Source organism: Chitinophaga varians (genome assembly GCF_014529945.1).
GTDB lineage: Bacteria > Bacteroidota > Bacteroidia > Chitinophagales > Chitinophagaceae > Chitinophaga > Chitinophaga varians.
Genome location: NZ_JACVFB010000009.1, coordinates 57,672 through 115,342, shown reverse-complemented (window position 1 = coordinate 115,342; position 57,671 = coordinate 57,672). Strand labels below are relative to the sequence as shown.

General features: G+C 50.6%; 50 protein-coding genes and 3 tRNA genes (2 of these 53 cut by a window edge). 24 read left to right on the top strand and 29 right to left on the bottom strand.

All coding sequences use genetic code 11. The features are described 5' to 3' along the window. From ICL55_RS33360 to ICL55_RS33350, 3 genes are all read right to left on the bottom strand, one after another. Window positions 1–333 carry the start of a YwqG family protein gene (locus ICL55_RS33360; protein WP_188106067.1) on the bottom strand. It extends 522 nt beyond the left edge of the window, so the window shows 333 of its 855 coding nt (coding positions 1–333); it begins with the start codon at window positions 331–333; its stop codon lies beyond the left edge, outside the window. An 11-nt stretch (window positions 334–344) separates the two neighbouring features. Continuing rightward, entirely contained in the window at window positions 345–989 is a 645-nt protein-coding gene (gene trhA / locus ICL55_RS33355) for a PAQR family membrane homeostasis protein TrhA (protein ID WP_223151679.1), read from the bottom strand. Between the two features lie 72 nt (window positions 990–1,061). Then, window positions 1,062–2,057 carry a hypothetical protein gene (locus ICL55_RS33350; RefSeq protein ID WP_188106065.1) on the bottom strand — a complete coding sequence of 332 codons (996 nt, stop codon included), beginning with the start codon at window positions 2,055–2,057 and terminating at the stop codon, window positions 1,062–1,064. 98 nt (window positions 2,058–2,155) lie between these two features. Between ICL55_RS33350 and ICL55_RS33345 the strand changes: the two genes are divergently transcribed. Next, window positions 2,156–3,613, top strand: a complete 1,458-nt coding sequence (locus ICL55_RS33345; protein WP_188106063.1) for an SDR family NAD(P)-dependent oxidoreductase — start codon at window positions 2,156–2,158, stop codon at window positions 3,611–3,613. 36 nt (window positions 3,614–3,649) lie between these two features. Next, the gene (locus ICL55_RS33340; RefSeq protein WP_188106060.1) at window positions 3,650–4,627 is read left to right on the top strand and encodes a leucine-rich repeat domain-containing protein; all 978 of its coding nucleotides are present in this window, start codon (window positions 3,650–3,652) and stop codon (window positions 4,625–4,627) included. 19 nt (window positions 4,628–4,646) lie between these two features. Here the strand turns inward: ICL55_RS33340 and ICL55_RS33335 are convergent. The 5 genes from ICL55_RS33335 to ICL55_RS33315 all read right to left on the bottom strand — a co-directional run bounded on the left by ICL55_RS33335 (window position 4,647) and on the right by ICL55_RS33315 (window position 5,980). Next, a tRNA-Ala gene (locus tag ICL55_RS33335) sits at window positions 4,647–4,717 on the bottom strand. A 121-nt stretch (window positions 4,718–4,838) separates the two neighbouring features. Further along, window positions 4,839–4,910, bottom strand: a tRNA-OTHER gene (locus tag ICL55_RS33330). A gap of 12 nt (window positions 4,911–4,922) precedes the next feature. After that, window positions 4,923–4,992 (bottom strand) — tRNA-Cys (locus tag ICL55_RS33325). A gap of 35 nt (window positions 4,993–5,027) precedes the next feature. Beyond that, window positions 5,028–5,384: a GIY-YIG nuclease family protein gene (locus ICL55_RS33320; protein WP_188106059.1), complete on the bottom strand. Its 357-nt coding sequence runs from the start codon at window positions 5,382–5,384 to the stop codon at window positions 5,028–5,030. Further along, window positions 5,381–5,980, bottom strand: a complete 600-nt coding sequence (locus tag ICL55_RS33315) for a TetR/AcrR family transcriptional regulator (RefSeq protein ID WP_188106056.1) — start codon at window positions 5,978–5,980, stop codon at window positions 5,381–5,383. Before ICL55_RS33315 ends, ICL55_RS33320 begins: the two co-directional genes overlap by 4 nt. A 332-nt stretch (window positions 5,981–6,312) precedes the next feature. Here ICL55_RS33315 and cfa point away from each other — a divergent pair, with 332 nt between their 5' ends. After that, window positions 6,313–7,479: a cyclopropane fatty acyl phospholipid synthase gene (cfa, locus tag ICL55_RS33310; protein WP_188106054.1), complete on the top strand. Its 1,167-nt coding sequence runs from the start codon at window positions 6,313–6,315 to the stop codon at window positions 7,477–7,479. Here cfa and ICL55_RS33305 read toward each other — a convergent pair. After that, window positions 7,469–8,302 (bottom strand): class I SAM-dependent methyltransferase, encoded by an 834-nt coding sequence (locus ICL55_RS33305; RefSeq protein ID WP_188106051.1) that lies wholly within the window; start codon window positions 8,300–8,302, stop codon window positions 7,469–7,471. The genes cfa and ICL55_RS33305 overlap by 11 nt on opposite strands. Before the next feature lie 288 nt (window positions 8,303–8,590). Between ICL55_RS33305 and ICL55_RS33300 the strand changes: the two genes are divergently transcribed. Further along, the gene (locus ICL55_RS33300; RefSeq protein ID WP_188106049.1) at window positions 8,591–9,820 is read left to right on the top strand and encodes a YncE family protein; all 1,230 of its coding nucleotides are present in this window, start codon (window positions 8,591–8,593) and stop codon (window positions 9,818–9,820) included. Beyond that, window positions 9,820–11,058, top strand: a complete 1,239-nt coding sequence (locus tag ICL55_RS33295) for a TolC family protein (RefSeq protein ID WP_188106047.1) — start codon at window positions 9,820–9,822, stop codon at window positions 11,056–11,058. Before ICL55_RS33300 ends, ICL55_RS33295 begins: the two co-directional genes overlap by 1 nt. Here ICL55_RS33295 and ICL55_RS33290 read toward each other — a convergent pair. Both ICL55_RS33290 and ICL55_RS33285 read right to left on the bottom strand, forming a co-directional pair. Continuing rightward, complete coding sequence (locus ICL55_RS33290; protein ID WP_188106045.1) at window positions 11,047–11,790, bottom strand: class I SAM-dependent methyltransferase; 744 nt, start codon at window positions 11,788–11,790, stop codon at window positions 11,047–11,049. The genes ICL55_RS33295 and ICL55_RS33290 overlap by 12 nt on opposite strands. Window positions 11,791–11,796: 6 nt before the next feature. Further along, window positions 11,797–12,603, bottom strand: coding sequence for an aminotransferase class IV (locus tag ICL55_RS33285; protein WP_188106043.1), 807 nt, complete (start codon window positions 12,601–12,603; stop codon window positions 11,797–11,799). 131 nt (window positions 12,604–12,734) lie between these two features. On the opposite strand from ICL55_RS33285, the gene ICL55_RS33280 reads away from it, so the two are divergent. The 7 genes from ICL55_RS33280 to ICL55_RS33250 all read left to right on the top strand — a co-directional run bounded on the left by ICL55_RS33280 (window position 12,735) and on the right by ICL55_RS33250 (window position 23,894). Beyond that, window positions 12,735–13,337, top strand: coding sequence for an RNA polymerase sigma factor (locus ICL55_RS33280; RefSeq protein ID WP_188106040.1), 603 nt, complete (start codon window positions 12,735–12,737; stop codon window positions 13,335–13,337). A gap of 95 nt (window positions 13,338–13,432) precedes the next feature. Beyond that, entirely contained in the window at window positions 13,433–14,602 is a 1,170-nt protein-coding gene (locus tag ICL55_RS33275; protein ID WP_188106038.1) for a FecR family protein, read from the top strand. 329 nt (window positions 14,603–14,931) lie between these two features. Then, window positions 14,932–18,453, top strand: coding sequence for a SusC/RagA family TonB-linked outer membrane protein (locus ICL55_RS33270; protein WP_188106036.1), 3,522 nt, complete (start codon window positions 14,932–14,934; stop codon window positions 18,451–18,453). 14 nt (window positions 18,454–18,467) lie between these two features. Then, window positions 18,468–19,919: a RagB/SusD family nutrient uptake outer membrane protein gene (locus ICL55_RS33265; RefSeq protein WP_188106034.1), complete on the top strand. Its 1,452-nt coding sequence runs from the start codon at window positions 18,468–18,470 to the stop codon at window positions 19,917–19,919. A gap of 25 nt (window positions 19,920–19,944) precedes the next feature. Next, window positions 19,945–20,853, top strand: a complete 909-nt coding sequence (locus ICL55_RS33260) for a hypothetical protein (protein WP_188106032.1) — start codon at window positions 19,945–19,947, stop codon at window positions 20,851–20,853. Between the two features lie 43 nt (window positions 20,854–20,896). After that, window positions 20,897–22,018, top strand: coding sequence for a TlpA disulfide reductase family protein (locus ICL55_RS33255; protein WP_188106030.1), 1,122 nt, complete (start codon window positions 20,897–20,899; stop codon window positions 22,016–22,018). 232 nt (window positions 22,019–22,250) lie between these two features. Then, window positions 22,251–23,894 carry an acyl-CoA dehydrogenase family protein gene (locus ICL55_RS33250; protein WP_188106027.1) on the top strand — a complete coding sequence of 548 codons (1,644 nt, stop codon included), beginning with the start codon at window positions 22,251–22,253 and terminating at the stop codon, window positions 23,892–23,894. A 505-nt stretch (window positions 23,895–24,399) separates the two neighbouring features. On the opposite strand, the gene ICL55_RS33245 is transcribed toward ICL55_RS33250, so the two are convergent. The 7 genes from ICL55_RS33245 to ICL55_RS33215 form a co-directional block, all read right to left on the bottom strand. Next, entirely contained in the window at window positions 24,400–25,458 is a 1,059-nt protein-coding gene (locus tag ICL55_RS33245) for a CRISPR-associated protein Cas7 (RefSeq protein WP_188106025.1), read from the bottom strand. 6 nt (window positions 25,459–25,464) lie between these two features. Then, window positions 25,465–26,760 carry a hypothetical protein gene (locus ICL55_RS33240; protein ID WP_188106023.1) on the bottom strand — a complete coding sequence of 432 codons (1,296 nt, stop codon included), beginning with the start codon at window positions 26,758–26,760 and terminating at the stop codon, window positions 25,465–25,467. A gap of 3 nt (window positions 26,761–26,763) precedes the next feature. Continuing rightward, window positions 26,764–28,887, bottom strand: a complete 2,124-nt coding sequence (gene cas3 / locus ICL55_RS33235) for a CRISPR-associated helicase Cas3' (RefSeq protein ID WP_188106021.1) — start codon at window positions 28,885–28,887, stop codon at window positions 26,764–26,766. Further along, a complete protein-coding gene (locus tag ICL55_RS33230) occupies window positions 28,877–29,455 on the bottom strand; it encodes a hypothetical protein (protein ID WP_188106018.1) in 579 nt (192 codons plus the stop codon). Before ICL55_RS33230 ends, cas3 begins: the two co-directional genes overlap by 11 nt. A 7-nt stretch (window positions 29,456–29,462) precedes the next feature. Beyond that, window positions 29,463–30,128: a CRISPR-associated endoribonuclease Cas6 gene (cas6, locus tag ICL55_RS33225; RefSeq protein WP_188106016.1), complete on the bottom strand. Its 666-nt coding sequence runs from the start codon at window positions 30,126–30,128 to the stop codon at window positions 29,463–29,465. A 423-nt stretch (window positions 30,129–30,551) separates the two neighbouring features. After that, window positions 30,552–31,517: a DUF5996 family protein gene (locus tag ICL55_RS33220; protein ID WP_188106014.1), complete on the bottom strand. Its 966-nt coding sequence runs from the start codon at window positions 31,515–31,517 to the stop codon at window positions 30,552–30,554. Window positions 31,518–31,567: 50 nt separating this feature from the next. Next, window positions 31,568–32,734: an acyltransferase family protein gene (locus ICL55_RS33215; protein ID WP_188106012.1), complete on the bottom strand. Its 1,167-nt coding sequence runs from the start codon at window positions 32,732–32,734 to the stop codon at window positions 31,568–31,570. 123 nt (window positions 32,735–32,857) lie between these two features. Between ICL55_RS33215 and ICL55_RS33210 the strand changes: the two genes are divergently transcribed. Further along, complete coding sequence (locus tag ICL55_RS33210) at window positions 32,858–34,108, top strand: hypothetical protein (RefSeq protein ID WP_188106010.1); 1,251 nt, start codon at window positions 32,858–32,860, stop codon at window positions 34,106–34,108. A gap of 44 nt (window positions 34,109–34,152) precedes the next feature. Here the strand turns inward: ICL55_RS33210 and ICL55_RS33205 are convergent, their stop codons facing one another. The 3 genes from ICL55_RS33205 to ICL55_RS33195 all read right to left on the bottom strand — a co-directional run bounded on the left by ICL55_RS33205 (window position 34,153) and on the right by ICL55_RS33195 (window position 36,563). After that, a complete protein-coding gene (locus tag ICL55_RS33205; protein WP_223151678.1) occupies window positions 34,153–34,659 on the bottom strand; it encodes a hypothetical protein in 507 nt (168 codons plus the stop codon). A gap of 86 nt (window positions 34,660–34,745) precedes the next feature. Next, window positions 34,746–35,660: a helix-turn-helix domain-containing protein gene (locus tag ICL55_RS33200; RefSeq protein WP_188106008.1), complete on the bottom strand. Its 915-nt coding sequence runs from the start codon at window positions 35,658–35,660 to the stop codon at window positions 34,746–34,748. Between the two features lie 9 nt (window positions 35,661–35,669). After that, window positions 35,670–36,563: an NmrA family NAD(P)-binding protein gene (locus tag ICL55_RS33195; RefSeq protein WP_188106006.1), complete on the bottom strand. Its 894-nt coding sequence runs from the start codon at window positions 36,561–36,563 to the stop codon at window positions 35,670–35,672. Between the two features lie 196 nt (window positions 36,564–36,759). On the opposite strand from ICL55_RS33195, the gene ICL55_RS33190 reads away from it, so the two are divergent. The 3 genes from ICL55_RS33190 to ICL55_RS33180 are packed head-to-tail and all read left to right on the top strand — an operon-like array spanning window position 36,760 to window position 40,332. Then, window positions 36,760–38,166 carry a TolC family protein gene (locus ICL55_RS33190; protein ID WP_188106004.1) on the top strand — a complete coding sequence of 469 codons (1,407 nt, stop codon included), beginning with the start codon at window positions 36,760–36,762 and terminating at the stop codon, window positions 38,164–38,166. Between the two features lie 33 nt (window positions 38,167–38,199). Then, window positions 38,200–39,156 carry an HlyD family secretion protein gene (locus ICL55_RS33185; RefSeq protein ID WP_188106002.1) on the top strand — a complete coding sequence of 319 codons (957 nt, stop codon included), beginning with the start codon at window positions 38,200–38,202 and terminating at the stop codon, window positions 39,154–39,156. Between the two features lie 6 nt (window positions 39,157–39,162). Then, window positions 39,163–40,332: an ABC transporter permease gene (locus ICL55_RS33180; protein ID WP_188106000.1), complete on the top strand. Its 1,170-nt coding sequence runs from the start codon at window positions 39,163–39,165 to the stop codon at window positions 40,330–40,332. A 42-nt stretch (window positions 40,333–40,374) separates the two neighbouring features. Here the strand turns inward: ICL55_RS33180 and ICL55_RS33175 are convergent, their stop codons facing one another. The 5 genes from ICL55_RS33175 to ICL55_RS33155 form a co-directional block, all read right to left on the bottom strand. After that, window positions 40,375–40,926 carry a hypothetical protein gene (locus ICL55_RS33175; protein ID WP_188105998.1) on the bottom strand — a complete coding sequence of 184 codons (552 nt, stop codon included), beginning with the start codon at window positions 40,924–40,926 and terminating at the stop codon, window positions 40,375–40,377. Between the two features lie 48 nt (window positions 40,927–40,974). Further along, window positions 40,975–41,682 carry a dioxygenase family protein gene (locus ICL55_RS33170; RefSeq protein WP_188105995.1) on the bottom strand — a complete coding sequence of 236 codons (708 nt, stop codon included), beginning with the start codon at window positions 41,680–41,682 and terminating at the stop codon, window positions 40,975–40,977. An 87-nt stretch (window positions 41,683–41,769) separates the two neighbouring features. Next, window positions 41,770–42,471 (bottom strand): LytR/AlgR family response regulator transcription factor, encoded by a 702-nt coding sequence (locus ICL55_RS33165; protein ID WP_188105993.1) that lies wholly within the window; start codon window positions 42,469–42,471, stop codon window positions 41,770–41,772. A gap of 32 nt (window positions 42,472–42,503) precedes the next feature. Beyond that, the gene (locus ICL55_RS33160) at window positions 42,504–43,460 is read right to left on the bottom strand and encodes a sensor histidine kinase (RefSeq protein ID WP_188105991.1); all 957 of its coding nucleotides are present in this window, start codon (window positions 43,458–43,460) and stop codon (window positions 42,504–42,506) included. 234 nt (window positions 43,461–43,694) lie between these two features. Beyond that, on the bottom strand, window positions 43,695–44,048 hold the full coding sequence (locus ICL55_RS33155) for a VOC family protein (RefSeq protein ID WP_188105989.1): 354 nt from the start codon (window positions 44,046–44,048) through the stop codon (window positions 43,695–43,697). A gap of 270 nt (window positions 44,049–44,318) precedes the next feature. Here ICL55_RS33155 and ICL55_RS33150 point away from each other — a divergent pair, with 270 nt between their 5' ends. The 4 genes from ICL55_RS33150 (at window position 44,319) to ICL55_RS33135 (ending at window position 47,818) form a co-directional block, all read left to right on the top strand. Further along, window positions 44,319–45,458, top strand: coding sequence for a PepSY-associated TM helix domain-containing protein (locus ICL55_RS33150; protein WP_188105987.1), 1,140 nt, complete (start codon window positions 44,319–44,321; stop codon window positions 45,456–45,458). Then, on the top strand, window positions 45,451–45,630 hold the full coding sequence (locus ICL55_RS33145; protein WP_188105985.1) for a hypothetical protein: 180 nt from the start codon (window positions 45,451–45,453) through the stop codon (window positions 45,628–45,630). The genes ICL55_RS33150 and ICL55_RS33145 overlap by 8 nt, the downstream gene beginning before the upstream one ends. 91 nt (window positions 45,631–45,721) lie before the next feature. Then, entirely contained in the window at window positions 45,722–47,008 is a 1,287-nt protein-coding gene (locus ICL55_RS33140) for an MFS transporter (protein WP_343067910.1), read from the top strand. A gap of 48 nt (window positions 47,009–47,056) precedes the next feature. Beyond that, window positions 47,057–47,818, top strand: a complete 762-nt coding sequence (locus ICL55_RS33135) for a DUF2625 domain-containing protein (protein WP_223151677.1) — start codon at window positions 47,057–47,059, stop codon at window positions 47,816–47,818. A 127-nt stretch (window positions 47,819–47,945) separates the two neighbouring features. On the opposite strand, the gene ICL55_RS33130 is transcribed toward ICL55_RS33135, so the two are convergent. Further along, window positions 47,946–49,352: a right-handed parallel beta-helix repeat-containing protein gene (locus tag ICL55_RS33130; protein ID WP_188105983.1), complete on the bottom strand. Its 1,407-nt coding sequence runs from the start codon at window positions 49,350–49,352 to the stop codon at window positions 47,946–47,948. 356 nt (window positions 49,353–49,708) lie between these two features. Between ICL55_RS33130 and ICL55_RS33125 the strand changes: the two genes are divergently transcribed. From ICL55_RS33125 to ICL55_RS33110, 4 genes are read left to right on the top strand one after another with little or no spacing between them, the layout of a single operon-like run. Beyond that, the gene (locus tag ICL55_RS33125) at window positions 49,709–50,146 is read left to right on the top strand and encodes a lipocalin-like domain-containing protein (RefSeq protein WP_188105980.1); all 438 of its coding nucleotides are present in this window, start codon (window positions 49,709–49,711) and stop codon (window positions 50,144–50,146) included. Between the two features lie 39 nt (window positions 50,147–50,185). Further along, a complete protein-coding gene (locus ICL55_RS33120) occupies window positions 50,186–51,700 on the top strand; it encodes an AMP-binding protein (protein ID WP_188105978.1) in 1,515 nt (504 codons plus the stop codon). A gap of 1 nt (window position 51,701) precedes the next feature. After that, on the top strand, window positions 51,702–52,682 hold the full coding sequence (locus ICL55_RS33115; protein ID WP_188105976.1) for a beta-ketoacyl-ACP synthase 3: 981 nt from the start codon (window positions 51,702–51,704) through the stop codon (window positions 52,680–52,682). 22 nt (window positions 52,683–52,704) lie between these two features. Next, entirely contained in the window at window positions 52,705–53,586 is an 882-nt protein-coding gene (locus ICL55_RS33110) for an MBL fold metallo-hydrolase (protein WP_188105974.1), read from the top strand. Between the two features lie 97 nt (window positions 53,587–53,683). Here ICL55_RS33110 and ICL55_RS33105 read toward each other — a convergent pair whose 3' ends face one another. Further along, window positions 53,684–55,186 carry a RagB/SusD family nutrient uptake outer membrane protein gene (locus tag ICL55_RS33105; protein WP_188105972.1) on the bottom strand — a complete coding sequence of 501 codons (1,503 nt, stop codon included), beginning with the start codon at window positions 55,184–55,186 and terminating at the stop codon, window positions 53,684–53,686. A 27-nt stretch (window positions 55,187–55,213) separates the two neighbouring features. Next, window positions 55,214–57,671 carry the 3' portion of a SusC/RagA family TonB-linked outer membrane protein gene (locus ICL55_RS33100; RefSeq protein ID WP_246496822.1) on the bottom strand. 656 nt of this gene lie beyond the right edge of the window, so 2,458 of the gene's 3,114 nt are visible here — the last part of the coding sequence; its start codon lies off the right edge, out of view — the gene reads right to left on this strand; its stop codon occupies window positions 55,214–55,216.

Here is a 57,671-nt window from a genome sequence, read left to right as displayed (position 1 = left end):
CTTGTGCGCGATGTTGCGTGCCTGTTGCATATCTCCCATAAAAAAATACAGGATACCGGCAGGGGGCAACAATTGTTGTGTATCCTGCGGATAGATGGCTTCGAGGTCCAGCTGCGCAATGAAGCTCATGGGCTCACCTTCGGCCGTCAGCGGCCACACAAATCCTGGCGGCAGGTCTGGTTCACCGGCTATACGGGAATTACCCGTCAGCTGATAGTTTTCTTTTTCCACCAGGGTGAGATTGATGATGGGGCGGCCGGCAGCGAGCAGATAATCTGCTACCTCCGACAGTTCGAATTCGTGGATTAACTCCTTATACTGTTCAATCGTCAAGGTTACAATATTTACATGGATAACAAAATGGCTACATAGTGGCATACAGCGCCGGAAAGTACCAGCAGGTGCCAAAGGGCGTGGGTGTACTTGTATTTGTCCCAGATATAAAAGATCACGCCGATGGTATACAAGCCGCCACCCACACATAACATCACCACTACTGATAGCGGCAGGTCGGTGAAGAAGCGTTTACCGCCAACGACCAGCATCCAACCCATCACCAGATAAATGAGGGTGGAGATGATATCGAAGCGTCCGGTGAAAAATACTTTAAAGAGAATACCGACGGCGGTAAGTCCCCATAGCACCGACAGTAGTGAGATACCGAAAGCGTTGTTCATATACACCAGCAAAAAAGGCGTATAGGTACCGGCAATCAGAAAATAGATGCTGATATGATCGAAGATGAGAAATACTTTTTTGACGGCCGACTCCTGGGAAATATGATAGATCGTTGAACAGGTGAAAAGTAAGATAAAACAAAAGCTGTAGATCCCTGCGCCCACTATTCCCGGCGTGTTACCGTGTGTGGCGGCGATGCTTGTCAATACCGGAAGGCCGCTGATACCGAATACAATACCGATGGCATGTACCAGTCCGTTTACGATTTCCTGCTTCCGGGTATAGCCTGTTGGTGAAGCTGTCATTCCCATGAGTCAAAACATTTAACGGCTGTAAATGTAGGACAAACCGGGAATGCGCCGTGATAGAGATTGTCTATAGGATCATCTTTTTTTGACAAATCCGCCTACCATCTCTCCATTGGTGATATTGAGCGTGGCGCCCGTTTCATCATAGAATTTGCAGCTGAAGCGCATCTTTACTTTTACGCCATAGTAGCCGCTGTAGCCGGCCCAATCTTCTGTGCTGACGATGGTGAAAGTGCCTGTAGGCTGCACGGTAGTGCCATTCACCGTAGACCAGGTTTTGCCGTTTTCGTCGGTCCAGGTCAGTATCACGCCGGTGCCGAAGGTCTGATTGTTCATGATCATATAACCGTAGTCGCCCGGCAGGAAGAAGTTTTTGAAATCCTGGTTGCTGGCGGCGTCAAAATTAGCCAGCATGCCTTTCGCTACGAGCAGTTCCGTTTTGCCGGCCGGCAGGCTGTTGCCCGCCCAGTTGACGCCGGAGCCCAGCAGCACATCATTGCCGCCGGTAGTTTCGGAGGTGAGCATATAGTTATTAATGGTGGTCACTTCCTGCGAATAGTCTTTCCCGTTAGCCGTCAGCTTATAATAAAAATCAGCCTGTGGAAGCGGTACTTCCGGTCCGTCGCCAATTACTTTTATAGCTATATTACAGGAGGAACCGGCCGTTTTTAGCGGAAAATTAAAGGTCCCCTCCTTTTCCGGCGTACCTCTGGCGATCAGGGTAATGGCACGTTTGCCGGCCGCCGTAAAAGTTCCGGCCCCGATAAACTCCATTCCATTGACTTTTCCGGTAGTCAGCACCCAGGAGCCGGGTACTGCCACTGTCACCTGTACTTCTATTTTTGCGTCTGCCGCCACCGCGACCCCTACCTTAAAGGTACCCGTCACGAGGATGTCTGCGCAGGCGCCCGCCTTTTGGTCTACCGCGTAGATGGCCGTATTGGCCGGTGGCACAACAGGATCTGTTGCAGGGCCTTCCTGAGAGTGCTCTTTAGCACATCCCATCAGGAGAATAACTGCCAGCAGTGTGAGAAAAGCATAGGCGCGGTGTATGCGGAAGCGTGAGATCATCGTGGTTATGTTAATAGGGTGCAGGCACAAATATATCAACATAAATTAATAACATCTATCTTTAGTCATCCAATTTATTTTTTAACCCAACGAGGAAGATGGAGCGAGCATTTACACAAGAAGAATGGGACACCTGTATGAAAGTACTACAGGTCTTATCAAGAGACCCGGACCAGTCGCCGGACGATATGATGTTAAAAGGGCTGGTGACCAAGCTGTACAAGCGTGCCAAGAAGGAGAACAAAGCTGCCGTGGCAGCAGCCACCCTGGCGGCTGTAGCGCCACCGGCCGTGAGGATGACCTTACAGCGGCTGCAACAGATATCACAGAAGCAGGATATCCTGCGGCAGTACGATAAAAAGGAGGTGCTTTCCCAGACACAGCTCTTCAGGAAATATGAGTTGCCCGACACCGGCCTGCCGGCCGATAAAAAAGAAGACCTGACACTGACCACCACACAGCGTTGTTATACCTGCCAGGCGCCCTATCAGAAAGTACATTTCTTCTATCATATGCTGTGCCCCGTTTGTGCGGAGCTGAACTATAGCAAACGATTACAGCGTGCCGATCTTCGTGGGCGCGTAGCCGTAGTTACCGGCGGACGTATCAAGATCGGGTACCTGACCACCCTGCGGCTGTTGCGCGATGGCGCCCGCGTATGGGTCACCACCCGCTTTGCCAAAGACTGCGCCTTGCGTTTCAGCGAAGAAAAGGATTTTTCCGAATGGGCCCACCGCCTCAAAATAGTAGCGCTGGACCTGCGCAACCTGGGACAGGTGAACCAGTTCATCCACCAGCTGTATGCCGAAGAAAGTCATCTGGACATCCTGATACACAACGCCGCGCAGACGGTCAAAAGGCCGACAGCCTTTTACCAGCATCTTTTTGCCACAGAAGAAGCGCCGCTGGAAGCCCTGCCGGAGGCAGTGCGCCCCTGCCTCGCCCCCGCCCCGCCTTTCCGTTATCTCGGCGATGCCTGGGAACAACAACTACTGCCTGCCGAAATACACCAGTGCTTTCCGGAGGGACAGTATGATAAAGACCGGCAGCAGATAGACCTGCGCGCCAGCAACAGCTGGACCCTGCGCCTGGACGAGGTGCCACCGGGCGAAATGCTGGAAACGCAGCTGGTGAACGTGACCGCGCCTTTTATGCTCAACAGCAAACTAAAAGCGTTGCTGACACAATCGCCTTTCCCGCGTAGGTTCATCATCAACGTGTCCGCCATGGAAGGGCAGTTCAACCGTGGCTCCAAAACGCCTTTCCATCCGCATACCAATATGGCCAAGGCGGCATTGAATATGATGACGCGCACGTCTGCACAGGACTATGCGCTGGATGGCATCTATATGAATAGTGTAGACACCGGCTGGATCACGCAGGAAAACCCGCATCCCAAAAAAGAACGGCTATACGAAGAAGACGGATTTGTGCCGCCGCTGGATGAAACAGATGGCATGGCCCGCATCTACGACCCGGTAGTATCCGGCCTTGCCAGTCCGGAGATCCCGCTGTTTGGGCATTTCCTGAAAGACTATGTGCCCTATGCCTGGTAAAATTTATGTTGATCATCACCCGTAAAAGATATTTATATGCAGAATAATACCGTTGTATGTCCCGTTGATCATGTGAAGCAGACCTTCTCTTTCGACCGGAGCGATCTGGACCCTGTGTTGCAGTATCTGGAAAACAATGAGCCGTTGCCCGTTACCAATCTGGTATTTCCGGTAGGTACTGTTACCACCGACGGCCGGCTGGACATGTGCAAACAGCAGCTGGGCGTGGAAGGCACACAGCTGGTGACTGCCGCGCTCCTGCAAAACACACAGATCAAACATATCCTGATGGGCACCAATGCTTTCGGCAATCCCGGTGCCCAGGCTGTTGCAGACCTGGTAGCCGTGAACAATACCATTGAAACCGTTTACCTTGGCTGCAACTACATAGAGCAGGCCGGCGCGCAGGCGCTCTGTGAAGCCCTCAGCGGAAATCAGTCTGTCAGAAGCATGTGGCTCAAAAGAAATCCCATCGGCAGTCACAGTATGGAAAACATTGTACAGCTGCTGCAACAAAACCCGCACCTGCGTACGCTGGACCTGGTGAACACCTGTGTCGGCGAAGGTTTCCTGACACTGCTGGAATACCTGAAGAAAAACACGACCGTAGAAAGGCTGTATTTGAGCGGCAACTATCTCACCGCCGATATGATGGTCCCGGTGAGCGATATGCTCATGGAAAACAAACACCTGAAGTCTCTTTTCCTGAGCGTCAATAACATTGGCGACAAAGGAGTGGCGCACCTGATGCGTGGCCTGAAACAGAATACCACACTGGAACAACTCAGCTTGTCAAGCTGCGGTATTGAGGCCGAAGGGATGCAGCTGCTGCATGATCTGCTGCGTACGAGGCCATACCTGAAATGGGTGGATTTGAGTTACGCGCCCTCTACCAAAGCGCTGGGCGCCAAAGGGAATTTACCATTACATCTTTCCGCGATGAAAGATTTTCCGGCATCACCGGATAATTTCACGCATCCGGACAGCAAAGCGATTAAAAGCGTATATCGTTAAAAAAGGGAGGAAAATGTGACAGAACCGGGGAGAATCGAACTCCCACCTTCTGCTTGCAGAGCAGACGCTCTTCCCTTGAGCCACGGTCCGTCACGGGCGCAAACATAGAAATAATTCCGAATATTTTTTACCTGAATTTTAAAAAGCGAAGCCTGGTATGTTACCAGGCTTCGCTTTTTCGTATACCCGTGAAGGTTATCAGCAAAAATTGTGGAGGAACAGGGCTCGAACCTATATCTCCGGACGAGCAGTCTCGGTGTTTTTCCATTTTAAACTATCCCCCTGGATAGCGCAATAAAGCCGGGAAGAATCGAACTTACATCTCGCGGTTTGCAGTCGCGTGTTTTTCCATTAAACTACAGCTTATTGCGGGCGCAATATAATTAAAATGTGTATTGGTTCAGCTTTTCTGCTGATGATATCCTTTTTCGTGGTACGGTTGCAGTTCTTCGAGGCATAGTTTGTACAGCGCCTGTACTTCCTTTTTATAGTCCACCGCAGGATCTTTCGTGTCTGCCAATTCCTCTACGATCTCGTAGATAAAATTATCTTCCCCCAGCCGGTTCCAGTCTTCCTGCAACGCCGCATTGGGATGTGTGTTGGATGATAATTGCAGCCTGACCGAGTTCCATGCCCGGTCGAGGTCCATGCTGTGATGTATCCATATCCGGTTATTCTCTTTGCTGCGCACACCAAACACGCCCATACGAAAAGACATCTGCCGGTAAGTCTCTTTTAATTCCTTTTTTGATTTCATGTCGTTATCTCTTTAAGCTGGCTGTCAATAAATGTGTTGGCGGCTTTCAGGAAAGCCGGGTAGCCCGAAGGGGTTTGCCGGTTGATGTACAACAGCAACAAGCCGGAAAGGCCATATAACAAGGCTGCCTTTTTATTGGCCGCCACAGCGCTGCTCACGGTTTTATGGGCGATGAGGTATTTCCATTCTCCCTCACACAGTTTATCCAGAAAGCCGGTGATCATCGGAGCGGTATCCGGTTGTTTGTTGAGGTCGGACAACTTCTCCATAAAAAACAGTTCGAAGATGCCCGGGTATTGTACAAAATATTCGAGCCAGGCCAACAGGATGGCGCGCAGCTTTTTCTCCCCTCTTGCTGCTTTGGCCGTGCGTGTGGTCACGTATACGTTGCATTCCTCCTGAAAATCCTGTACACAAAGAAATACCAGGTCTTTCGCGTCCTTAAAGTAGTTGTACAACGTAGCGAAGGAATATCCTGCTTTTTCCGCGATGTTGCGTACGCTTACGCTTTTCAGTCCTTCACTTTTCAGGATCTCTTTGGTCGCTTCAATGAAATACCCTCTGATGCGTTGTTCCTGTAAGGCCTTGTTCTTCATAATTACCCTAACACATTTTTAATACCTGCAAAAATAATGAACACTGTTCAAATTTCAAAAAAGCCTGCTACCAAAACTTAGCAACAGGCTCAGCCCAAGCTGCCACAGGTGTGCAGCCGGATGATTTTTACCGGCAGAATATCGTTACATTTGTTAAGGCGATCGCACCCCAAAACGGCCCGACACCTCAGGAATTTAAATATGTTGTTATTGGGCTATCCGGATACTGCCGGAAGCCGGCAGATACCACAATAGCCCGGCCATCAATCACCAGAAAAATCATTTTAGCGGGAACAAATACCTTCCCTGGCCTGTTAACTTGTTATACAGCCATGAACAACGAAAAAACAAAAGGCATTGTCACCCGGTTGTTATCAGCAGCGGGTATCACGGTAAATGGAAACGACCCGTGGGACATTCACGTATACAACGATGATTTTTACGCCCGTGCTTTGTATGAGGGCTCTCTCGGACTGGGAGAATCCTATATGGAAGGCTACTGGGACAGTCTCCGGCTCGACGAATTTTTCTATAAAATATTGCGGTCCAACCTCGACAAGCGTGTCCGCAGAAGTCTGCGGCTGAAGATGGACATCCTGCTGGCGCGGGTGTTTAACTTCCAGCGGCCGGCACGGGCCACCCGTAACGGCCAGCAACACTACGACGCGGGCAACGATCTTTTCCAGAACATGCTGGACAAAAGGCTCACCTATACCTGCGCCTTCTGGGACAACGCCGCCACGCTGGATGAAGCGCAGGAAAACAAACTAGACCTCTCCTGCCGTAAGCTGCAGCTGAAGCCTGGCATGCATGTACTCGACATCGGTTGCGGGTGGGGAAGCTTTGCGAAATATGCGGCGGAAAAATATGGGGTAACCGTTACCGGAGTGACCATCTCCAAAGAACAGGTAGCCCTTGGGCAGCAGCTGTGCGCCGGCCTGCCCGTTACCATCCGGCTGCAGGACTACCGCCTGCTCAACGAAAAATTCGACGCCATTGTTTCACTCGGTATGTTTGAGCACGTAGGACCGCATAACTACAGCGAATATATGAAAGTGGCCGCCCGCTGTCTGAAAGATAACGGCCTGTTCCTGCTGCATACCATCGGCGGCAATGAAACCGTCGCCTTCACTGATCAATGGCTCAACAAATACATTTTCCCCGGTGCCGTGATCCCTACCATCCGGCAGATAGGCCAGGCCATAGAAGGCATTTTCGTGATGGAGCACTGGGAGAACTTCAGCGTCAATTACGATAAAACCCTCATGGCCTGGTTTGAAAATATTACCGCCAACTGGGACAAACTAAAAAGCCGTTACGACCAGACTTTTTTCCGCATGTGGAAATATTACCTGTTGTCCTGCGCCGCTTCCTTCCGGGCGCGTCACAGCCAGCTGTGGCAGATCGTGCTGTCTAAGAATGGCCTTCCTGGCGGATATCATTTTGCCGCCTCCCGGGAAAACAGCGGCCTTACATACGCCAATGCCATCAAGCCCTGACGCCGGAGGTGACCCGCAGGCTCCACTGAAAATACAGTTTACCATCAATCACATGGCGCCCCACTTTGGCAGCCACATCTGACCGGATGATCTCCTGTACGGACGCAGGAATATCGCTTAATGCATTCACCACATCAGCACTGACACGCGTGACGTAATGCCAGTGATCATCTACAGAATTGAACTGTACAATGCCCGTCAGCTCCTCCTCGTGTACGGATTGCAATTGCGCTGTTTCAAACCAGTCGGCCATCACACCGGGTTGCATACAATGAAACATGCCCGGCACATGCTGGTTATACAGCTTTCTGCGGGTAACAGCAGCGATCGTGTCCAATACAAGGTTGATCCATAAGTTCTGCTCCAGCAGGCCCCAGGCAGAAACTGCCAATCGCCCGCCGGGTTTCAGCACCCGGTTTATTTCTTTGAGTCCCTCCGTAATATTTTTAAAAAACATAATGCCGTTCCTGCATACAACGGCATCGAACAGGTGGTCATCAAAAGGCATAGCAGCCGCATCACAACAGACCACTTCAAAATTAGCGAGTCCCCTTTCTCTGGCTTTTGCCATGGCGATTTCCAGCATCCGGGGAGATATATCCGTTCCCGTTACCTGCACGTCCGGATATAACTGTGCAATAGATAATCCTGATTCTCCGGTACCGGTACAAACATCCAGTATCCGCGATGGATTTTTTAAGTGAAGATGTTGCAACAAGGCAGTTGTTACAGGTTTCAGAAAGAGGTTAATTACGGCTTCCCATTGTTTTCGGTCACTCGAACGACTATCCCAATAATCGCCGGGGTACAAAGCATTTTCCATGGTGGGTGGAATTAAAGGTTCACAAATAGGTAACAAATTACGGCACCGGCAAGCGGTACAAGCAACGCTAAAAATAGTCCCTGCAAGCGCAAAACAGCATCAGTATTAAACTGCAATGAGGATTCCTATCTTGTCTGCCAGCTTTAACAACGACGCTACATCCCAGGCTTATGGCGGATACCAGCGTCATCCGTAATTCAACGCCGGGGAGCTGATGTACGGAATATGATCTTATGTAATGCTAGTGATAGAGTAGCCCCTGTATACACGTTTTAAAACGAACCACGTATGATACACTTCAATTTGTTGACCAAAACCCTGACCTGCTGTTGCTGCCTGCTGCTATTGCATGCCTGTAAAAAAATAGAAGACCCCGCCAACAAGCAGCCAACCCTTTTCTTCATCGACTACCGGCATTTGGCCGGTGGAAATGACGGCGTGGCCGTGATGGAGCTGGACCCGGAATCTCCTGATTTCGGGAAGATCCTCCACCAGAGAGAGCTGGGGAAGGGAGTCTTACCACATCACCTGTATTTCAACCGCGATGAGAAAAAGCTCTATACGACCGCGCTGGGCGGCAGTTATCTCTATGAATTAAAAATGGAATGGAACCATGAAGGATACCCTGTCATCTATCAGGTAAATCCCATCAACACCGGTGGTAATACGGTGGGAGAAGATATTTTCTTCACCCGCAGCGGACAGTACTGGGTGACCTTCATGGGTGGCAAGGGTGGTATCCGCGATGGCAGCGTAGGTGTCTTTAATGCCCATAACAATCAGCTGATCAAAACCATCTCCTCCTCTGTGGAGGAGCATCCTGACAAATTCATTATGTATCCGCATGGCATCTCCATTTTTGAAGATAAAAATCTCGCGATGGTGACGTCGACCATTCATCCTGATCTGACCAGCGGTATCGGTAACACCTGTACGCTGATAGACATGAACACGTTCGATATCATCCAAACCTACCGTGTGGCAGACAGCGCCACGGACCTGTCCAGCCCCGTGGAAGTGCTGTTGCTCCGCAACGAGTACCCCCGCTATGCCCTGGCCAACACGATGATCGGCGGTGATATATGGATGGCGACTTTCAACGATGAAGCCCGGCGGTATAGCGAGTTTAAGCGGGTATTAAAAGGCTCCTCCAAAGGCCTGGGCTGGGCATTGGAGTTTTACATTGCAGCTGACAAACTGCTGTATGTGAGTTTTGGGCAGCCGGGAAAAATTCTGGTCTTTGACCTCAACTATCTTCCGGAACTAAGGCTGATACGGACTTTGCCAGCCGACAAAGGCGCGCATCACATGGCTTTTTTTAAGACTAAATCCGGCCGCTCCGTAGTAGCCGTACAAAATAATCTGCTTAACCTGCCCAATCTCAATGCCGGTACGATCGATGTGGTGGACATCCATACGGGTGAGAAGCTGGGCACCGTGGACATGCGCAACAAATACCAGCTATTGCCCGAATCCATAGAAGGTACGCTGGGCAAGGCACACTACATGCACCACTGATGGCATTCCGGTTACTCGTCATATTTCTGATAGCCACACTGCAAAGGTTACACGCACAACCGGCGCCTGTGCTCCCGCCCGACAGCATGTTGCCCCGCATAGCACGCAGCCATCTGCTGTTGCAGGCATATACGCTGAGAGCGCAGGCTTACCGGTTGAGCGCCGCCGCAGCTTTAGCGTGGGCGCCGCCAGTGGTAGGTGCCGGCACGTTTATGATCCCGTGGTCGGCCCGCCGCGTGTATAACGATATTGCGCTGGGCAGCAGCATCATACAGGCAGAGCAGGAAATACCGCATCCGGCGCAGCTGCGGAGCCGTTATCAATATCTTGCCTTTCAGGCAAACATGGAGCTGACCGCGAAGGCCATTGCCTTACATCAGTTGCACTTCACTGCCCGGCAACAGTATATCCGCCAGGTGATGGCCCTGCGAAAAGCAGCAACATTGCGGCATCAGGAGCAGATATTGTCTTTCCTCCACCAGATAGCGATGGCGAGGCTACCTTACCGGCAGGCACAACCAGCCGATGTGAGTACCGCTGTTGTGCAGCTTTCCGTCGTGCATAACCGTATCCTTTCTCAGGAAGCGCTGGCCGCCGGCTGCGAAGCCAGGTTGAGCAGCCTGTTACCTCTCTCTGTACCTTTGGCCACCGACAGCAATTACATGCCGGTGTTTACACCCGGCCACACCGATACGGCTTCGCTCGCGCTGGCCAACAAACGGATTTATCAGCTGGAAGAAGCCATACAGTGGCAATATCTGGGAAGGAAACTGCTCCGGTGGGAGCAGCAGCCGGGATTCAACATCGGCTTTTATCAGTTCTTTCCTGTGTCACCGCTGGTACCCAACAGTTTCAACATCATGGCCGGTATCCGGATACCGCTGGCGCCGTGGGCCGCTGGCTACCATCGCAGAAAGGCACAGGCCATCGCCGCCAACATTGTGTCGCTGGCGCAGCAACGTACGGCCCTGCTCCAACAAACACAGGCCCGGCTAACGACGCTGGAACACGATATCCATATACAACAGCAACGTATATATGGCATTACCGGCAAAATACTGCCGGCGCTGCAACTGGCGCTGGAAGCTGATATTGCGCGATATCAGGAAAACAGGCTGGACCTGACCACGGTGCTCCGTTCTATGGAGGCCGTGACCACGATGGAAGTGCTGCTGCACGACTACCGGCAACAGCTATATGAAATGATTATCACCTATGATTGGCTGCTATACCGTTGATGGTTTCTGCGCTGCTATCAGTATAAAAATAGGCCGGCGGGTTTCGTCTTTCATTTCCGGGTATTTCTCCAGCACCGCCGGTGAAGGTTTCGGTTCTTCCACGCGGGTAATCATAAAACCTGCATCCAGCAAGCCATTGATCAGGGTGGCAACAGTACGGTGGTACTTCACCACATCCGTATCGAGGAAGCGGGTTGTCCGACGGCCCTGGTCCTGATAATGATCTACCGGCCAGTGTAACCGTTGACCGGCAGCATCCAGGTACCAGTCCTGCGCCGCTATGGCGGTAAATACCGGATGTTCGGTAGAGAATACAAAATGGCCGCCTGCCGACAGGCAGTCAAATATTTTGCGGCAGATGAGATCGTAATGTTCCGAATAATGCAGTGCGAGGGAGCTCAGCACCACATCAAAGGAGCCGGGCGGGAAATCAATGTCTTCCATGGCTTCGCGCAGGTAGGTGATACCAGGGCCGCCATTGCGCAGGCGTGCCTGCTCCAGCATTTTTTCGGAGAGGTCCATTCCAATAACGCTCGCGGCCTGTTGTTCCATCACATAACGGCAATGCCATCCAAAGCCGCATCCGAGGTCCAGTACGCGTTTGTTTTGCAAAGGAGGCAGCAGGTTGCGGAACACTTCCCATTCGCCTGCAGCGTTGAGTCCTTCAACGGAGCGTGGCATCCGGCTGTAGTTTTCGAAGAAGCCGGGATCATCGTACTTATTTTCTTTCATGGTGGTTTACAGGTTATCCCAGGGTACCGCATCGTAGGCCCGTTCCAGTATGTCAGACAACGTATCCTGATTATTGTCGAACATATGTTGGTCTATCTGCGTAATCATCCCCCGATGGTTAACAGAGTTGGTATAAAACACGTTTTTATATTCGTGTAACTGCGACAGTGATATATTTCGATGGATGACCGCCACGCCGTGGTTCCACAGGCTGTCCGAAAGCAACTGGACCATAATGCCCGGCAGTGCGGGTGTGGCAGGTAATACAATGCTTTTTCCGTCATAAAAACCGACGTTCCAGATGGAGCCTTCGGAGATGTGCTGTTGTTCATCGACATACAACACATCGTCGAAACCGGCGGCCATGGCTTTACGGCGATAGGCTAAAATTCCGGAAACGATGCCGCCGTGTTTAATTTCCGGCAGCAGGCGTTTAAAGCGGGCTGTTTTTACGCTCAGCGGACGACTGGCCGGCTCTACCACCGGTGTTTTAGTGATCAGCACGTGCAGGTCTTTTTCCCTGATGTTCGTTTGTCCGAAGGCGGTAGTAAAAATATTTACCCGGATGGAACAGGATTCCTGTTCTTCCGTGATCCGATGCAGACAATCGATAATATGTTGTTCCGGCACGCGGCAACCAAACAGCTGACGGCTGCTTCCAGCAAGTCTTTCCAGATGAAGGCGTAGTCCCTTCACCTGTCGTTGTCGTACCTGCATAGCCGTAAAATGACCATACTGTAATGCCATCATTCCGGGCATATCTGCCAAAGTGAGTGGTCTGCCGTCCAGTTCCTGTACAAACATATTGTCCATCCTTAAAGCTACTTAAAGTTTGGCAAATGCCCTGAAAGCGCCGGTGTTTGGGTTTTTAAAAAGATTTTGATACTTTAGCGCCCAAACCAGCCATACCAACTTTTGTGAGCCAGGGGACATACTTTTAACTGATGAAGGGCAGTCAATATAATGAAAGGGAGATCGTTGCCCGTATAGCCAAAGGTGATGAGTCCGCGTTTGCTGTCTTTTTCCGTCACCATTACCAGAAAATTTATGAAGTAGGATTGATGCTGACGCAGACGGAATCCGTTGCCGAAGAGCTGGTGCAGGATGTTTTCGTGAAAGTATGGAAACAACAGGCGCAGCTGCCGGACATCATGGACATTCCTTCGTGGTTGTTCATCATCGCGCGTAACGATGCATACAAAGCCCTTCGTCGCAGTACCCGGCTGAAAGTAATATTAGACACGCTTGAACTACCCTTGCCTGTTTCCAACGAAACCGATGAGCAGATCATTTACCGCAATTACCATGAGCTGGTGAACAAGGCGGTGAGCCAGTTACCGCTGCGGCAGCAGACAGCGTGGCGTCTGAGCCGCGAGGAAGGATTGAAGCGGGAGGAGATCGCCGCCCGTATGCAGATCCGGCCGGACACCGTTAAAGAACATCTTTCGCTGGCCATTAAAAACATCCGCGGTTTTCTGGAATCCCATGATGCCTTCCTGATCGGGGCAGAGCTGATCTTCGTCTGGAGCCTGCAATCCCTCAATTAATTTTTTTTCCGGGACACCCCCCACCCGCTTTTCTTCCGGGGTCTTTATATAAACGGGACCGTACCACCTACTATTTACGCCCGCTTACAGCTTATATGGACCAAAATCGACTGGAATATTTATTTAACAGGTACGTTGCCGGTCAGGCTACGCCCGGGGAGCTCCGGGAGTTTGACCTGCTGATGCAGCAACCTGAACATGAAACCGTCTTAAAAACAAACATCGATCAGTTGTTCCGTACCACCAGCGGCACAGCCACTATGTCTGAAAAAGCCATACAGGCTACTTTACAGCACATTACCGGGAAGCCGGCCTCTTCGTCCGTCGTTCGTTACCTTCGCCGCAGCTGGTGGGCAGCGGCTGCGGGGCTGTTGTTATTAGGCAGCAGCACGTGGCTGCTCACCCGGCCCCGCCATGAGGTGGTGGCCCCGTTGGCCGACAAAGCACCTGGCAGCAATAAAGCAGTGCTGACACTGGCAGACGGCAGTACCGTAGCACTGGACAGCAGTGGCCAGCAGGTAATCGGTCAGCAGCAGACCACCATCCGTCAGTCTGGTGGACAGCTGCAATACAGCGTACAATCGCCCGGCGCCGGGACCAGCTATAATACGCTGACGACCCCGCGCGGCGGCCAGTTCCGGGTAATACTGCCCGACGGCACCGTTGTATGGCTCAATACCGCTTCCGCCCTGCGTTATCCCACTGCTTTCAGCGGAACCGACAGGACGGTGGAGTTACAGGGAGAGGCTTATTTTGAAGTGGCCACCAACGCCACACAGCCTTTCCGGGTAAAAACAGCCGCACAGGAGATTCATGTACTAGGCACCAGTTTCAACATCAACGCCTACACGAATGAAGCGAATACTGTCACCACACTGGTCAGCGGCCGGGTGAAAGTGAACACACCCGGAAAAGATGCCAGCGTTATGCTGGAGCCGGGGCAGCAGGCGATCGCCGCACATAACGGTAGCCAGCCGCTCACGGTAGCGCGCACCTTTGCGCCCGATGTTATCGCCTGGAAGAACGGGCTATTCCTGTTCGACAATGCGGACCTGGAAACAGTGATGCGTTGCCTGGAACGTTGGTATGACGTCGAAGTAAAATATGAAGCGAAGCCCGATATACACTACACCGGGCAGATCGCCAGAAACCAGCCGTTGTCCAAAGTAGTGCGTATGCTGGAACAAACCGGCCAGGCCCGTTTCAGGCTTGTCAGGGCCGGAGAGGGACATCAGGCAAAAGATATGATCATCATCCTGGAATAAAAAAACGGCAGGGAGGGCCACACCATGATACTAAATTAATACCAACCGCGACCTAAAAACAGCCACCATTAAAAAACCGGAAACGTTGGCGCGTTCCCGGTACATGCCAGATCTACATTGCCTGACGCCGGCTCGTATTCCATGGCCAGGCAGGATCATGATTTATTATAAACCATCATCGTAAATCCAAACGACACGAAGATATGAGAGAAAGTTTATTCTCCCAAGGGGGTTTATTGCCCCGTTGTATACCAATACCAACAACCAAAAGTCCGTCAGATCCCACCACCAGCCAGTCTGACCGGAACCGATTTAAAAAAGTGTTCTTAATGATGAAACTTACAGGAATGCTGTTGCTCGCCTTTTGCCTGCAAGTAAGCGCCCGGGTATATTCCCAGAAAGTGACATTAACGGAGCGGAATGCCTCCGTACAACAGCTCTTCAGCACCATCCGCCAACAAACAGGTTATCTGTTTCTGTACAGCAACGAAACACTGAAGCACACACATGCCGTTTCTGCACAACTGACAGACGTACCGCTGAAAGAAGCGCTGGACCATATTACCAGTAACCAGCCTATTACCTACAGCATCGAAGAGAATAATACGATCCTGATCAAACCTAAGCCGGTAACGGCCGTTCCGGCGCCTGTCCTCCAACGGATCAATGGAACCGTCCGCGACGAAAAGGGCATGCCCCTGATTGGCGTGACCGTCAAAATCAAAGGCACCAACGGCGGCACCATCTCCGATGAACAGGGCGCCTGGTACATACAGGCTACCGATGACGCCACCACCCTGCTGTTTTCCTTCATCGGCTACAGCAACCATGAAGAGCCTATCAAAGGCAGAACAGTGATCCATGTAGTACTCAGGCAACAAGACAAAAGCATGAACGAAGTGGTGGTTACCGGTTACCAGAAAGTGGAACGGCGGTCCCTCACCTCTTCTATCACTTCTCTCAAAACCGAGAACCTCAAAACCATCAACCAGCCCAATATCGACAAGCTGTTGCAGGGCCAGGTGCCCGGCATGGTGGTAATGAGCACTTCCGGCGCGCCCGGCGCGATGCCGCAGATACGTATCCGCGGCACGTCTACCTTAAGTGGCAACACCCAACCGCTGTGGGTAGTGGACGGTATCATCCTCGACGATCCTATCAACGCCTCTGTAGATGATATCATGACCAACCGTAACCTCATCGCCTCCGGCATCGGCGGTATCAACGTAGAAGACATCGAGTCCATCAACGTACTGAAAGACGCCGCAGCCACCGCTATTTATGGTACCAAAGCTGCCAACGGCGTCATTGTACTGACCTCCAAAAAAGGTACCGCCGGCAAAACCCGTATCAATTTCAGCAGCTTCGCCACCGTAGGCATGCGCCCCCGGATAGAGGACGCCTATATGATGAACTCTCAGGAACGGACCGGCGTAAACCTGGAAATGATGCGCCGCGGCGTATTAACCGCCACCTCTCCCCGCGCCGGCGACTATGGCACCGCCACCGATTTCGAGCGTGCCCTGATAGATGTGCATGATCATAAAATGAGTTGGGCCGATTTTGAAAAAAGAGTAAATCAGCTGGAACAGGTGAACACCAACTGGTTTGAATACCTCTTCCGTAATTCGTTCACGCATCGTCAGAACCTGAACATCTCCGGCGGTAACGAGAAGACGACGTTTTATCTCTCCGGCAGCTACATGGACGAACAGGCCACCGCCCTGCAAACAGGGATGAAAACCTATACCGGCTCCCTGAAAGTATATACCAAACTGCATCCTACCCTTCGTGTAGGCGGTATGCTGGACCTCAACCGTCGTGATAACAGCAGCTTCTTTGCTACCGACTCCCGCGAGAACCCGTTTGAATGGGCTATTTATACCACCCGTGCGCAGAACGCCTATGATCAAAACGGGCAGTACAACTATCTCTATTACAACGGCATTAAATACAATTTCCTCGAAAACCGCGACTATGGCTGGCGTAACTCACAAAACTTCAGCATCCGCGGCACAGTAGATATTGAGTGGAAACCTATTAATTCCCTCATCTTCGGCAGCCTCTTCTCTTTCACCAATCAGAACACCACCGACGAAGACGTCGCTACTGAAAACAGCTATTTTGTAAAGAGCAGACAGCGTGACTACTTTACCATTATAGATTACAAAGGAGTACAGCTATGGAAAGAAGGCGGCTACCGCAAAGGCCGAAACAACAATAATAAATCGCTTACACTCCGTAATCAGGTATCGTTTATGCCCGTACTGAACGCCAATCACCGTTTTGATGTGATGGCCGGACAGGAAATCCGTACATCCAAATACGAAGACGAAATGACTGAGATATATGGTTATGTACATGAGCGCGGCCGTCAGCAGATGCCACAGTTTGACCTGATGAAACAGATAGGCCGTCCTTATTGGTCAGAAAGCCTGAACCAAAGCGCTGCTGTTTCTTACTTCGGTACTACCGGCTATACTTACAAAAACCGTTATACGGTTAGCTTCAACGCCCGTACCGATGGCTCCAACCGCTTTGGTCTTCGCACCAATCAGCTGTTCCAGCCGTTATGGGCAGTAGGCGCCAACTATCAAATGAAGGAAGAGAATTTCTTCGCTAACAAGGACTGGTTGAGCTACCTCACGCTTCGTGCTTCCTATGGCAGCCAGGGTAACGTTGCCTCCCAGGCATACTCTGATCTGGTAGCTACTATCGGCAAACCCGATCTGGCCAATACCGACAACTACCTCGTGATAGACGCTCCGAAGAACCCCAACCTGAAATGGGAGAAAAACTATACCGCCAACCTGGCATTGGAAGTTGGGTTGTGGAAACGCCGTGTGATGGCTACTATAGAATGGTATCATAAGAAAGGCGTGGACCTGCTGGGCAGTAAACGCGTATCACAGGTATCCGGCTTCAGCACCCTACAGGTGAACTGGGCTTCTATGAAAAACTCCGGTCTGGAATTCTCCCTAAGCACCATCAATATCGATACAAAAGACTTCCGCTGGTCTACCAACATTAACGCAGGTTATAACAAGAACGAAGTACTGGATGTTTATTCCCGGCCTGAAGTTGACGGGTTGACCAATGCGCAACGTTCCAACTATGCCGCTTCTGCCGTTGTCGGTAAACCAATCAATGGTCTCTGGTCTTACCGTTTTGCCGGCCTCAATAAAGACGGGCGCGCCACCTTTTACACCGCCAAACCTGGCGAAACCGTTTCCAACGGTATGCGCAACATCGAAGGTCTTGTATATTCCGGTACTACCATGCCAACGATACAAGGTGGTTTTACTAATACTTTCTCTTATAAAAAATTCACGCTATCGGCATTGTTTATAGGTAGTTTTGGCAACGTAATACGGTTACGTAACCTGTCCGCCAACAGTATCTTCCAATTTCCGGAGCCTACCCAAAACTTGCCTGCAGAGTGGGTGGACCGCTGGCAGCAACCAGGTGATGAGCAAAGAACCAATATACCCAAACTGGAGGGAGAAACCAATGTTGCGGGGTTAAGCGATACACCCCCCTATAATGCCACTATGTATAATAACAGCGACCTCCGGACAGTCAAAGGAGATTTCATACGTCTGCAGAACCTCTCACTCAGCTATGATCTATTCAGTCCCCGCCTGCGTAGGATTGGCATCCAGAATATGCGCTTCATGATACAGGGTAACAATCTCCATGTATGGAAAAATAGTGACCTGAAAGCGCAAGATCCGGAAGCAACAGGTTCCGTGATGAAATACAACCTTACCAATTCGGCAAACGTGTCTTTCGGCAATACTTACCTGCCAATACCACGTTCCTATTCTTTCTCCTTTTCCTTACAGTTTTAAAAACAGATGCTATCATGAAATTTAGATATCTGACACCTCTGCTATTATTTTCACTGATTTTCACCAGTTGCAATAAAATGCTGGACATCAAACCAGTGAACCGGATGATGCCGGTGACCATATCAGACTATGAATCTGTTTTGCTGGGAGGCTATCCGCGGGTAGATTATTTTATGAAGTCAGAATTGATGACAGACAATATCTACGCTAACATGAACATCGTTGCCTCCCCACAGCGAGACCTGGACCTCTGGTTTACGTGGTCATCCTCTAAACAATCGGATGGCAGCGAAACGGATCCTTATTGGGGACAACTTTATACTTCTATCTATTACGCCAATACTGTGCTGGATAATTTTAATGACCGGCAACCGGCGACCAGTGAAAAAGAACAATATGAAACTGTAAAAGGTGAAGCTTATGCCTTGCGGGCATGGTGTTACTTCTACCTCGTGAACTATTATGCGGAACCTTATAGTGCGGCTACTACACAGGCCTATGGGGTGCCGATGCCGTTGAGTGCGAAAGATGTTCATCAACATACACAAAACAACGTACGCGAGCCGTTGGAAAAAGTATATGCACAGATACAGTCAGACCTTGGACAGGCTTCTGAACTATTGGCAGGCAAAAATACCCGTAACAGGTTTCGCTTTGATGCCAACGCAGTACAAGCACTGCGCGCACGCGTCTTCCTTTTTATGGGCGACTATGAAAAGGCCATTGCCGCAGCCACCGATGTGATTGTAAACAAGCCTTTAGCTGATATGAACAATATGCAGGCTTACATCGACGAAAAAGGTAGTACCCGTGCCTTTTTTGGCAATACAGGTGTCATTGATGCGGGAGACAATAAAAACGAAGTGTTGTTCTTCACGGGAGGCCAGGCCAATATGAATATTTATTATCACAGCAATTATATGTTCAGGCCATCACCAGAGCTATTTGCATTATGCAACCGCCCTACAGGAGGGAGCGATTACCGCCGCTATATCTTTGCTACTTTTGCAGATCCTACCACTACAGATGGTAAAACAAACGGTCCCACGTTATACAATATGTACTCAAAACAGGAAAATCCCTGTTATTATATTGGCCTGAAAGTGAGCGAATCATATGTAATACGCGCAGAGGCTTACGCCAGGCTGAAAAAGAAAGATAACGCCATTACAGATCTCAATGCACTGTTGATACGCCGTATACGAAAAGGAGAATTTGTACCACTGAAAGCTACCGACTTTACTGACGAGACTTTACTTAACCGTGTTCTCGAAGAACGCCGCCTGGAAACGGCCTTCGAGGGTGGTCTCCGATGGATGGACCTCAGAAGACTTGGTAAGCCGGCTATCTCCCACGTATATAAAAACGGAGTGGTGTATGATTTAAAACAAAACGATAAGCGGTATCTCTTGCCACTTCCTCAATCTGAAGTTAATAACAGTCCTTCAATCCCATTAAATCCCTGATCTCAAGCATAAAATAAGATAAACGATGAAACCAATATACATTACCCTACTTGCCCTGGCAGCATGCTGCATGGGATGCTCCAAAGAGCCACAACCAGGGTTTACGCCAGAACCAGGCATTGAACAACAATTTACTCCCCCCGCTAATGCTCCCACAGAAATAAAAGAGATGTACGGCAAGTATGGCGTATGGGTACGAATGGACTTCAATAACTGGAAAGAAGTAACCAACGGGGTGTTAGCAACAGACCCCAACAATCGTTGGGGCGCTACAAAAGTAGATACTGACCAACGGGAGGCGATCACCAATTATACACAGGCACTTCTCTCTAATGTCTCTGAGAAATTTGCCAAGAAATTTTTCCCACTGGAGCTTTTTTTTGTAAAGACCTATGGTGGAAGTTTCTGGCTGGAGGATTTTAAAGTACTGGGACGAAGCCGCCTGGTGATTACATGGCCGAATCAGTCATATGGTACTTTGCCCGTCACCGATCCTGTCAATCATTATTACAAAGACTCTTCACTGGCCCGCTCTGTCTGGGGCTTTCTTGGCAACATGTGCGCTGCCAGGTTTGATGCCCCCATCACTGAATTTGCCATTGCAGGCAAACCATATGACAACGGCGAAGCAAGAGAAATTGTATTTAAACAGTATGAAAAAGACAGAGATCAAGATGCCCGCGACAGAGCCATGGACCTTATAGCGCTCAATGGCGGTTTTGTTACCTCTGTTGGCAGCTCCTCTTTTGAAAATGACTTTGGCGAATGGATGAAACTACTCGCTACTGAGTCATATACAAATATCAAAGCCCGATACCTGGACAACAGCCCAGCCCGTGCCCGTAAGTATGAAGTGATCGTCCGTTTCTTCAAAACTTACGACTGGGATATTCAGGCTGCTGGTAACAAATACCGGGAAAAACTGGGCAACTAATTCATTTCTTCATACATCAACATCAGCATAAACCAACGATTACATGAGAACATTCGCATTGACAGCTGTCTGTTTGTTGCCCGTTCTGGCATTCGCCCAGGAAGGTCCCTACACAATCAACGGCAGCATCGGCAAAGAGAACAAATTTGAGAAAGCGTACCTGTACAGCAGCAACAGCAAAGGCAGGGTTATTGACTCCGTGGCCATCAACAATGGCAGCTTTACCTTTACCGGTAAAACAGATGTCCCCGCGAGAGCCTTCCTTTTCACCGGTAATACCCTCTCCTCTTCCTTCACCGCCAACCGCCTCGTGTTCTATCTGGAACAGGGCAACATCCGCGTAGAGAGCGCAGACTCCATCGCCAATGCCACTGTGAAAGGCGGCGCAGCCAATACCGTGCATCAGCAATACAAAGCTGCATCCCGCGACGTTAACAAACGCTCCGATGCACTCAGCCAGAAATACTACGCCACGCCGGTAGCAGAACGGGAGCAGGAAGCTTTCAAACAGCAGTATCAGGCCGATAACAAAGCAATTGCCGCTGCGCAACAGAAAGTGGTGACCACCTTTATCAAAGCGCATCCTAATACGGCTGTCAGCCTCGATGCCCTGACCGAATGGGCGGGCTATGATCCGGACCCCGTAGTAGTGGAACCGGTATTTAAGCTGTTGTCGCCTACCGTGCGTAAAAGCAAAGCCGGCGAACATTTTGCCGGTCAGTTAGAAAGCCAGCGCAGAACCGCCATCGGCGTAGTAGCACCGGAGTTCACCCAAAACGATACCCTGGGCAATCCCATAGCACTGAAAGATTTCCGCGGTAAATATGTACTGGTGGACTTTTGGGCCAGCTGGTGTGGTCCCTGCCGTCAGGAGAATCCTAACGTGGTAGCAGCCTTCCATAAGTTCAAGGACAAAAACTTCACCATCCTCGGCGTATCCCTGGACAATGAAAATGGCAAGTCATTCTGGATGCAGGCCATCCATGACGACAAACTGCAATGGACACAGGTATCTGACCTGAAGGGATGGAAAAACGAAGCCGCCAAAATGTACGGTGTGCAAGGCATTCCGGCTAACTTCCTGATTGGCCCCGATGGTAAAATCGTTGGTAAAAATCTCCGTGGAGAAGCCTTAGAGAAGAAGCTCGCTTCTTTGTTACAGTAATATTTTCAGCAGCCGTTTCTATTTACAGGAGCGGCTGCTTTTCTTAATCCCCCGCATCCGGGAAACACTGCGGCCCCGCCGCCCCGCCCCATACTCCAGCACTACCTTGTCCGTATACCGTATAGCGTTTATAGTCTGTCAACGGCTGATCACACATATTATAAGCATACATGCCCAAACCACATTTTAAAGGTAAATAGCTTAAATTTAAAGTACACCAAATCCGTTGTTTATGTCTGGTCCCGGTTTCGATTTTGAGCATGTTGGCAATCAGGTGCCCGTGCTGGAGAACTATAACACTTTCACCACTCATCCTGTGCTGCAAACCACGCTGCGGGCCTATGGCGGCGGCTGGGCAGCGCCGCTGGCCACCGAGCTGGGGCAGCTGATGGGCAGCCACGAATTCCAGGAAGCCGGTACGCTCGCCAATACTTATCTACCTGTACTGCATACCCATGACCGTTTCGGTAATCGGCTTGATACCGTGACCTATCACCCGGCCTATCACCAGATGATGACGGCCGCTATCCGGCATCAGGTACATTCCATTGCATGGACGACCAAAGAAAGAGGTGGTTATCTCGCGCACAGCGTGCTGTCCTACCTGAAGCAACAGATAGACGAAGGCAGCAGCTGCCCGCTGACCATGACATTTGCCGTTGTTCCTTCGCTGCAGATAGCACCTGATATCGCCCAGGAGTGGCTACCGCTGGTGCTTTCCAACCGGTACGACGAGCGCCATATTCCCTACACCGAAAAAAATGGCGTCACCTTTGGCATGGCCATGACGGAGCCGCAAGGCGGCAGCGACGTCCGCGCCAACATCACCCTGGCGCAGCCCATAGGCAACGGCATTTATCATATCACCGGCCGTAAATGGTTCTGCAGCGCTCCCATGAGCGATGCTTTCCTCGTGCTGGCACAGGCGCCGAAAGGCCTCAGCTGTTTCCTGGTGCCGCGCTTCCTACCCGATGGCACCAAAAACCAGCTACGGTTCCAACGATTGAAAGACAAACTCGGCAATCGTTCCAATGCCTCCGGCGAAGTGGAGTTCCACAGCGCCTGGGCCCGGATTATCGGCGACGAAGGCCGCGGTATCGCCAATATCATGGAGATGGTGCGCCACACCCGGCTGGACTGCGCCGTTGGTTCCGCCGCCACGCTGCAGCGCGCGCTGGCCGAAGCGATCCATCATTGCAAACACCGGCAAACCTTCGGCCAATCGCTGCTCAGTCACCCGCTGATGCAGAATGTGCTCACCGACCTGGCACTCGAATCAGCCGCTGCCACCACCTTCGCGATGCGCCTTGCCAAAGGATTCGATGACGCTAAAACCGACGAGGCAGCGTGGCACTTCACCCGCATCGCTACCGCGGTGGGCAAGTTCTGGAATACCAAACGTGCGGTGCTCGCCATGGGCGAGATCGTGGAATGCCTCGGCGGCAACGGTTACGTAGAGACCTCCATCCTGCCCCGCCTCTACCGCGATGTGCCGGTCAATGCCATCTGGGAAGGCTCCGGAAATATTCAGGCGCTGGACGTGCTGCGTGCCATGCATAAAGAACCACAAAGCATGGAGGCGCTGATGCATTACTTTCAACAGGGAACAAAGCTGCATCCGCTGCTTACACGGCATCTCGAAGGGCTACAACAATTGCTTTCCCAAGCATCGGATTATGAACGCAAGGCGAGAGTCATTGTAGAGAAAATGGCGCTGGCCATACAGGCGATCGAGTTGATACAAACGGCTGCACCTGCGACGGCGGAGATGTTCTGCCAGGCACGGTTGCGGCAGGACAGGCAATTGACATGGGGCGCACTGGAAGAGATGAATGGCTGGGAGCAGGTGGTGACTTCCGTCTATGACGGAGAGTGACAAGATTCCGGAACAGTGCAATTGAAAAAAAACGACTGGATTCAAAATACAGGTGATTTTTTTGTATTTCAATTCCGATCAGTTCAACTAAAGCCTACGGTAACATGCCAAATTAAGGACATAAATGTCGCATTGCAATTCCTTCCCGGCACTATGAGCATTGGTCGCCTCAAAGCATCATCCCGGCATAGTGTTATTAAAATCCGAATTGCACTCAATCATAAGGGGCGGGATCACGTATTTCAATTCCTGTCAGAACAATTAATATCAGATCATTAGGCTTAGCAGGCAACTAAAAACAATAGCTTTCCATTCCATACAGGACAATTAAAACGTTGATGAGGCCCAGGCGTCTGGTAAAGACGATAATTAGTTTCCATTCCATACAGGACAATTAAAACCATGGTTCCCCTAAATACAATAACCCGTTTACGCCAACAAAAAAATCGCCGACCTCCGATGGCAGGATTTGCCCCGCAGATCGACGATTTATTAAAATGAACACTCAATCATACTTATAGGCAGACATCATCTTCATCAGCTGCTCTTCTGCTTTCTCCAACGCATCCGCACTTCCTACTGCACCGGGCACATAACTCTTCGCGGTAGGCGTCACAAAAAAATCAGCTTTGGCACTTAAATCAATGACCGGCATAGCCTGCGGCCTTTCGGTGTCTACACGAAGATCGCCGCGGATGGCGTAAGTAATCTGATTAGCGTTGTCACTGATGGCGATAGCGATGATACCCATCGGATCAAAAGTGCGTGACTGATTGGTGGTGATCCGCCAATTGATGAGGGCTTTCGCTAATGCGGGGATAATCTCTTTTCGTCTGTCTTTCGGACAAATGAGACAGTTACCGAAGATATTCTTCCCTTCTTTCCAGCCTTCTTCGCGAAGCTTGGCTTCCATTTCGGGATACAGCTCCGGTTCAAACTTATTCGTAGAAACACAAAACAGTGTACGGAGGTCTATCGCCATATCATATACGAAAAGTCCGGATGCACGGGTTTGGTCCTGTATGAAAGCCCTGTTGGGCAGTGTCCGTGTATTGGAAGTCAGCCATTCTTTCAGTTCTTCCTCACTCAGTTCCGGGCCTCGCTCCTTACCGGATGTCCAGTGTACCTTCACTTTGTGATTGCCGGTATGAGCGGTACGGTCAAAGGAGATGTTCTCGGTAGGATTGGCGATACCTCCCAGTAACGGATGCAATGGCCGCATCGGTGAGATAGACAGCGGGCTTCTGCGTTTCACCGCCATGATATTGGCGCCTGCCTTCATGTAACCTCCCAGCAGCTGATCTGCAAAGGTGGGATCGCAGGGAGAATGTGGTTCTTTCTGGTTCGCCTTATTCTCTTTTTTGTCAATCTCCCAGTTAAAAGTAATGGCAGCAAAAGGCATATTGAGCCCTTCCAGGACGGCGCGTTTGATCTGTTGTCCGCTGGAATAAGCCATGCGCTTACCGGTTTGAGGATCATAGTAGAACTTCTGCCCGTCATTGACGGCAAAAACGGTGTGGGACACATGTCTGAGCCCTCTGAGATAGATAAATGGTGTATGCATAGTATTTTAATTTTCGGAGGAGCGGTAAGAAAACTGAAAACGGATGAGGCTAAGGAACAACGGGAAATGGTCGGATGGCATAATGATCGCTTCCTTTACCACATGCTGAAGGGTATCTCGTACTGCGGGCACATCGTCCAGCATCTCTGTCAGCTTATCGACAAACTGTGTCAGGCCCCTGGACTCCCGGATTTCTTTGCTCAGCTGGACTTTAATGGTCCTTCCTTTTTTATCACTTCTGCCAAACTCTATCAGTGCTGCGGCTACTTCATCGGCCAGCGTCAATAATTCCCGTTTGTTTAACATAGCAATCAACCAAATTTTGAATGTATAAAAATAAAATGCAGTGTCTTTTGTGTAAACGAATTCCTTTCCACCACCGAAGGGTTTCGGCATATACATGCGGAGGGTCTTTGGTTCCAGCGCTTTCAGGCCAATAACTCCCAGCTTACAGGCAGCTCTGAAGTCGTAATATGTTTCCAGCTTTTCTATCTGGGGCACTTTTAGCAGGGTGTTTTCACCCAGGAAAATTTTCTCCCGCCACTCAAACAGCTTATTTATCTCCGAAGGCACCAGGCATATAAAACCAAGTGTGGTATTGGTTTGAGAAAGATTGTAGGCATACATCATCAGAGACGCCAGATGGCGAAACCGCTTTGCCAGCTCAAAGGTTATTTGCGCCCAGGGTTGCGTCGGGATACTCCATTTCCCCATCACCTTTTCCGGTTCAAATGGGAGTCGACGGCCTGTTTCAAGGAATTCCCTTCCATAACAAAGCCAGTTTCCATTCCAGGTTTCTATCTGTTTATCTTTTAGCCCCTCTCTTTGTTCCAGGTAGGTCCGGTAATGTTCCCAACCTTCATACAACAACCAGAGCACTTCTTCCTGATCAATGAGCAACACATAACCACCTTTCACGCCGATGCCTAATGCTGCGCCGATCCATGATGCATACATATCTTCCCGATCGATGTTATGACGCATGCCCGTCAGTTGTCCTGAGGTGGTGGCATCCGTATCTTCAGCAGGACCGCCCACATAGGTGCCCATATACACCCGGTTGCCCTGAATCCTTTCTCTGAGCGTTGCCAGCTGGGCTTGTGACTGGCTTCCATGTGAAGCAGCCGCACCTTTTTCCGGTGCATAGTGAAACGGGGAGTTCGCCACATGCATGAGGTGTCCTTCGTCTTTAAAAAAAGTATCGAAAAACGCATGCAGGAAAAATTCTTCTGCTGTAAAACGTTTCTTTTTACGCAGGTTATAATACGTGAGGAACTTTCTGCCGATATAACTCGTATACATACACTATTGTGGTTTTTCATCGTTAAACATCAATCCCTTCTCTGCGTGGGACACCCTCGACTGCTTTACCACAAAGGGTTTAGCACCAACCTCCAACTGGTTCTTTAATTGATGCTTTTTGACAAGCCCCCACTTGATGGGGATCTCCATCCTGCGCTGCTGCCGCCAACCAGCTTTAGTGTAGCGCGCCACATCTTCTTCCAGAATACAGGTAAGCGTATCAGTGTCCATCGTCATAGACAAGATGGGATTACGGGTATCCGTCAATTCCCGGATCACATAGCGGCCGTTGCGAAAAATCAGGTGATCATCTATTTCCCGGGGGGTAAGTGAAGGATACAACGTATCCAGCTTCTGCTGAAGATCACGTTCCTGTAGTTCGCCATCGGGTAACAGCTCATAACTCGTCTCCACTATCTCCCTGTTGTAAGGCCGGCAATTGCCGGCAGGCGCCAGTACATAAACCGGCTTCCGCATCTGATGGCGATGCTCACTCCTTCTGCGGTGTATTCTGCCCATCCGCTGTATCAGGCATTCCAGCGGGGCACACTCCGTGACCAGCAGGTCAAAACTGATATCCAGACTCACTTCTACCACCTGTGTAGCGATGACGATGCAGGGCGCATCGGCTTTATCAAGTTTCTCCAGTTTCTGTGCTGCTTTATGCCTGAACGTCCAGCTGAACCGTCCATGTATTAACAGTACAGGGATGTCTTTAAACATTTGCGCATACTTCTCGTAAGCATCCTGCGCGTCGCCAACGGTATTAAAAACCAACAGGCATTTATCCCCTTCGTTGATTGCTTTTTGTAGGATATCCGGAACGGTCCTGTCATCCGGGATGCGGTGAATAGTATGCCGGTTATAGCTATCCAGTACCTCTGGCGGCGCCACCACCTCATACACATTTTCAGGGCCTCCTAATATTTCCAGGATGGCATGGTAAAGGCATCGTGGCATGGTAGCTGTACCGATGTGAACACGGCAATTCAGTCTCACTAAGGTTTTGACGATTTCCAGGACCATTGCCTGCGTAAAATTTTCGTAGGTATGAATTTCATCGAGGATCACGTCACATCCTTCCAGATCCAGCATCATGCTTTCAAAGCCGGCAATGCCCAGCACGATAGCCGCCACCTGATGTGGTGTCATTACCTTCACCGCCGCTCCTGCCAGTGAGGGCGCCAGTCTCTCTTTTTTACCTTCTGCCAGTTCCGATGTCCCATGCTGAAGGTCCACAACAGTTTGCAGCAGTTCTCCCAGTCGTTGCTGCATAGCGTTACACGACGCCTGATAAGGCAGCATATAGAAAATCCTGCCGATACAACGCCGGACCAAAAACTCCGTTTTTCCGCTGCTGGTAGGATACGATACAATGGTATGGGGCCTCTTATCGTCGGCCGACAGCGTCGATAAGGGATACAGGTCGTTTCCCCGGCGGGCGTTTACCAGTGTCAGGTCCGGCTTTTTAAACAACCGGTCCAAACGCCGCTGTGTATTGAAAGTATAGGCAGAGGCAAAATGGTCGGCCGCCTTCAGTAAGCCCCGCCAGCGGGACCATCCTGCGGGCCTGCACGTGCAGTAATCTACGGCATATTGCAGGGCCCCTTCCGCTTCTTTCCGGGTGATAACGGGGCAATCATAGTTGAAATATTGAAGAATGCTACGGCCATACCCGCTCCATTCCTCCCAATCGTGCAGATGCTGGGATATCCAATGCCTGTCGTTATGGTCGAGGTCCAGAATCCCCTGGCGCCGCGGGTCATAGACAACCGAGCGGTGATGCCCGGCCACCATGTCAATTAGCACGTCCCATTCCTCCCGTGGGAACGCCGGCAGAAAAGCCAGTGACGACAACTCGTGCCGATGAACGTATCCCCCATCCACTTCTGCTGCCAGGGTGCCAGACTTCGTCTTTTGCAGCTTACGCCGGAAGTGAGGATGTGCCTTGCCCAGATCGTGTAAGATAGCGCCCTTGCGTGCCAGTTGATCGCAGAACGGATGCTGAAAGTGCCGGCACATGACATCTATCACCCACGCAACGTGCTTCAGATGCAGATATAGCTTCACCTCTCCATACCCCTTACTTTTGGCCATTATTTCCCGCCAATGGACCTTATCCTTCATTTCGTATAGGATATCCTGTGATCACCAATTTTCCATACATGGAGCGGCCTTCCCCAAACCGATTATGCCCCACCTTAAAGCCGGTAGCAGCGTCCGCTGGCTGCAATTCAAAGCCGCTGATGCCATTAAATTCGACTTCGGGCATCTGCTTCACCTCATCCGGAAAAAGCAGGTCCTCATTGCGACAAAGACAGATGGTTTGGTAAGATGCTCTTTCCGCATAGGTTTGTTCATCGAAAGCCAGATATAAGTGTGGCATCAGCAGTACGCCTCTTTTGAGCGTGCTCTGATTGGACTTGTAAATTCCTTTTTCTTTCGTGTATTTAAAACCTCCTTTAGACCAGGTCCTTTCCAGCTGAACATCTACACCGCAGTAATTCAGCCGGTGCCGGCGTATTACCCTTCCTCCTCCGGTCTCTTCCAGTAACTCAGGGAACAACTTCTTTTCCATCCCCTCTATAACAGATGGCGTTAAAAACTGCTGACTGAATGTTTCGCTGTCCCTGACGGCCGTCCATGGCTTGATAAACCCAAAAGGACCGCTATATTTCACTACATAATATTGCATACCGTGCTTATTTCAATGCGCCAAAGCCAATACCCGTGCAGTTGCCCACCCCTACCTCCCAGGCAAATGCTACCTGCTCCGGGGTGCCTTCCACTACCACCGGGCACATACTGGCTTTATTATTTATTGTTTTATAGGTGATCATTTTGGCTTTGGCATTCGGGTAGTCTGCATTAAAGGAAACAGTGACACCCTCGTCAGAAAGGCCTGCCTGGCAAAGTTTTCGTTTCAACACAGTGGTCATATGCTCTCCTGCGTCAGGATCGTTAAACAGCAGGTGCTTGTCTTTTCCGGGCTCCAGGTATTTCTTGACAAACACCGGACTGGCCGGGTAAAACTCTTGCCTGCTTTGAAACACCGGCGTTTCCATGATCGCGATGCCTCTCACTTCAATCCCGAAACAAATAGTGGGATCATCCTGAATCCCCTGAACAATCCTCTTCGCCAGCGTGGTATCATAGGCGGTGATAAAGAAATAGGAATCATCCCTGGCTCTGATTCCATGAGACATGATATCTACATTCTGAAGCCAGGAAAAGCTATACAGGCTTAACTTTCCATGGATGTCATTTTTCCTGCCGATCCATTTGTGCAGGGCACCTGTCAAAAAAACCTGATGCTGATTAAAATAGATGATACTTGGGCTTCCGCTAACGTAAAGCAGTAATCTCATAGTAAGGTTGTTAAGTATGGTTTGTCTTAAAAGGAGTGGAGGGATTTCCTGATATAACCGAATGGCAACTGTTGCGCTGAAAGCCTTACAGCACAATAACTATCTACCTGATAGTCTCTATTTGATAATCTATTTATAAAATCATCGACCAGGTATAACGCTGATAAAACTTCCCTTCTCATTTTGATCGAAATTTGTTGCATTTGTTATAACAACACTTTTATGAGACAGAAGTGGTATGGGAGGAATATTTTTTTGTTGGGGAAAACAAGAAGGTAAAAATTCTAATTCCAATTGGTCCAATTAAAGATCAATAACAACAATGTTATGGTTTCAATTCATCCATTGTCCGATGAACACAGGGGATATAGTACCTCTCTAAACATCCATCTCCATGAAAAAGTACTATTCCCCCCACCCACGTCAACTCGTCTTATAACACCCGTACGCCTCCTCCAGATCAGAATGATCACATTCCAGCGCCTTGCGGTCCCAGTGACTGGTATTGGCCGCCGCCTCGTAGGTCGATTGCAAAAAGGCCATCAGCGCAGCTTCCGGATCATCCGCTTGCTGCACGGCGGCATAAGGCAATAGGTACTCGCCCATCTCGGGACTGTAAAAAGCCGCGGCGGGTTGCACCGGTTGTGTGGCAAATTCGGGTGCGGCCGGATAGGCGTAGGAATAGAAGAATGCCTGGGGAAACTGATCATTGCCCGGCCAGAAACCACAGGAGCTGACCTCTTTGGAATAGGCCTCCTGCATCACGACGGCCGGCATATTCGGCATTTCTCCCTGATGCTCCGGCGCATCCCGGCCGGAGAAGCGGGTCACGGCCAGGTCAAAAGCCCCCCAGAAGAAATGCACGGGACTGCATTTGCCGGTGAAGCCGGCACGGAAGCGGGTAAATACGTTATGCATACGCACCAGCGCCTGCCAGAAATTCTCCATCTGGTGCTGGTCGTACGACTGATGCAGCTGGTCCTGCGTAAACGGAATGGCATCAGCCATTTCGCTGGGAACGGGGTGGATCGTCACGTCGATATTCAGCGACTGCAGCTTGTCAAACAGGGAAGCGTAGAAATCAGCCACGGTACGCGGCCGCAAGCCCAGCGCCTCTTTCTCTCCCCCACTGGTGGTGATCACCAGCTGGTGATGTATAAAATCGAATTCTATCTGGAAGATACCATGGCGATACGGCATACTGCCGGTGCTCAGGCCATAGGGATTGACATACAAGGTTACGTGCCAGGAATGGTTGAGCCACGGCATCTGCCGCAGGCGTATTTTCCCTACAATCTGCGTCCACAGGTGCACGGTGGCCAGCGTGTCTTTCCAGCTGTTATAATCGATGACCGGCCATTGACCGGATGACAAAGGTGTATGCTGCATGATGAATCCTGATGTTTCTTCAGGATAACAACCAAAACCCGCCAGGGGTTCTACAAATATTTGCCGATTATCTTGTTTTTTCTGACAAGGGCCGTCACACCCCAGCTCAGCCACCAACTGGACACAAAGGTGATGAGAAATTTAGGCCATGCCGTCAGTGGCATGTTCAGCAGCAAATACTGGCACCACAATACAAAAATATAATGCACCAGATAGATGCCATAGGCATTAGCGGAAAGCGACTGCCACCAGGCGCTGCTACGGTTCATCAGGCTTCTGAAAGTAGTCAGGAAAGCGATACCGCTCAGCGTACAGGACAGTATCCAGACGGACCGATATACGAGCGTGGCCTGCACAAGGCTCAACTCCTGCCGGGCCATCATGGCCGTCAGCGGCGCCTCGCTGCCTTTCAGTAACGTATATACGCCGAGAGCCGCCAGTACCCAGCACCACCAGTAGCGCACCAACGCTGAACCATCGGCGAAAATACTGCGGCCCAAACCAGGCGTTCCGATCAGCATCCCCAGGAAAAAATACCCGAAATAGAGCAACACCCTGCTCACCTGAAAATCAAAAGGACCAATGCCGGTCCAGGTACCAGCGTCTATCAGCAGCACTATGGGAACGTATAATATCCAGCTAAAGAGAAACCAATACAACACGAGTTTTCCCGGCTGTTGTTGCCGGTTGGCCAGCCATTGGCTCCAACGCTCCACGTTTCGCAGCAGCGGGAATAATGCCGCCATCGTCAGATTAAATACAAACAATACCCAGATAAACCAGGGTGGGCCTACCGGCCACGCCTCTACGGTAAAAAAATCAACCACGTAAGCAGGGATATCATGCTTCCCATGCGCGAGATAATAAGGAGGATAATACGCCAGCAACATCAACAGCGTGACCCCGATAAGAAAAGGGACAAACAAGCGGTAAAACCGGTCGCGTATAAATTTGCCGGCGCCTTTGTTTTGCAGGCTGCGAAATACGAAGATGCCACTGATCAGAAACATCAGCGACATAAAAAACACATCGTTGAAATCTTCAAAAATATCCAGTCCCCTGCTCCGGGCCACATCCACCACCGGATGCGTGGAACGGATATACGCGGTTTTGTCAAACCAGGCAAAGGTGGTATAGGCCAGCGAGGAATGGTGTGCTACCACCAATACGGTAACGAATGAACGTAGATTATCTATCCAGCTTGTTCTGTTGTCCATGCTACAATATATTCCTTTTCCCATGCTCCGGGAAGATTTATGGGACCAGCGGTAACCAGTCTTTAATTTATCATGTTAATCATCCGGTTTGGGCATTGATTTTGTTTGATTACATTTAGCGATATGAGCAAACACTTTTTATCCCTGATTGTACTGACCCTCCTGTGCCGCCTGACGAATGCGCAAAGCATGGACCCGGGCCTTTACTATAGCCGCATCAATGACCTTTTCCTGAAGGAATACGACTACATGAAGCCATTGGACAGCTTAAGCGCGTTCAATAACGATGAAGCGCTCCGTGGCGCCTATTACCAGCTCAGTGCCACCTATCGCTCTTTTATCGGCGATTATGCCGCCGCGTTAAAAGATTATAACGCCATGTATCCTCCACGCACGCTCCCTCCGGACACCGTGGCCAAACGTAAAGAAGCCTTCACCGGATTTCATGCGGAAGATGCGGTCACGAAGATACTCTCGCTGACGGCCAAACGCCGGGTGGTGATGATCAACGAAGCGCACCATATCCCCTACCACCGGCTGTTTACAAAATCTCTATTGCAGAAATTATATCAACAGGGCTTCCGGTATCTCGCACTGGAAACCCTCGCTTATCATGCTGAAGCACTGAACAAACGAAAATACCCGGTGCAGGGCGACGGCTTCTATTCCGCCGAACCGCTCTTCGGTGATCTGATCAGAACAGCCACCCGTTTAGGCTTTCGGGTGGTAGCCTATGAAGACACCACCGATTGTAGTGGCGCAGACTGCTACCAACAACGTGAAATAGCCGAAGCGCAAAATCTGATCAACCTCTTAAAGAAGGACCCGACCGCCAAAATACTGGTCCATGCCGGTTATGACCATATCATGGAGCAACCACGCAACGGCTTCAAAAGAATGGCGATGTATTTTACAGAGATGTCCGGCATCGATCCGCTGACCATCAATCAGGAAAGAATGTGCGAGCAGGATACGATCTCCCATGAGAACTCCTATTACGTAGCAGCGCAACAGCTATTTCGTATAGATCGCCCTTCGGTGATCGTGAAGCAGGACAGTATATGGGTGGAGCCGCGTTTGGCCGGATATTTCGACATAGAAGTGTTCCATCCCCGGTTCAGGATGAATGCCGGGCGGCCGGGCTACTTTAAGCTGGACCCGTCGAGGATACCGAAGGCGCTAACGCCGGAGGCTATGTTTAAAAACCGGCTGGTACAGGCTTATTTCAAGGGAGAAGAGAAAGACGGTATTCCGGTGGACCAGCTGTTGTATGACGGCAAAGGCCCGTTATACCTGATGCTGCCGCAAGGTGAATTTGAGATCATCGTCGGGGAAGACAAGCAAAATACGCTGTCCATCCGGCAGGAACGATAACATAAAAGGGTTGCAGAGAAATCTGCAACCCTTTTTAAAATATCTCAGTCGTCATCCCCATGATGCCCGTGTCCACGGCCATGTCCGCGCCAATGGCCTCTTCCGTGATCATCATCGTCATCGTCGTCATGATCGCGGTAGCGCCGGTAACGGTCATCGTGGCAATCGCGGATAAGGTCCTGACGGCCGTACCAGCCGCGGTATCTGCCATAGCGGTCCCGGTAATAGCCTGCATTCAGGTACGGTCTGGGATCATTGATCACGACCTTATATCCGCGGTACAGGTCATAGTGATAATAGCGGGGCAACGCGGGAGCGAATACCCAATCACCTTCATCACGGTCGAAATAAATAAACTGACGGCGGGGAATGTAATAGTAAGCATCAACATCGGGCAGGTAATAGTATTCAGCGTAGTCGTAGCCAACAGGGCCCCAAAGCGGCTGGCTGCCTACGTTTAAGTTGACATTAACACGGACCTGGGCTTGTGTTGTTGGTGCATAGTACATGCCAGCGGCCAGCAGGAAGGCCATCACAGCAAGCTTCTTCATAAAAATACGGTTTATACCGCTGTTAATGCGAATTTAATGCCAGATTCTGCAGACATCGGTTGCACCTTATTTGTTGTTATCTACCATCAGTTGAAAGATTGACGGAACGCCTGCGGCGTAAGGTTCGTCTTGGTTTTAAACAGTTTGCTGAACGACTGTGGGTGCTCAAACCCCAGCTCATAGGCAATTTCGCTGACCGACAAACGGGTGGTGGACAACTTTTCCTTCGCTTTTTTCAGCAGCATGTCGTGGATATGCGACTGGGTGCTTTTTCCTGTCAGCACTTTCAGCAGCCCGCTGAGATAATTGGGCGACATATTGAGCTGGTCAGCGATATACTGCACCGTAGGCAGTCCTTTGCCCATCAGGTCATCGCTGTTGAAATACTCCACCAGCAGCGCTTCCATCCTGTCCAACACCTGATGGTTGGTTATCTTGCGTGTCAGGAACTGGCGGTGATAAAACCGTTCGGAGTAGGTAAACAGCAGCTCCAGCTGGGCTATCATCACCTCGTGGCTGAACTGGTCCATGTTGCCGTGATACTCCTGTGCAATGTTCTGCATGATGGTGGAGATGATCGTTTCTTCTTTTTCAGAGAGATGCAGCGCTTCATGCACGGTATATCCGAAATACTCACACCGCTGTAGTTTTTTCGCCAGTGGCGTATTCCAGAGAAAATCGGGATGGATCAGCAACAGCCATCCCGTATGATTAAACTGGCCATCACTTTCGATAGAAAACACCTGGCCAGGCGCCACAAAAAACATCGTCCCCTGATCAAAATCATATTGCTGCTGACCGTATTTCATCCTGCCCGCGAAGTTGCGTTTCAGGGCTACGGAATAGAACCCCTGTACAATATATTTTGGTTCTTCGTCGTCGAGCCATTTCAGGTCTTCGAAGTTGATGACGCTGATCAGTGGATGCTCAGGGCTGGGTAAACGCCGCAGCTGATGCAATGCGCTGATGGTATTGAGCTGATAGGGTTGTGTGCCTGCCATGGGTTTAAATTAGTTACTTTTTGCGAATACCGCAGCAAACTCTGTGGCAAAATCTTCCATTTTTACCTTTCCGTTGGTAGCGGGTGGGTTTTGGTAGAAATCATCTGCCAGTATGCCGGAGTGGATGGCGTCATACAGCTCCACCAGTGCGGCGGCGGTGGCTGCGGGCACGCCGTGGGTGTCCAGCTGCTCCCTTACCACGGTGCCGGGAATCACTTTCCAGGTCAGGTCCGGCTTACCAATAGCTTTGCCCAGTATAGCGGCGACTTCGTTACAGGTCCGTTCGTCGCTGGTGAGGTAACGCACTTTCGGTGCATTGCCGGTGCGAAGTAGTTCCTCTGCCACGGTATCTGCAATGTCTGACGGAGATACCCAGAGCACTTTATCGTCTCCGCCATAGTTGGCGGCAATAAAGCCCAGGTCACGGATCATGCCGGCGAAGTTGTATAAATTATAATAGAAGCTGGTAGGACGTATATGCGTCACCGTCAGTCCGGGTACGCCATTCAATATCTTTTCCGCGTGGTGGGAGCCCAGGATCATACCGGTGCCGCGGTCCAGGTGGGCGCCGAAGCTGCTCAGGTACACGGCCCGTTTTACGCCGGCTTTGCCCAGCGCCTGTGCGTAGCTATTGGCAATCCGGGTATAGTATTCCACCGGTGTTTCCTGCGTGGCATAGTTGGGCGGGGTCATACAGTATACCGCATCGGCGCCGGCAAAAGTCTTTTCCAGAAAGGAGGCATCGGCAAGAGAGCCGATGGCGGCCGTAGCGCCGAGAGCTTCAATGGCGGCCTGTTTTTCGGGGCTGCTGCTGACAACGGTCACGGTATGACCTTTTTCCACGAGTTGTTGTGTCAATGGCTTGCTGATATTTCCCAGGGAACCTGTTACGATAATGTTCATGTTGTATGTTTTTTTGCTGTGACAAAGTTCCTATACCGGTACCGGCCCCACGAAGCCAAATCTACTTTTGTTGTAGCCAAACGTATGATTTTCCTGCTGAGGGGGAAGAAAAAACTAAACATTGGCTTATTTTATGTGTTAATTCAAAGTAATAAGCTATGTTGCAACCTTCTGTAGATTAAAAACGTGTATATCAATGAAAAGCAAGCTGTCATTCCTACTACTTTCACTGTTATTTTACCACTACGCCAATGCACAAACGGCCCCCGGTTTCAGAGAGCTGCTTGACAGTGCCATGGTTCGGGATGCAGACCTCAAAGCCCAACTGACCAAAAACAAACTTACTGTACTGGACCAGCATAAGCTGAAAGATGTTTACCTCCCCACCCTGGAAGTCAGCGGTATGGCCAGTTACCTGAACGCCACCGCGCGTGTTATTTCCCCGGAGCTTAACCTGCAACCGTTTCTTAACATCCCCGAAGGCAAGTACAATAACAATATCAACGTATCGGGTTTTTCAGGGCTGGCGAAAGCAGATGCCAAAATGCTGCTGTATTCCGGCGGTAAGGTGCGGCAGCTCAACAAAGCGCTGGAAGAAAAGCGGCAGTCCGAAAATATCCTGCTGGAAAAAACATCCGATGAAGTAGCCGCCGTTATCTCCCGGGCGTACGATCAGCTGGCACTGGTACATCAGTCCAAAAAAGTGCTGGACGAGGCCAAACGCCGGCTGGACGCCAACCGCAAAACAGCCGACAAAGCGCTGGGATATGGACTGATCACGCCTTACGACCATAAAAAGATCGAGCTGGCACAGGCCACCCTCGATTCCAAAATAGCGGAATACGAAGGAAAAAAAGAACTGCTGCTGACGCAGCTGGAAGTGCTGACCGGCATCGACAAAGAGAGACTGCGGCTGATAGCGCCCGTACTGGCGCCTGTAGCACTCAACGCGCCGCAGAAAACGATCGAACAACGCGCCGAGATACGGGCACTGGACCACGGCATCAACGCATCCGGCTTCAAAATAAAAGCAGAACAAACCTGGTGGATACCTAAAGTGCAGCTGATGGCATCTTCCTATTATATAGGGCTGTATGGCGCCAGGATCAAGTCATCTGACAATATCATCCCTCCTATTCCGGCCATCGGCTATCCCGGCCGCAAACTGGACTGGAAGCCTACCAACCTCAATATCTTCCCGATGCTGACAGCCGGTGTTGGTTTTAAATGGGAGATCTTCGACGGCCGCGAAGGCAAACATGCCATCGAAACAGCCCGCATCGACAGGGAGCTGCTGCAAAATCAGAAATACGATGCCATGCGCAAGCTGACCTTAAATCAGGCCAATAATCAATCCAATTACAACATCGCCAATTCGCAGATAGCCCTGAAGAAAAAAGAGAAAGAGATGGCGGATAATGCGCTGGTGCAGGCAGAAAAAGAATTCAGGTATGGCATGTCCAAATCGACCCAGCTGATAGAAGCAGAAAATGATCTCGAGGCAGCTGAACTGGATTATCAGAATGCCATCTTCAATCAACGCAGGGCGGCCGTTGAACTGATGCGGTCCACCCAGGAGCTGGACATCAGCAAATTGTATTAAGCCATCCCCATTACTCAAACTAATTACGATAAGATGAAAATAGCTACATCCATATTATTGATCTCTTCACTGGCCCTGGCAAGCTGCTCTTCCAAAAAGCCCAACAGCGATCGTTTCGAGGGCAAAGCCAAAAAAGATGTGGTGTCTTTTGCGCCGAAGGTTACCGGCAGAATTCTGAACATTTATGTAAAAGAAGGCCAGACGGTAAAGAAGGGAGATACCCTTGCCCTGCTGGACGTGCCGGAAGTTTCCGCGAAGATAGCACAGGCACAGGGAGCCGTAAACGCCGCAACAGCGCAGGAACAGATGGCCCGCAACGGCGCTACCGCCGATCAGCTGAAACAGTTACAGGCCAAATACAAAGGGCTAAAAGAACAATATGAGTTCGCCCGGAAATCATATGAAAGGGCTACTAATATGTTCAACGACAGCCTCATGTCTCCACAGTCGTATGATGAAGTATATGCCAAATACCAGGGCGCCAAAGCACAGTACGACGCCGTGATCGCGGAACTGGACGATGTGAAAAGAGGTACCCGCGTGGAGAAAGTGAACATGGCCGCCGGCCAGGCTTCACAAGCCAAAGGCGCGTTACAGGAAGCCAACGTGGCCTATTCCGAGCGTTATATCATCGCCACCAACGACATGGACATAGAAACTATCAGCCTCAACCCGGGAGAGCTGGCCACCGCCGGCTTTGCGCTGTTCAACGGCTACATCCCCGGCAGTACCTGGTTCCGCTTTACCGTTCCGGAAAGTAAGATTGCCGGCTATAAAAAAGGACAGGACGTAAAAATGAAAGTGTTGTACAACAACGAAGAACTGGACGGTACTATCGCCTACATCAAACAGCTGACCCGCTACGCGGACATTACCACTGCCTTCCCCGACTATCAGCCACAGGACGCGATCTACGAGATCAAAGTGCAGCCTAAAGATGCGGGCAGGACAAAAGACATACTGGTAAACGCAAGTGTTATACTGAAATAATCAGGCATGAAAGAATTTTTCCGATTGTTGAAACGGGAGTTTAAGCTGTTCCTCGGCAATTCCACCCTGCGCTCGGTATTTTTCCTGGCGCCGGTGTTGTATGCCACCCTGATCGGCTTTGTATATAAAGCCGGGAAAGTGGAAAATATACCCGTGATCGTTATCGACAAAGATAATACGCCGCTATCCGCGCAGCTGGTGGAGATGTTGGGCGACAATAAAAGCATTAAAACGCTGAAGTACCTACAGGAACCGGCCAACGTAAATGATGAAGTGATCAGAAAAGAAGCTGCCGCCGTAGTGATGGTCCCGGCGCGGTTTGAGGCCGACATCCTGCAGAAAAAATATCCGGAAGTGAATGTGTATGTGAACACCAGTAACGTGTTGACCGCCAACTTCGCCTCCAAAGCATTGCAGCTGACCATCGGCACGTTCTCCGCCGGTGTTTCCATCAAAGGGTTACAGAAGATGGGCATGCCCGCTGTCAGGGCAGCCACACAGTACGAGCCGTTTAAGACCAACTATATCACGCTGTTTAATACCACCAGCAACTACCTCATCTTTATGTGGCCTGCCATGCTGGCCGTGGTATTGCAGCAGGTGATACTATTGGCCATGGCCATCAGTTTTGCAGCGGAGTTTCAGCGGGGCTCTTTTGTAACGGAGTATGCCGGCATGCGGCGCCGGGCTTTCCCGATCATGCTGATCAAAGTGATCCCTATCTGGATATTCTCTATCCTGATCGTCTCGATCTATTACCTGATGCACATGTTCTTTAACGTGCCTATGCCGGAAGGTATTCTCAGCTTCCTATGGCTGACCGCTTTCTTTGTGGGCTCGGTATCTTTCATGGGCGTGTTTGTCAGCATCCTGATACCGGACGCCTTAAAAGCCACGCAGGTATTAATGGTGATTGCTTCGCCGGCATTTATCATCAGCGGCTTCACCTGGCCGCTCAGTGCCATGCCGGCATTTGTACAGGTGTTGGCCAACATCATTCCGCTGACGCCTTTCCTCCAGGCATTCAAAATACTGCTGATCCAAAAGGGCTCTGTGGAGCTGACCTACCCTTATATGCAGCATCTGGGGATCTTATTGGTGACCTATGCCCTCCTGGGATGGCTGGCATTAAAGATAAAACTGCGGTTCCTCTTCAGCACCGCCAAAAAAGAGTAAGTTGTAAGCCAGGCTTACAACTTACCCAACCCTGTATTTATTCTAAAGTACCTGTGCAATGTGATGTACATCCTGCGGTTGCGGCAGCGGCTTGTAGCTGGTAATGGCCAGCTGCGGCTGCAAGGCCACCATGAACGTATCGTAGGCGTCTGGCTGACCGGTCTGTTCGGGAGATACCAGCAACAGCCGGTCACCGATGATATGCAACAGCGTGAGCGGCGGCGTCACGTAATTTACCGCAACACGGTGCTGGCTGCGATCTTCGGTATCAGACTCGATCAGCTCCAGGTGGTACAATTCAAAGGGCAGTTCTTTGCTGCCGAGGCAATCCGTTACACCCGGGATCCTGTTGCCCAGCTCCTGTAAATATAACCCTACCGCAAAACCTACTTTGTAATGCAGGGAGTTGGATTTCGGATTATGGGCCTTCAGCTCGGTGAACGTCCTGAACTGCTTATCAGGATTATATGCCTGCGACTGCATCAGGAATTCCACATAGGAGTCTTCGAATATTTTCTTCTCCAAATCCCCTGTGGAAGCTGCATCTATGACCTGTCTGAAACACAGGATAATCTGCGCTGGCTGCATCTTCATAAAAAGAAATTAAAATCGACTGGTAAGAAATTGGTTGAAAAGAAATTATCAGATATTGATGGTATGATACAGGTTATATCCCCCGCCGGAAGCAGGTGTTACAGTAGCCAGTTCAGTAGCCAGTGAGTCGTTAATGATAGTGTCGAGATAGTTGGTAGTGGGGTTTTGTCCGTGTGCCGCATATAACGGGGAGGCGTACACGGCAGCGTTGATCGCGTCCGGGAAAGCAATCTGTGTGGTCAGGTACAGCGTAGTGCCGATGAATATCTGCGCATGCAGGTGGGCGCAACGGCCAGGATACCAGCCGGGATAGATAGACAGGAAATGCACCAGGCCATTGGCATTGGTATACTGCAATCCTCTGCCGAAAAGACGGCCGACATTGTTTTGTACGCCCAGATAGCCGTTGTTAACATAACCGGAATAGTAACCGTCTTTGTCGCACTGCCAGATATCCACCCGTGCGTTGGTCACAGGCGCGCATCCCCTGGCCACGCTCTGAACTTTGATGTCGATATTCAACGGTACGCCGGGTTTGTTGTCGGTAATATTTACCCGATTGATAGCGGAGCCGCGGCTGTTGTACAGCGGATAAGGACCGTCCATGTCGTAGTCAGTAGCGCGACAGGCGGCTTCCGTTTGAGCGCCGGCGGCGGCAGCCTTAGGATCTGTATTATCCTTTTTACAGGCTTCCAGCAATACAGGGGCAGAGATGGCTGTAACAGCCAGTGATCTGAGAAAATTTTTCCTTTCCATAGATAAAAAAATTGTTTAGCTAAAGATCTGCTAACACTATTTTTTTATCAAGCAGGTATCGGTAAAAGCGCGTGATGTACCGATGTATCATTTGCCGCTCCACTCCCGGATACCGTCGGCATAGGTACTGCTGACAGGCAAGGTGGCGCCGGAATGCAGCAGTACCTTACGGTAAGCAATAGCACAGATACTCCGTACGGCCACAATATAACTGCGGTGGATACGCCGAAAGCGGTCGTGCGGCAGCTTTTCCAACACTTTCTTCAGCGGCATGAGCGTCAGCACCGGCCGCGCATTGACCAGATGAATACGGATATAGTCTTCCAGGCTTTCTATGTATTCCACTTCGTCGAGCCATATCCGTACCTGCTTATATTCCGCATATACGAAAAAAGACTCCGGCTCCCGCGGCACAGCAGCAACATGTTTGTAGTGGTATTGCGCCATGGTTTTCTGCATGGTCCTGGAGAACCGCTCCATGCTGATGGGCTTCAGCAGATAGTCCAGGGCTTCCAGCTCAAACCCTTCGTGGGCAAATCGTTTATGCGCAGTCGTGAAAATGACCATGGGCTTTTCATCCAGTGAGCGGACCAGGTCGATGCCGGTAATATCGGGCATATTGATATCGATGAACAGCAGGTCTACCGGGCGGCAACGGAGGAATTCTGCGCCCGACAGCGCATCGTCGAAAGTCTGCAGCAGCTGCAAAGCGGGGAACTGCGCGGCGTAGTTCCTGATCAGCTCCAGTGCAAGCGGTTCATCATCTATAGCGATGGCTTTTATCTTCATATGGGTGAATGAAGTAAATGGTTTCGTACGGGTTAATCTGTCAGTAATGTCAGTCTGACGGTATATAGGTTGTTATTCGTAGTGATATCCAGTACATGTTTTTGTGGATACAGTAATGCCAGTCGTTGTCTGGTGTTGGCGATACCCACGCCACAGCCGTTGACCGGCGCGGGTTCCCGGAAGATGCGGTTACAGCAGAAAAAATCAATCTGATGGTCCTTTATACTCAGGCGGATAGTAACCGGCGCCGGCTGGTGTTTGCTGATGCCGTATTTGAATACATTTTCCACGAACGTCATCAGTATCAGCGGGCTGATCAACTTATAGTCCATCTCCCCGGAAACCTGATAATCTACTGTTCCCGGCTGCAGACGGAGCTGTTGCAGCGCGATGTAATCCCGGATACAGGCCTCTTCCTGCGGAAGCGGCACATAGTCGGCGATCACATCGTCCGTAATGTAACGCATAATATTCGATAAGCGCAGAATACTGTCCGCAGTGTGATTATTTTTTGTCAGCGCAAGGGTATAAATATTGTTGAGGGTGTTATACAAAAAATGCGGATGTACCTGTGCTTTGAGGAAAGACAACTCCGCTCTGATCTTCTCCCGTTCTGCGGTGAGTGCCCGCTGCTCGGTCAACTGCCAGCGGCGCGTAGTGGTAATGGCAGCGCCCAGCGCCATGATCATAAAGAAGATAAAGAGACTGGTGATATCGATGACCGGTGGTATGTACACCCACTTCACGCCTTCCGGCGGCACCGCCCATTTCTGCCGCAGCAGCCGGTCGAACGGTTGCAGGAAAAAGATACCCGCACACAACAGCATAGCCATGGCGGCATAACCACCATACCTGCCCGGCATAAAAAATCCGGGCATCAGGTAATAGCGATTGAAATAGAACAGGCAGATGTAACAGCTGCAGAACAGCCAATAGCTGTAATGAGTGGCAGGCGCTATCAGTTCAGTATACCCCTTCCCGTTAGACATAAACAACAACGGGAATATCATAAACAACAAGCAACAGACGATGTGAATACAGATTTGAGGGGCTTTCCAGGATAACATATACAAATTAAGGGAAGCAGCAGGGTTATTTTTCATAAGTGTCGATGAAACGGGGAAATGTACCGATCTGTGGTGGAAGATATGAAAACCGCCCCCACCAACAAAAAAGGTTGTAAGTCACTGACCTACAACCCTTTTTCCATTAGTTTACTGTGATTAAACCGTGGCCCATACCGCCAGTTCATATCCGTCAGGGTCTGAGAAATGGAACCGCTGTCCGCCGGGAAAGCTGAAGACATCTTTTACAATCTTCCCTCCTGCAGCTATCACCTTTGCTTTGGTAGCTTCGAGGTCATCAGAATACAGCACCACCAGCACCGATCCCTTTACCGGTTCGCCCGTTGTGAAGCCCCCGTCTACATAGTCTCCTCCGAATGCCGTATAGTCCGGACCGTAGCCGACGAACTTCCAGCCAAAGCTTTTATGATAAAATTCTTTAGCGCGCTCAATGTCTTTCGTCAGAAACTCCAGGTACTGTACCTGTTCGTGTTTTAATTTGTTTGCTGTCATGGATAGCGTGTTTTTTGTAAAAATATATAAAGGGAGATATTGCCTGTTTGGAAAAAAACGACAAAATGTGTCACAAGACAAAACCATTTGTAGTTGCGGTTTCCAGGTGATCAACCTGTTTTCAAGATACCTAAATTTCCCGATTGGATAAATTATTTTCCCAATCTCGTTACCGCCAGCGTTGATCAGATCTGCATTTTTGCAGCATATATCCCTATTCATGATGGAGCGCTGATTTCCGGCTTCTTCCAAAGGGACAATTCATATTATATGGATATTAAAACCGCCAAACGATGGTTCAGCTGGCATAAATGGAGCAGTCTGATCTGCACCCTGTTCCTGCTGATGCTGTGTGTGACCGGGTTGCCGCTTATCTTTCACGAGGAGCTGGACAAAGTACTGAAAAAACAGGTAGTGGCCGACGTACCACCCGACGCCAGGCCGCTGTCGCTCGACTCCCTGGCTGTTGCGGCTTCCGCGCAGTACCCGGGTAACCATGTCCGTTATGTTTTCTGGGATGAAGAAGACCGTAACAAAGTGATCTTTGATCTGGCGCCGGCACCGGACGCGCCGCCGGAGCAAAGCAAATATGCCATGCTGAACCGATACACCGGCAGCCTGCTGGACAAACCCGCTACCGATGGCGTGATGGCCGTGATACTGAAGGTCCATACCAATATGTTCCTGGGCATCGGCGGTAAGCTGTTCCTCGGCCTGATGGGTATCCTCTTTGTGGTGGCCATTCTTTCCGGCATCGTGCTGTATGGCCGTATCATGAAGAAATATGATTTCGGCATGGTACGCAAATACAAATCCAAACGGCTGCAATGGCTGGACACGCATAACCTGCTGGGTATTGTTACCCTGGCATGGGCAAGCGTTGTAGGCCTCACCGGCATCATCAACGGCATGTCCGATGTGGTGTTATGGATGTGGCAACAGGGACAGCTGAAGGAGATGGTGGCGCCTTATGCGCAACAGCCGCCCTACCAGGGCCAACTGGCATCGCTGGACAGCGCGCTGGTGGTGGCGCAGGCCGCAGCGCCGGACATGGAGCCGCGTATCATTACCTACCCCGGCACTATGTTCTCCAGCAAACACCACTATGCCGTGTTCATGAAAGGCAATACGGCGTTGACAGCCCGACTGCTGACGCCGGCGCTGGTGGATGCCCAGACCGGTCAGCTTACCGATCACCGGAAGATGCCCTGGTATGTAAACACGCTGTTCCTCTCGGAACCGTTGCATTTCGGCGACTATGGCGGCATGCCGCTGAAAATCATCTGGGCGTTGTTCGACTTCGCCACCATCGTTATTCTTGTGACCGGTCTGTATTTGTGGTTTGAGCGCAGAAATGCCTCCAGGCTACAGTGGAGCAGACTCGAAAAAATTGCAGCAGAAAATGAATAGTTTCTCCAGATTATGGTCCAGGCCCATACTTATCGCTGTGCTCTCCCTCTCCGGGCTCATTGCCGCGCTGGTGGGCGACGGCATCTGGGACGTATATTCCTGGATAGCGCTGGGCATACCTGTGGCGCTGATGATCAGATACTGGTACTACCCGGTAAAAACGAAAGATTAAATAAAGACCATCCTGTTACATCCATGACGGCCGCCCATCTATTCAATAAATTTATTGAATAGACGGGCGTATTTAATATCTTTGCGGTTTAGTGAAGGTTTTTACTGATCAACAATCACCGGAGATAGTCATGGGCATCAAATTAGGATTAAAGGAAAACTGGCAACAGTTTACATTGCTGGTGCTGGTCAACATGCTGGTAGGCGGCATGGTAGGGCTGGAACGGACGGTGGTGCCGCTGGTGGGCACCGAAGAATTTAAGATCGGATCAGACATTGTGGTGTTTTCCTTTATCATCGCATTTGGTGTGGTGAAGGCCTTTACCAACCTGGTTTCGGGCGTGCTGGCCGACAAATACACACGGAAGCGCATCCTCGTGACCGGCTGGCTGGTGGGACTGCCAGTGCCTTTCCTGCTGGCCTGGGGGCCATCGTGGAACTGGATCATTGCAGCCAATGTGCTGCTGGGCGTGAGCCAGGGACTGGCCTGGTCCATGACGGTGAACATGAAAATAGACCTCGTAGGCCCGAAAAAGAGAGGCCTGGCCATGGGCTTGAATGAGGCGGCCGGCTACGGCGCCGTGGGGCTCACCGCCCTGCTGACAGGGTACCTCGCATCGCATTACGGGCTAAGGCCTGCACCTTTCTATATCGGCATTTTCTACACGGTTGCCGGGTTGATATTATCCATCCTGGTGATCAGGGACACCAGGCAGCATGCCCGCCTGGAATCCGCGCAGGTAGCACAGCAAAACCTCCCCGGAGAAAAATTCCATCAGCCCGATTTGTGGTGGGTGTTCCGGGAAACATCGCTTAAAAACAAAAACCTCTTTGCCGTTTCACAGGCAGGACTGATCAATAACCTGAACGATGGCATGTCGTGGGGTGTTTTCCCGCTGCTGTTTATATCCGCCGGCGTTAGCCTGGAAGGCGTAGGCTGGATAAAAGCCGTATATCCGTTCGTGTGGGGCTTCGGTCAGGTCATCACCGGTCCACTGGCTGATAAGATGGGCCGTAAGCCATTGATCGTATGGGGCATGTTCGTACAGGCGTTGGGGCATGTAGTTATTGGACTGGCATTCTTGCCGCCGTTGACATCCGGACTGGTAGGTTCCGTATTGCTCGGTATCGGTACTGCCATGGTGTATCCCGCGCTGCTGGCGGCGGTCAGCGATGCAGCGCATCCCTCCTGGAGGGCCTCGTCCCTGGGCGTTTATCGTTTCTGGCGGGACATCGGTTATGCCGCAGGCGCACTGATGGCCGGTATTGTGGCCAATTTCTTCGGCCTCATGTGGGCCGTGCATATTGCCGGTATCATCACCTTCTTATCGGGCGTAGTGGTGTTGTTCCGCATGAAAGAAAATAATCCCGGACTGTAAACAGGATTCATTTACTTTGCGTGAAACAGAACAGCTTTTTTTTACGCCATGATGAATGATCATCGTTTGAACCGCCCGTTACAATTACTCGGAGTGGCTTGTTTGTTGGCCACCAACGTTGCCGCGCAAACGCCCAAAAGACCGCTGGAAGAATTGATTAACACCCGGGAACCCGGCTGGGAACACGTCACCGCCTGGATCGACAGCGCGACGAATAAGGTGGAAGTCTTGCCGGTTACGGAAAGCAAAGCCCGGGAAACCTTATACGAAGCACAAGTCACCACCCGCTCTCCTATGGGCGCTATCGTTTTCAACAGTGGCGGCATCCTGGTAGACCATGGCTGGATAAGGATTTTAGGCTCCGGTCATCCTAAACTAAACAGGACGCTGCATACCTGGAATGTTGGCAAAACATTGTTTAAAGAAGGCAACGCAGGCTTTATTTTAGTGGCTGACGATGCAGCCGGCGGATTTTTTGCGATCAACGGCGGCGGCCTTGGTAAAGACATGGGCAAGACCTACTACTTTGATCCGGCAGCTTTAGCGTGGGAGCCCCTCGATCTTACCTATACTCAGTTTCTGCTGTTTTGTTTTGAAGGAGATTTAGCAGCGTTCTATCAGGACCTCCGCTGGAAAGACTGGCAACAGGACGTATCGACACTGGATGGCAATCAGGTCTTTAATTTCTTCCCAATGCTCTATACAACAGAAGGCAAGGATGTCAATAAAGTCTCCCGGAGCAAAGTTCCCATAGAAGAACATTACAGCTTCACGCTTGATATGTTCGATAAAGTCAATGGAAAAAAATAACAAACATAAAGAAGGCCGCACCTACAAACGTGCGGCCTTTTATATAGTTCAGCTTCGTGGTGTAATATCGGATTAACAGCAATCCCCTTTTTATTTGTTCCCCTCCCCTTATTATTCAGGCAAATGATCAGGGTATTTTCCTGTAGCCTGATGCGCCCATCGGAGATCCCGGATTAGGCAGGTAATAATTGTTGACATCCACATTGGCCGCAGCCACTGTCAGGAAACGTGTGTTGGCATTAGCCCCGGTACCTTCGGTAACAGCACCGCCATTTTCCAGGTAGATATACGCAGAAGGATAAATGACGCCACCACCTGTTCTCGGCTGGATAAAGGCATTGGCATTGACGATCTGTGCGCCCGTTTGGCCGGTATAGCCATTGATACGCAACAGGGAGCCTCCGGACTTGGCGACGGTATTATTGGTAATTTGTACAATGGCATTGTCTGTGCCTCTCATGCTGATACCACTGTTTTCTGTCTGATTATCCCTGAACAGGTTGTTATGGATAATATGATAACCACCGCCGGCACCGTAAAACTGGCACATCTCGCCCCATCCGTCATGAACGTAGTTGTCGTGCGTATTGGTGTTGGTAGTACGGCCACCGATGAGGATGCCGCCGTTATGACCAAAATTTTGTTGCAGCCCCCAATTGGTGACTTCATTGTTATACACTTCCAGCAGATCGATGGCGGATGTCTGGATGCCATCAGCACCGGAGCCGGTCACATAGTTGTTATAGATTTTAACATTGTACCACTTGATCGGCTGTACGTAGAACTGGCCGGGTGTAAACAGCGTATCATATTTAGGCTGATTGGTGGTCAGGTTCCAGTAGGTGGCGGTATGACCGATGTACATGGACTCGTTCAGCGTACCGCTGATAGTGATATCGTGGATACGCAGGTTGTTCATGGTAGAGTTGGGATACCAGCTGGCAGTGTCAGTCAGGGAAGGATCTGTTTTGGCCCAGATGCCGGTACCACCGTTGTTGATCGTCAGATTGGTGACTTCAATGTTGTCGGTATGATTCCGCAGCACCAGGTCGAAATACGCCTCCCGCAAGGGTTGAGAGGAACCGTTGATAACAAAATCTGACTTACTGTTGCGGCCACCAACTTTGATATAGTGACAGTTGTCAAATATAATTCCCTCTGCCCAGGAACCACCGTTCCAGGAAGGATTACCAATGGTCGTCGCAGCAGATGAGCCATTCCGGATAATAATCGGCGCAGCAGCAGAACCACTGAAATTGGAAAGATTGATACTGGTGAAATTGCCTACCAGATTCAGTATATCCCCTGGTTGATAGTAGTTGTTGGCATTATTCACGACCAAATAGCCGTAGGCATCCGGGACAAGGTCAAATTCCCGACCGGTCAGCAGCAGGCCATTCTTGTTTTTATCTTTCTGCAACGCATCATCTGCCTGTATGTTCTTACGGCAACCTACGCCAGTGAAGCTGTAAAATAAAATAACCGCCATGAACACTGCACATGATGGGAGGTTAAACAGTTTGTTTGTTTTCATAAAACGTAATTTGGAAATTTGGAGACATGAAAAACCGGGATAAGGGAGTCAGGAACTAAGGGGTACATATACGGTTTTAAATATAATACTTCCATTGAAGGCAGTGCGGACAAAACGCAGCTAGATTAGAATACAGCTGGCAACAAACTGATAATCCGGTTATTGTGTTCTGTTATTAAAAGAGGAGATAGTTATCCAGCTATCAGATAAGCCGTATGCCGGAATTTAAAAAAAATCCCTTGCAAATATAAATCAGTAGTTTTACTTTAGTAGAAATAACAACGGTAGTGCACGACGATTCCTATTGAAAAACCTTTGCGTTACCACCATATTTACATACCCTCAAACATAACCGAATGAAAACCTTCATTGGCAAACACCTTATTGGTGCCTGGCGCCTGATTGGCTGCACAGACCAGGACCAGCACGGACATCCCGTTAATTTTTTCGGCACTGCTACTACAGGCATGCTTATCTATGATGACAAAGGAAACATGAGCGTTCAGATGATGGTTCCCGACAGAGCATTATTTTCTTCAGCCGCCATCGGTACCGGCACGCCCGAAGAGACCCATGCTGCCTTCCATGGTTACAACGCCTACTACGGCCGTTACCACGAAGAAACGCCTGGCGAAATCCTGCACGTGGTGGAAGGAAGTCTTTTTCCCAACTTTATCGGTATCCGGTTTGTCCGGCATGCGGAGCTGGTGGATGATGAGCTGACATTGATCACCCCACCACTGCCTGTCAGAGACCAACAGGTAGTCTTCCGGCTTGTCTGGAAGCGACTTTGATCAACTGAAAATATTTCCTTCTCACAATAACCATTTGTCATGTTTTATAATTTTGCGGAAGCCATGCTTTCCGCCCTGGAGCGTCATGCCAATCCCGCTCAGATTGTCTACCGGAATGAGACCATCAGCGCAGCCTTGCTGGCAAAGCGTGTGCAGCAACTCACCACTGTATTCAGCGGTATTGCACCCGAACAAAGGGCGTTATTATTATTAAAAGATAAACCTTCCTTTCATTACAGCTTCCTGGCCTTATCTGCCATGGGCATTGTCCCGGTGCCGGTCAACCCGAAAACAGACCTGCCCACGCTGGAGCACATGCTGCTCGACAGCCGCGCCGCCATGGTGATAGCGGACCCTGAAGAAATGGAACGTATCCGCCCCACGCTGGCGGCATCACCTTTCCTGTTGCCGGAACGAATATTTACGGACGATAGCCTGCCGGACTACGTTGCAGATATGCAGCCGCTGGCTTACTATCGCCGCAAACCCGGCAGCGTTGCTTTCTGGCAGTACACGTCCGGCACCACCGGAAAACCCAAGGCGGTGCAACATAGTCAGGATGCCATGCTCGCCGCCACCCGGCATTTTGCCGTGGAAACGCTGGGCATCGGTCCGGAGGACAGGATATACTCCATCGCAAAGATGTTTTTCGGATATGGGCTTGGCAACAGCTTTTTCTTTCCGTTGCTTACGGGAGCGGGTGTTTTACTGGACGATGCATGGCCCGCTATAGATCACATCACGGCCAACATCCTGCAATATCAGCCTACCGTGTTTTTTGGCGTACCGAAAATATATGCGATGTTGTTGAAACACCGTCCGCCAGGCTTACAGCAGGTACTGCAACAAGTGCGTATATTCTTCTCTGCCGGTTCTACCCTACCCGCATGGATATACGAAGCATGGATGGCTTACACCGGTAAACCAATATTAGATGGCATCGGAAGCACAGAAGTCGGCCATGTGTTCCTCAGCAATTCACCGGCGTCTCATACCGCAGGCAGTACGGGCCAACCGGTGCCGGGTTATCAGTTGCGGCTGGAATATGCGACAGCGCCGATCGGTGGACCTCAACAGGTAGGCGAACTATGTGTGCATACTCCGTATTCACTAGCCGGTTACTGGGAAGACCCCGTACGGACCAACCAAAAATTCCGCGACGGTTGGTACTATACCGGCGATCTTTTCAGCCTCGAAGCCAACGGCACCTATCGTTATGTTGGCCGTAAGGATGAACTGTTTAAGTCTAACGGCAGATGGGTGAACCCTTTGGCATTTGAAGCGGCACTTACCAATACCGTAGAGCACATCGAAGAATGCGTCCTGCTGGACCTTCCCGACGACGCGTCCCTTACCTGTACGCTGCTGTTGCTCGTAGGGCGGGAAGACACCAGGGAGGCCATTATGACTTTTATCCGCGAACAAACAGAAAGCCATTACCGGCCGAGAGACATTCTCTATCTACCGGAACTGCCCCGTAATGCTAACGGGAAGCTGTCCCGCTCCTGGCTCCGGTCCCAATATCAACAATACTTTCAACCGAAAAATAACTAGCATGGCGATTACCATTTCAGGCGTAGGGCACTGCCTCCCTACGCCGATCATCGACAATAAAGCGATCGTTGACCGCATAAATACCACAGAAGATTTTATCCTCTCCCGCACGGGAGTGGTTACACGAAGACATGTTTCCGAAGAAAAAGGATTGAGCGCCCTGCTGGTGCCGGCCTGCGAACAGGCGATTGAACACGCCGGCATCCCTGTATCAGACATTGATATGCTGATCGTCAATACACTCAGTCCCGATCATCATGATCCGTCGGAGGCCTGCTTCATCCAGCCACAGCTGGGGCTTGGACATGTTCCCGTTTTCGATATCCGGGCACAATGTTCCGGATTGCTTTATGGCATGGAACTGGCACGTAGCCTTCTCCTCTCCGGGCAATACCAGCATATCCTGGTAGCCTGCGGAGAGGTACTGTCCAAAAGAATGGATACCTCCGATGAAGGCAGAAACCTCTCTATTCTGTTAGGCGACGGCGCAGGCGCCGTGGTGCTCAGCAACCGCTCCGGTATTTCCGGCGGTATCGTAGACCTGATCATCCGGGCAGACGGCAGCCGCTATGAGCTGCTCTGGACAGCGGCACCGGGCACCGCGCAGTCAAGCTATACAGACCACACGGCCATACCACATTTCAGAATGAACGGCAAACCGATGTTTGAAAACGCCACGCAGCGTCTGTGCGAGGTGGCGCTGGAGATACTGGAACGGCACCACCTCACCATCGACGACATCGATATTGTACTGCCACATCAGCCCAATCTGCGTATACTCGATGCTGTTAGAGAACGGCTCCATGTACCTCCGCATAAATTTGTCACCAATGTGGAACGTTATGGCAATATGGCTTCCGCTTCCCTGGCTGTCACCCTCAGCGAATACATCAGAGACAGCCGTCCAACCGCCGGCACCCTCGCACTGGTACTCACCTATGGCTCCGGCGCCACCTGGGGCGCCATGTTATATCGATTTTAAACCAATAAAACAGCGATCACCCATGTGGATATACGAACCCTCTAAGGTCAACAACGACCTTTATATGTTAGGCACCAAAGCCAACCCGCTGTATTTGTTAAAAACCGGCCGGGAATGGCTGCTTATCGAAGGCGGCATGCTACGTGATGCCGCATTGGTATTGTCACAGCTGGAGACAATCGTCCCCGATCTTTCCCACATCCGGCACTGGTTCATCACACATTCTCATTTCGATCACTGCGGGCTGCTGGCCACTTTGCTGCCGGAGGCCACGTTCTATGCCTCTGCGGCCACGATCAAAAACCTGATGACAGAAAAATACAGGGCCCTTGTCTACAAACTTCAACGCGGCTTTGTCTCCGGACGGGCAGACGAACATACCGTGAACCCATACGACATCCTGGCCGCCAAAAAGTTTATACCCGTGGCAGATGGTGACGTTCTGCCAATCGGCGACCGGAAATTCACAGTACTGGCCACTCCCGGCCACAGTGATTGTTCTCTGTCCCTTTACAGCGACCATCAATATCTGTTCGCCGCGGACGCATTCGGTGAATTGCTGCAACCGGACGACTGGTTCCCCCTTCCCTTCCAGAGCCCGCCGCAATACCTGCAAAGCATCGAACGGTTAGGACAGTTGCCGGTCTCCCTGGTAGCGGTAGGACATCATGGCCTGCTCACCGGCGAAGAGGCTACACATGTTGCCGGCCATAGCCTGCGCACCACCCACCGATACATACAATATTTCGGCGACATGTTCCACCAACACGGGATGGAAGAAGGATCCAGGTTGATCACAGAGAAATATGGACACAACAGCAGTGCTTTTTTCTCCGCACGGATGCATCAGACAAGCGTCCAGAAGGTGATCACTATTCTGCAGGAAACAGGACACATTGCGTAGTAAAACAAACAGGCTTATAAGTATTAAACTTATAAGCCTGTTACCCGCCGGGAGTCGCATCTCTGCCGGAAGGCGATGGGGTTAAAAACAAATAGTATTAGTAGCCCTTCGTTGGTACCAGGTTCGGATTATTCCGCAGCTCTGTACTGGGTATCGGGAACACGAGTTCTCTTTCGGTCAATACCGGGCCATAGGAAAATTTATGCCCCACATAGTTATCAAACCCTTTCGTGGTGAGGTTAAAGGCTTTCCGCAAGCGCGCCATATCAAACCAGGTCACATTTTCAAAGCACAGCTCATACCAGCGTTCGCGCCATACTGCTTCCCGGAACTGATCTTTCGTAAGCCCCGTCAATGCCGGCAGCGTGGCCCTTGTCCGGATCTGATTCACCGCATCATAAGCTTTTGCGCCGGGTCCGCCCACTTCATTGGATGCTTCTGCATACACTAATAATATATCTGCATAACGAATCAGTGACCAGTTAAGATCGCTGTTGGCCGTAGACGTCTGCGCAGCCACATCAAATAGTTTATACAGGAAATAACCGCCCAGCGCCACTTTCTGGCTTCTGTCGTCCTGATTGGTGAACTCGGTAAAAAAGAACTGTCCTTCTTTTGCTCTTAAGTCGGCCGGATCATAAGACTTTACAAAGGCCTCTGTGGCGTATATACCGCCGGTTTCCGCAGAATAGGCAGAGATATTTTTGTTGTAAGGAATGATCAGCGACTGCCAGCTGCCAGGGATGACCTGTGTTTTGTACTGGATCATAAAGATGTTCTCTTCCACATTTTTCTTGGCCGGATTGTGCAGATCATAATATGTGTCGAACAGTTTGTATTGTTTTGAATCCAACACCTCTTCTGCCTTCTTCGCGGCCAGGTCGTAGTATGGCGCGCCTTTCTGCAAAGGGTATCCGGCCATGGTGAGATATACCTTTGCGAGCAATGATTTCACAGCGCCGAGGGAAGCTTTGCCGCTGGCGTCCACCCAGGGCAGGCCTGCACTCTCGGCGAAGATCAGGTCATCTACGATCAACTTGTACACATCTTCGGTAGGCGCCTGTTTGGGGCGTATCTGTTCCGATTTTAAGTCCACCGGCTCCGTCACCAGCGGAATGTTGGCAAATAGCTGTACTAAATTAAAGTAGTACCATGCCCGCATAAAATGAGCCTCTCCCAGCAGCCTTTTCAGCTCTGTCTGGTCCATTTTGATTTGGGGAATTTTGGCGATGGAGAGGTTGGCATTGGTGATGCCTTTGTAATAGTTTCGCCAGTAGTTCTCCCCATAACCGTTATCGGCGGTATTATGCAGGTCTTTGATATAATAGCTGTTTACTGCCTGGCCCAGGTCCGTGGCAGCCTGACCGGTGGCAAATTCCGTCATGGTCCACGCAGCGCCGCCAAAATCACCGCTCATCGGGTCACGCAGGGCTGCATAGATGGCATTCACCGAAGCCCGGGCGTGTTCAGGCTTTGTAAAGTAGCTGTCTTCTGTATAATTGCTGGGATCTGATTCATCCAGAAATTTCCGGCAACCGGTCAGCCATAAGGTGCCTGTTGTTAATACCAGCAGTCCATATCTTATTATTGTTGCTTTCATGATTTCTAATTAAAAAATTACACAATACTATAATCCCACATTCAGCCCCAGCATGAACACTCTTGGTTTCGGATAGTCGTACAACGTAAGCCCCTGATCGAAAGGAGAACTGGAGTTGGATACTTCCGGATCATATCCTTTAAACTTAGTGACCAGGAAAAAGTTCTGCACCGAAGCATATACCCTCAGGCGGCTGAGCTTCAAGGCTGACACGGTCTTTGACGGGAATGTATATCCCAGCAACAGGTTACGGCCACGGATAAACGATCCGTCGGTTACCTTATGGCTGTCGTTGTTGGTGGTATAATAGGCATTGATGGGGCGTATCTGCGCGATAGGCGTATTCTGATTGGCCTCTGTCCACGCATTCAGCACGGTTTTGTAGCTATTGGCGATGCCTTGTCTGTCTTCGGCAGAGTGAATGCTCCTGTCCAGCACATCGTTACCATACATAAACTGCAGGTCTACGGTCAGCGACCATGCTTTGTACTGGAAGGTGTTCAGGAACGTACCATATCCATCAGGGATACCTTTACCGATGATCACCCTGTCCAGGTCGTTGATGATACCGTCGTTGTTGACGTCTTTATATTTGATATCACCCGGCAGCATGTTGTATTTCTTTGCCTCGTCTGCCTCCTTGGTGCTCCATGTTCCCAGGCTCTGTCTTCCGAAGAAAGAGCCAACGGGCTCGCCTACACGGATAATGCCATTACCGGAATAGATATCACCATTGGCCAGTGCCAGTACTTTGTTTTTGTTGACAGAAATATTGAAGGTAGTGCTCCAGGAGAAGTTGTCTGTTTTGATGTTAACGGAATTGATGCCAAACTCAAACCCTTTGTTTTCCATGCTTCCCACGTTGGAGAAAATCTTATCCCGACCAGTGGTGTACGGCAACGGCGCATCGAGCAACATGCCGTCTACCCTTCTGCGGTACAGGTCCAGTTCCAGATTCAGCCTGTTGGCAAACAATCCCAGCTCCATGCCAAAATCGATCTGTTTTGTTTTCTCCCATTGCAAACCCGGGTTGGCAATACGATCGATACCCACGCCGGAGTTGCGCGCGCCGCCGAAGATCACGGTGTAGTTGCCCAGGCCTGCCAGCGCTCTGTAGGCCGGAATTTCGGAGTTACCGGTAGCACCGTAGCTGGCGCGGAGTTTCAGGTTGGAAATCACGGGGACGCTCTTCATGAAGTTTTCTTCTGTTACCCTCCAGGCAAGGGCTGCGGAAGGGAAGAAGGCAAACTGATTGTCCCTGCCGAATTTGGAAGAGCCATCCATACGGCCGGTGAAAGTGACCAAGTACCTGTTGCGGTAGCCATAGTTGACACGCCCGAAGTAAGAGTTCAGTCCGTTGGCCGTAGCCACAGAAGATGGCGGCTGTGGGCTGGACCCGGCACCCAGGTTATTGTATTTGTAGTAGGAATCGTTGAAGCCTTCTGTGTTGGCCTGGTTCTCAAAACGATCAATATGTTGCCAGGACACACCCGCCATGGCATTCAGGGAATGTACTTTGGCAAATTCGCGGCTATAGGTCAGATAGTTTTCAAACTGCCAGGAATTGTACCGGTTGTTATTGACAGCAGCGTTACCGTTATCAGAAATATACTGCATGCCTTTCGCCGCGAAATAATCTTCCCGTTGGTTGATGATGTTGGTACCGAGGGTTGATTTCAGTTCCAGTCCCGGCGCCAGGTGAATATTGGCGTACATATTACCCAGAAAGGTTTGTGTATGCAGGATAGATATCCTGTCGGCGGCCACACGCAGCGGGTTGTCGCCGCCTTCCATGCCCGGATAGTCCCTGTTGCTGGCCCAGGAGCCATCAGCATATTTCACCGGGATGATGGGCAGCGCTTCCAGCACCTGGCGCATCATGGTGATACCGCCACCGTCGAGCTGATCGACCTGTTTTTCCCGCTGGTCCGTGTAACTCAGGGTACCGCCGACTTTCAGCCAGTCCTTTATTTTGCTGTCGAATACCAGCCGACCGGCATACCTGTCCTGCCAGGAGCCCCGTGCGAGCCCTTCCTGACTGCGATAGTTCAAAAATGCGCCGATGCTTCTTTTCTCATCGCCATCGGTGAAACCCAGCTGGTGGTTTTGTGTAAACGCCTTCTGAAAGCTTTCATCCTGCCAATCGGTGTCGTACAGCGGATTTCCCTGGGAGTCGAATAATTTGGGGTTGGTGCGTTTGGTTTTGGGATCGGTATATTTTGTTCCGGTAGCCCAGCCGATCGGATCGTATTTCTGCGCGTTGGCATAAGCCAGGTCTTCTACTGCCAAAAACTCTTTAGCGTTCAGCAGTTCCAGTTTTCTGGGTAACACGCCGATGCTGAAATCCGGATCGTAGGTCACCCTTCCGCCGCCAGCGTTGCCCCTTTTGGTGGTAACGAGGATAACACCATTGGCGCCGCGGGCGCCATAGATAGCCGTAGAGGAAGCGTCCTTCAATACTTCTATGGAAGCGATGTCATTGGGG

What these genes read in the sequence shown, in the direction of transcription:
- ICL55_RS33260 (WP_188106032.1), top strand. Translation starts at nt 19,945, where the DNA reads ATGAAACCAATATACATTACCCTACTTGCCCTGGCAGCATGCTGCATG.
- ICL55_RS33175 (WP_188105998.1), bottom strand. Translation starts at nt 40,926, where the DNA reads ATGAAGATGCAGCCAGCGCAGATTATCCTGTGTTTCAGACAGGTCATA.
- ICL55_RS33320 (WP_188106059.1), bottom strand. Translation starts at nt 5,384, where the DNA reads ATGAAATCAAAAAAGGAATTAAAAGAGACTTACCGGCAGATGTCTTTT.
- ICL55_RS33205 (WP_223151678.1), bottom strand. Translation starts at nt 34,659, where the DNA reads ATGAAGAAGCTTGCTGTGATGGCCTTCCTGCTGGCCGCTGGCATGTAC.
- ICL55_RS33115 (WP_188105976.1), top strand. Translation starts at nt 51,702, where the DNA reads ATGGCGATTACCATTTCAGGCGTAGGGCACTGCCTCCCTACGCCGATC.
- ICL55_RS33155 (WP_188105989.1), bottom strand. Translation starts at nt 44,048, where the DNA reads ATGACAGCAAACAAATTAAAACACGAACAGGTACAGTACCTGGAGTTT.
- ICL55_RS33145 (WP_188105985.1), top strand. Translation starts at nt 45,451, where the DNA reads ATGAATAGTTTCTCCAGATTATGGTCCAGGCCCATACTTATCGCTGTG.
- ICL55_RS33165 (WP_188105993.1), bottom strand. Translation starts at nt 42,471, where the DNA reads ATGAAGATAAAAGCCATCGCTATAGATGATGAACCGCTTGCACTGGAG.
- ICL55_RS33180 (WP_188106000.1), top strand. Translation starts at nt 39,163, where the DNA reads ATGAAAGAATTTTTCCGATTGTTGAAACGGGAGTTTAAGCTGTTCCTC.
- ICL55_RS33185 (WP_188106002.1), top strand. Translation starts at nt 38,200, where the DNA reads ATGAAAATAGCTACATCCATATTATTGATCTCTTCACTGGCCCTGGCA.
- ICL55_RS33160 (WP_188105991.1), bottom strand. Translation starts at nt 43,460, where the DNA reads ATGTCTAACGGGAAGGGGTATACTGAACTGATAGCGCCTGCCACTCAT.
- ICL55_RS33255 (WP_188106030.1), top strand. Translation starts at nt 20,897, where the DNA reads ATGAGAACATTCGCATTGACAGCTGTCTGTTTGTTGCCCGTTCTGGCA.
- ICL55_RS33240 (WP_188106023.1), bottom strand. Translation starts at nt 26,760, where the DNA reads ATGTATACGAGTTATATCGGCAGAAAGTTCCTCACGTATTATAACCTG.
- ICL55_RS33110 (WP_188105974.1), top strand. Translation starts at nt 52,705, where the DNA reads ATGTGGATATACGAACCCTCTAAGGTCAACAACGACCTTTATATGTTA.
- trhA (WP_223151679.1), bottom strand. Translation starts at nt 989, where the DNA reads ATGGGAATGACAGCTTCACCAACAGGCTATACCCGGAAGCAGGAAATC.
- ICL55_RS33305 (WP_188106051.1), bottom strand. Translation starts at nt 8,302, where the DNA reads ATGGAAAATGCTTTGTACCCCGGCGATTATTGGGATAGTCGTTCGAGT.
- cas3 (WP_188106021.1), bottom strand. Translation starts at nt 28,887, where the DNA reads ATGAAGGATAAGGTCCATTGGCGGGAAATAATGGCCAAAAGTAAGGGG.
- ICL55_RS33350 (WP_188106065.1), bottom strand. Translation starts at nt 2,057, where the DNA reads ATGATCTCACGCTTCCGCATACACCGCGCCTATGCTTTTCTCACACTG.
- ICL55_RS33250 (WP_188106027.1), top strand. Translation starts at nt 22,251, where the DNA reads ATGTCTGGTCCCGGTTTCGATTTTGAGCATGTTGGCAATCAGGTGCCC.
- ICL55_RS33340 (WP_188106060.1), top strand. Translation starts at nt 3,650, where the DNA reads ATGCAGAATAATACCGTTGTATGTCCCGTTGATCATGTGAAGCAGACC.
- ICL55_RS33265 (WP_188106034.1), top strand. Translation starts at nt 18,468, where the DNA reads ATGAAATTTAGATATCTGACACCTCTGCTATTATTTTCACTGATTTTC.
- ICL55_RS33135 (WP_223151677.1), top strand. Translation starts at nt 47,057, where the DNA reads ATGATGAATGATCATCGTTTGAACCGCCCGTTACAATTACTCGGAGTG.
- ICL55_RS33190 (WP_188106004.1), top strand. Translation starts at nt 36,760, where the DNA reads ATGAAAAGCAAGCTGTCATTCCTACTACTTTCACTGTTATTTTACCAC.
- ICL55_RS33150 (WP_188105987.1), top strand. Translation starts at nt 44,319, where the DNA reads ATGGATATTAAAACCGCCAAACGATGGTTCAGCTGGCATAAATGGAGC.
- ICL55_RS33200 (WP_188106008.1), bottom strand. Translation starts at nt 35,660, where the DNA reads ATGGCAGGCACACAACCCTATCAGCTCAATACCATCAGCGCATTGCAT.
- ICL55_RS33245 (WP_188106025.1), bottom strand. Translation starts at nt 25,458, where the DNA reads ATGCATACACCATTTATCTATCTCAGAGGGCTCAGACATGTGTCCCAC.
- ICL55_RS33290 (WP_188106045.1), bottom strand. Translation starts at nt 11,790, where the DNA reads ATGAAAGAAAATAAGTACGATGATCCCGGCTTCTTCGAAAACTACAGC.
- ICL55_RS33270 (WP_188106036.1), top strand. Translation starts at nt 14,932, where the DNA reads ATGATGAAACTTACAGGAATGCTGTTGCTCGCCTTTTGCCTGCAAGTA.
- ICL55_RS33125 (WP_188105980.1), top strand. Translation starts at nt 49,709, where the DNA reads ATGAAAACCTTCATTGGCAAACACCTTATTGGTGCCTGGCGCCTGATT.
- ICL55_RS33105 (WP_188105972.1), bottom strand. Translation starts at nt 55,186, where the DNA reads ATGAAAGCAACAATAATAAGATATGGACTGCTGGTATTAACAACAGGC.
- ICL55_RS33220 (WP_188106014.1), bottom strand. Translation starts at nt 31,517, where the DNA reads ATGCAGCATACACCTTTGTCATCCGGTCAATGGCCGGTCATCGATTAT.
- ICL55_RS33195 (WP_188106006.1), bottom strand. Translation starts at nt 36,563, where the DNA reads ATGAACATTATCGTAACAGGTTCCCTGGGAAATATCAGCAAGCCATTG.
- ICL55_RS33285 (WP_188106043.1), bottom strand. Translation starts at nt 12,603, where the DNA reads ATGGACAATATGTTTGTACAGGAACTGGACGGCAGACCACTCACTTTG.
- ICL55_RS33130 (WP_188105983.1), bottom strand. Translation starts at nt 49,352, where the DNA reads ATGAAAACAAACAAACTGTTTAACCTCCCATCATGTGCAGTGTTCATG.
- ICL55_RS33300 (WP_188106049.1), top strand. Translation starts at nt 8,591, where the DNA reads ATGATACACTTCAATTTGTTGACCAAAACCCTGACCTGCTGTTGCTGC.
- ICL55_RS33210 (WP_188106010.1), top strand. Translation starts at nt 32,858, where the DNA reads ATGAGCAAACACTTTTTATCCCTGATTGTACTGACCCTCCTGTGCCGC.
- ICL55_RS33230 (WP_188106018.1), bottom strand. Translation starts at nt 29,455, where the DNA reads ATGCAATATTATGTAGTGAAATATAGCGGTCCTTTTGGGTTTATCAAG.
- ICL55_RS33280 (WP_188106040.1), top strand. Translation starts at nt 12,735, where the DNA reads ATGAAGGGCAGTCAATATAATGAAAGGGAGATCGTTGCCCGTATAGCC.
- ICL55_RS33315 (WP_188106056.1), bottom strand. Translation starts at nt 5,980, where the DNA reads ATGAAGAACAAGGCCTTACAGGAACAACGCATCAGAGGGTATTTCATT.
- ICL55_RS33215 (WP_188106012.1), bottom strand. Translation starts at nt 32,734, where the DNA reads ATGGACAACAGAACAAGCTGGATAGATAATCTACGTTCATTCGTTACC.
- ICL55_RS33275 (WP_188106038.1), top strand. Translation starts at nt 13,433, where the DNA reads ATGGACCAAAATCGACTGGAATATTTATTTAACAGGTACGTTGCCGGT.
- ICL55_RS33120 (WP_188105978.1), top strand. Translation starts at nt 50,186, where the DNA reads ATGTTTTATAATTTTGCGGAAGCCATGCTTTCCGCCCTGGAGCGTCAT.
- cfa (WP_188106054.1), top strand. Translation starts at nt 6,313, where the DNA reads ATGAACAACGAAAAAACAAAAGGCATTGTCACCCGGTTGTTATCAGCA.
- cas6 (WP_188106016.1), bottom strand. Translation starts at nt 30,128, where the DNA reads ATGAGATTACTGCTTTACGTTAGCGGAAGCCCAAGTATCATCTATTTT.
- ICL55_RS33345 (WP_188106063.1), top strand. Translation starts at nt 2,156, where the DNA reads ATGGAGCGAGCATTTACACAAGAAGAATGGGACACCTGTATGAAAGTA.
- ICL55_RS33170 (WP_188105995.1), bottom strand. Translation starts at nt 41,682, where the DNA reads ATGGAAAGGAAAAATTTTCTCAGATCACTGGCTGTTACAGCCATCTCT.
- ICL55_RS33295 (WP_188106047.1), top strand. Translation starts at nt 9,820, where the DNA reads ATGGCATTCCGGTTACTCGTCATATTTCTGATAGCCACACTGCAAAGG.